At 33.7% G+C, this 57,671-nt stretch carries 54 protein-coding genes (2 of these 54 only partly in view); 34 read left to right on the top strand and 20 right to left on the bottom strand.

The window, feature by feature from the left end; all coding sequences use genetic code 11:
- From FA048_RS01080 to FA048_RS01020, 13 genes are all read left to right on the top strand, one after another.
- Positions 1 to 208, top strand: partial view of an SCO family protein gene (locus FA048_RS01080; RefSeq protein ID WP_136838156.1) — the end only. The gene continues 500 nt to the left of window position 1, outside the view; 208 of the gene's 708 nt are visible here — the last part of the coding sequence; the start codon falls outside the window, past its left edge; it ends in the stop codon at positions 206 to 208.
- A 48-nt stretch (positions 209 to 256) separates the two neighbouring features.
- On the top strand, positions 257 to 793 hold the full coding sequence (locus FA048_RS01075) for a DUF420 domain-containing protein (RefSeq protein ID WP_136838155.1): 537 nt from the start codon (positions 257 to 259) through the stop codon (positions 791 to 793).
- An 86-nt stretch (positions 794 to 879) separates the two neighbouring features.
- The gene (locus FA048_RS01070; protein ID WP_225872444.1) at positions 880 to 1,476 is read left to right on the top strand and encodes an RNA polymerase sigma-70 factor; all 597 of its coding nucleotides are present in this window, start codon (positions 880 to 882) and stop codon (positions 1,474 to 1,476) included.
- A gap of 68 nt (positions 1,477 to 1,544) precedes the next feature.
- On the top strand, positions 1,545 to 2,498 hold the full coding sequence (locus FA048_RS01065) for a FecR family protein (protein WP_136838153.1): 954 nt from the start codon (positions 1,545 to 1,547) through the stop codon (positions 2,496 to 2,498).
- Between the two features lie 28 nt (positions 2,499 to 2,526).
- Positions 2,527 to 6,189: a SusC/RagA family TonB-linked outer membrane protein gene (locus FA048_RS01060; protein WP_136838152.1), complete on the top strand. Its 3,663-nt coding sequence runs from the start codon at positions 2,527 to 2,529 to the stop codon at positions 6,187 to 6,189.
- 11 nt (positions 6,190 to 6,200) lie between these two features.
- The gene (locus tag FA048_RS01055; protein ID WP_136838151.1) at positions 6,201 to 7,679 is read left to right on the top strand and encodes a RagB/SusD family nutrient uptake outer membrane protein; all 1,479 of its coding nucleotides are present in this window, start codon (positions 6,201 to 6,203) and stop codon (positions 7,677 to 7,679) included.
- A gap of 8 nt (positions 7,680 to 7,687) precedes the next feature.
- Positions 7,688 to 9,097 (top strand): substrate import-associated zinc metallohydrolase lipoprotein, encoded by a 1,410-nt coding sequence (locus FA048_RS01050; protein WP_136838150.1) that lies wholly within the window; start codon positions 7,688 to 7,690, stop codon positions 9,095 to 9,097.
- A 4-nt stretch (positions 9,098 to 9,101) separates the two neighbouring features.
- Positions 9,102 to 10,448: a DUF4302 domain-containing protein gene (locus FA048_RS01045; RefSeq protein WP_136838149.1), complete on the top strand. Its 1,347-nt coding sequence runs from the start codon at positions 9,102 to 9,104 to the stop codon at positions 10,446 to 10,448.
- Positions 10,449 to 10,720: 272 nt separating this feature from the next.
- Complete coding sequence (locus FA048_RS01040; RefSeq protein ID WP_136838148.1) at positions 10,721 to 11,812, top strand: hypothetical protein; 1,092 nt, start codon at positions 10,721 to 10,723, stop codon at positions 11,810 to 11,812.
- Between the two features lie 227 nt (positions 11,813 to 12,039).
- Positions 12,040 to 12,300 carry a hypothetical protein gene (locus tag FA048_RS01035; RefSeq protein ID WP_136838147.1) on the top strand — a complete coding sequence of 87 codons (261 nt, stop codon included), beginning with the start codon at positions 12,040 to 12,042 and terminating at the stop codon, positions 12,298 to 12,300.
- A 23-nt stretch (positions 12,301 to 12,323) separates the two neighbouring features.
- A complete protein-coding gene (locus tag FA048_RS01030; RefSeq protein WP_136838146.1) occupies positions 12,324 to 12,725 on the top strand; it encodes a DUF983 domain-containing protein in 402 nt (133 codons plus the stop codon).
- Between the two features lie 50 nt (positions 12,726 to 12,775).
- A complete protein-coding gene (locus tag FA048_RS01025; RefSeq protein ID WP_136838145.1) occupies positions 12,776 to 13,438 on the top strand; it encodes a DUF2461 domain-containing protein in 663 nt (220 codons plus the stop codon).
- Between the two features lie 2 nt (positions 13,439 to 13,440).
- The gene (locus FA048_RS01020; RefSeq protein WP_136838144.1) at positions 13,441 to 14,283 is read left to right on the top strand and encodes an OmpA family protein; all 843 of its coding nucleotides are present in this window, start codon (positions 13,441 to 13,443) and stop codon (positions 14,281 to 14,283) included.
- Positions 14,284 to 14,368: 85 nt separating this feature from the next.
- On the opposite strand, the gene rfbC is transcribed toward FA048_RS01020, so the two are convergent.
- The 3 genes from rfbC to FA048_RS01005 are packed head-to-tail and all read right to left on the bottom strand — an operon-like array spanning position 14,369 to position 17,049.
- Positions 14,369 to 14,923, bottom strand: coding sequence for a dTDP-4-dehydrorhamnose 3,5-epimerase (gene rfbC / locus FA048_RS01015; RefSeq protein ID WP_136838143.1), 555 nt, complete (start codon positions 14,921 to 14,923; stop codon positions 14,369 to 14,371).
- A complete protein-coding gene (locus FA048_RS01010; protein ID WP_136838142.1) occupies positions 14,923 to 15,225 on the bottom strand; it encodes a DUF4286 family protein in 303 nt (100 codons plus the stop codon). Before FA048_RS01010 ends, rfbC begins: the two co-directional genes overlap by 1 nt.
- Positions 15,226 to 15,240: 15 nt before the next feature.
- On the bottom strand, positions 15,241 to 17,049 hold the full coding sequence (locus FA048_RS01005) for a tetratricopeptide repeat protein (protein WP_136838141.1): 1,809 nt from the start codon (positions 17,047 to 17,049) through the stop codon (positions 15,241 to 15,243).
- Positions 17,050 to 17,279: 230 nt separating this feature from the next.
- Between FA048_RS01005 and FA048_RS01000 the strand changes: the two genes are divergently transcribed.
- The 3 genes from FA048_RS01000 to FA048_RS00990 all read left to right on the top strand — a co-directional run bounded on the left by FA048_RS01000 (position 17,280) and on the right by FA048_RS00990 (position 21,625).
- Positions 17,280 to 19,172 (top strand): S9 family peptidase, encoded by a 1,893-nt coding sequence (locus tag FA048_RS01000; protein WP_136838140.1) that lies wholly within the window; start codon positions 17,280 to 17,282, stop codon positions 19,170 to 19,172.
- Between the two features lie 14 nt (positions 19,173 to 19,186).
- Positions 19,187 to 20,857: a sensor histidine kinase gene (locus FA048_RS00995; RefSeq protein WP_136838139.1), complete on the top strand. Its 1,671-nt coding sequence runs from the start codon at positions 19,187 to 19,189 to the stop codon at positions 20,855 to 20,857.
- A gap of 78 nt (positions 20,858 to 20,935) precedes the next feature.
- The gene (locus FA048_RS00990) at positions 20,936 to 21,625 is read left to right on the top strand and encodes a response regulator transcription factor (protein ID WP_136838138.1); all 690 of its coding nucleotides are present in this window, start codon (positions 20,936 to 20,938) and stop codon (positions 21,623 to 21,625) included.
- Positions 21,626 to 21,727: 102 nt separating this feature from the next.
- Here the strand turns inward: FA048_RS00990 and FA048_RS00985 are convergent, their stop codons facing one another.
- The 6 genes from FA048_RS00985 to FA048_RS00960 all read right to left on the bottom strand — a co-directional run bounded on the left by FA048_RS00985 (position 21,728) and on the right by FA048_RS00960 (position 28,124).
- On the bottom strand, positions 21,728 to 22,621 hold the full coding sequence (locus FA048_RS00985; protein WP_136838137.1) for a UbiA prenyltransferase family protein: 894 nt from the start codon (positions 22,619 to 22,621) through the stop codon (positions 21,728 to 21,730).
- A gap of 15 nt (positions 22,622 to 22,636) precedes the next feature.
- A complete protein-coding gene (locus FA048_RS00980) occupies positions 22,637 to 23,896 on the bottom strand; it encodes a metallophosphoesterase (protein WP_136838136.1) in 1,260 nt (419 codons plus the stop codon).
- Between the two features lie 52 nt (positions 23,897 to 23,948).
- Positions 23,949 to 25,433, bottom strand: coding sequence for a P-loop NTPase family protein (locus FA048_RS00975; RefSeq protein WP_136838135.1), 1,485 nt, complete (start codon positions 25,431 to 25,433; stop codon positions 23,949 to 23,951).
- A gap of 101 nt (positions 25,434 to 25,534) precedes the next feature.
- Positions 25,535 to 26,635 (bottom strand): vWA domain-containing protein, encoded by a 1,101-nt coding sequence (locus tag FA048_RS00970; RefSeq protein ID WP_136838134.1) that lies wholly within the window; start codon positions 26,633 to 26,635, stop codon positions 25,535 to 25,537.
- Between the two features lie 231 nt (positions 26,636 to 26,866).
- Positions 26,867 to 27,256 carry a ribosomal maturation YjgA family protein gene (locus FA048_RS00965; protein ID WP_136838133.1) on the bottom strand — a complete coding sequence of 130 codons (390 nt, stop codon included), beginning with the start codon at positions 27,254 to 27,256 and terminating at the stop codon, positions 26,867 to 26,869.
- Between the two features lies 1 nt (position 27,257).
- Positions 27,258 to 28,124 (bottom strand): carbohydrate kinase family protein, encoded by an 867-nt coding sequence (locus tag FA048_RS00960; RefSeq protein ID WP_136838132.1) that lies wholly within the window; start codon positions 28,122 to 28,124, stop codon positions 27,258 to 27,260.
- A gap of 63 nt (positions 28,125 to 28,187) precedes the next feature.
- Between FA048_RS00960 and FA048_RS00955 the strand changes: the two genes are divergently transcribed.
- Positions 28,188 to 28,613, top strand: a complete 426-nt coding sequence (locus FA048_RS00955) for a YybH family protein (RefSeq protein ID WP_136838131.1) — start codon at positions 28,188 to 28,190, stop codon at positions 28,611 to 28,613.
- Here FA048_RS00955 and FA048_RS00950 read toward each other — a convergent pair.
- The 7 genes from FA048_RS00950 to hemW form a co-directional block, all read right to left on the bottom strand.
- Positions 28,610 to 29,881 carry a DUF5690 family protein gene (locus FA048_RS00950; protein ID WP_136838130.1) on the bottom strand — a complete coding sequence of 424 codons (1,272 nt, stop codon included), beginning with the start codon at positions 29,879 to 29,881 and terminating at the stop codon, positions 28,610 to 28,612. The two genes, FA048_RS00955 and FA048_RS00950, sit on opposite strands and share 4 nt — an antisense overlap.
- 64 nt (positions 29,882 to 29,945) lie before the next feature.
- Positions 29,946 to 30,560 carry a sugar O-acetyltransferase gene (locus FA048_RS00945; RefSeq protein ID WP_136838129.1) on the bottom strand — a complete coding sequence of 205 codons (615 nt, stop codon included), beginning with the start codon at positions 30,558 to 30,560 and terminating at the stop codon, positions 29,946 to 29,948.
- 81 nt (positions 30,561 to 30,641) lie between these two features.
- Positions 30,642 to 31,523, bottom strand: a complete 882-nt coding sequence (locus FA048_RS00940) for a cupin-like domain-containing protein (RefSeq protein WP_136838128.1) — start codon at positions 31,521 to 31,523, stop codon at positions 30,642 to 30,644.
- 197 nt (positions 31,524 to 31,720) lie between these two features.
- The gene (locus FA048_RS00935; RefSeq protein WP_136838127.1) at positions 31,721 to 32,272 is read right to left on the bottom strand and encodes a fasciclin domain-containing protein; all 552 of its coding nucleotides are present in this window, start codon (positions 32,270 to 32,272) and stop codon (positions 31,721 to 31,723) included.
- Between the two features lie 106 nt (positions 32,273 to 32,378).
- A complete protein-coding gene (locus FA048_RS00930) occupies positions 32,379 to 33,164 on the bottom strand; it encodes an SDR family oxidoreductase (protein WP_136838126.1) in 786 nt (261 codons plus the stop codon).
- Positions 33,154 to 33,852: a sterol desaturase family protein gene (locus tag FA048_RS00925; protein WP_205943405.1), complete on the bottom strand. Its 699-nt coding sequence runs from the start codon at positions 33,850 to 33,852 to the stop codon at positions 33,154 to 33,156. The genes FA048_RS00930 and FA048_RS00925 overlap by 11 nt, the downstream gene beginning before the upstream one ends.
- A gap of 191 nt (positions 33,853 to 34,043) precedes the next feature.
- Positions 34,044 to 35,174, bottom strand: a complete 1,131-nt coding sequence (gene hemW, locus FA048_RS00920; RefSeq protein ID WP_136838124.1) for a radical SAM family heme chaperone HemW — start codon at positions 35,172 to 35,174, stop codon at positions 34,044 to 34,046.
- A 151-nt stretch (positions 35,175 to 35,325) separates the two neighbouring features.
- Between hemW and FA048_RS00915 the strand changes: the two genes are divergently transcribed.
- The 6 genes from FA048_RS00915 (at position 35,326) to porN (ending at position 41,957) form a co-directional block, all read left to right on the top strand.
- Positions 35,326 to 36,243, top strand: a complete 918-nt coding sequence (locus FA048_RS00915; RefSeq protein ID WP_225872443.1) for a DUF4271 domain-containing protein — start codon at positions 35,326 to 35,328, stop codon at positions 36,241 to 36,243.
- A 16-nt stretch (positions 36,244 to 36,259) separates the two neighbouring features.
- Entirely contained in the window at positions 36,260 to 37,030 is a 771-nt protein-coding gene (locus tag FA048_RS00910; protein WP_136838122.1) for a uroporphyrinogen-III synthase, read from the top strand.
- A gap of 240 nt (positions 37,031 to 37,270) precedes the next feature.
- Positions 37,271 to 38,608 carry a T9SS ring complex lipoprotein PorK/GldK gene (porK, locus tag FA048_RS00905; RefSeq protein ID WP_136838121.1) on the top strand — a complete coding sequence of 446 codons (1,338 nt, stop codon included), beginning with the start codon at positions 37,271 to 37,273 and terminating at the stop codon, positions 38,606 to 38,608.
- Between the two features lie 39 nt (positions 38,609 to 38,647).
- Positions 38,648 to 39,457, top strand: coding sequence for a type IX secretion system motor protein PorL/GldL (gene porL / locus FA048_RS00900; protein ID WP_136838120.1), 810 nt, complete (start codon positions 38,648 to 38,650; stop codon positions 39,455 to 39,457).
- 34 nt (positions 39,458 to 39,491) lie between these two features.
- Complete coding sequence (gene porM, locus FA048_RS00895) at positions 39,492 to 41,027, top strand: type IX secretion system motor protein PorM/GldM (RefSeq protein ID WP_136838119.1); 1,536 nt, start codon at positions 39,492 to 39,494, stop codon at positions 41,025 to 41,027.
- Between the two features lie 6 nt (positions 41,028 to 41,033).
- Positions 41,034 to 41,957, top strand: a complete 924-nt coding sequence (gene porN / locus FA048_RS00890) for a type IX secretion system ring subunit PorN/GldN (RefSeq protein ID WP_136838118.1) — start codon at positions 41,034 to 41,036, stop codon at positions 41,955 to 41,957.
- Positions 41,958 to 42,023: 66 nt separating this feature from the next.
- Here porN and uvrC read toward each other — a convergent pair whose 3' ends face one another.
- Genes uvrC through porW form a run of 3 tightly spaced genes read right to left on the bottom strand, consistent with a single transcriptional unit; the run spans position 42,024 to position 48,866 of the window.
- Complete coding sequence (gene uvrC, locus FA048_RS00885; protein ID WP_136838117.1) at positions 42,024 to 43,823, bottom strand: excinuclease ABC subunit UvrC; 1,800 nt, start codon at positions 43,821 to 43,823, stop codon at positions 42,024 to 42,026.
- Between the two features lie 25 nt (positions 43,824 to 43,848).
- Positions 43,849 to 46,077: a transglycosylase domain-containing protein gene (locus FA048_RS00880; RefSeq protein WP_136838116.1), complete on the bottom strand. Its 2,229-nt coding sequence runs from the start codon at positions 46,075 to 46,077 to the stop codon at positions 43,849 to 43,851.
- Between the two features lie 5 nt (positions 46,078 to 46,082).
- Complete coding sequence (porW, locus tag FA048_RS00875; protein WP_136838115.1) at positions 46,083 to 48,866, bottom strand: type IX secretion system periplasmic lipoprotein PorW/SprE; 2,784 nt, start codon at positions 48,864 to 48,866, stop codon at positions 46,083 to 46,085.
- Positions 48,867 to 48,975: 109 nt separating this feature from the next.
- On the opposite strand from porW, the gene FA048_RS00870 reads away from it, so the two are divergent.
- The 11 genes from FA048_RS00870 to FA048_RS00820 all read left to right on the top strand — a co-directional run bounded on the left by FA048_RS00870 (position 48,976) and on the right by FA048_RS00820 (position 57,263).
- The gene (locus FA048_RS00870) at positions 48,976 to 49,203 is read left to right on the top strand and encodes an AtpZ/AtpI family protein (protein ID WP_136838114.1); all 228 of its coding nucleotides are present in this window, start codon (positions 48,976 to 48,978) and stop codon (positions 49,201 to 49,203) included.
- 80 nt (positions 49,204 to 49,283) lie between these two features.
- Positions 49,284 to 49,712, top strand: coding sequence for a hypothetical protein (locus tag FA048_RS00865; protein ID WP_225872442.1), 429 nt, complete (start codon positions 49,284 to 49,286; stop codon positions 49,710 to 49,712).
- A 17-nt stretch (positions 49,713 to 49,729) separates the two neighbouring features.
- The gene (atpB, locus tag FA048_RS00860) at positions 49,730 to 50,860 is read left to right on the top strand and encodes a F0F1 ATP synthase subunit A (protein WP_136838113.1); all 1,131 of its coding nucleotides are present in this window, start codon (positions 49,730 to 49,732) and stop codon (positions 50,858 to 50,860) included.
- 41 nt (positions 50,861 to 50,901) lie between these two features.
- Positions 50,902 to 51,111, top strand: a complete 210-nt coding sequence (gene atpE, locus FA048_RS00855) for an ATP synthase F0 subunit C (RefSeq protein ID WP_062551197.1) — start codon at positions 50,902 to 50,904, stop codon at positions 51,109 to 51,111.
- A 70-nt stretch (positions 51,112 to 51,181) separates the two neighbouring features.
- Positions 51,182 to 51,676: a F0F1 ATP synthase subunit B gene (locus tag FA048_RS00850; RefSeq protein WP_136838112.1), complete on the top strand. Its 495-nt coding sequence runs from the start codon at positions 51,182 to 51,184 to the stop codon at positions 51,674 to 51,676.
- Between the two features lie 90 nt (positions 51,677 to 51,766).
- Positions 51,767 to 52,312, top strand: coding sequence for an ATP synthase F1 subunit delta (gene atpH, locus FA048_RS00845; protein WP_136838111.1), 546 nt, complete (start codon positions 51,767 to 51,769; stop codon positions 52,310 to 52,312).
- A 163-nt stretch (positions 52,313 to 52,475) separates the two neighbouring features.
- Positions 52,476 to 54,047, top strand: coding sequence for a F0F1 ATP synthase subunit alpha (atpA, locus tag FA048_RS00840; protein ID WP_136838110.1), 1,572 nt, complete (start codon positions 52,476 to 52,478; stop codon positions 54,045 to 54,047).
- An 87-nt stretch (positions 54,048 to 54,134) separates the two neighbouring features.
- A complete protein-coding gene (atpG, locus tag FA048_RS00835) occupies positions 54,135 to 55,019 on the top strand; it encodes an ATP synthase F1 subunit gamma (RefSeq protein ID WP_136838109.1) in 885 nt (294 codons plus the stop codon).
- Between the two features lie 112 nt (positions 55,020 to 55,131).
- Complete coding sequence (locus FA048_RS00830; RefSeq protein WP_136838108.1) at positions 55,132 to 55,902, top strand: 5'-nucleotidase, lipoprotein e(P4) family; 771 nt, start codon at positions 55,132 to 55,134, stop codon at positions 55,900 to 55,902.
- Between the two features lie 63 nt (positions 55,903 to 55,965).
- Complete coding sequence (locus tag FA048_RS00825) at positions 55,966 to 56,181, top strand: hypothetical protein (RefSeq protein WP_136838107.1); 216 nt, start codon at positions 55,966 to 55,968, stop codon at positions 56,179 to 56,181.
- 233 nt (positions 56,182 to 56,414) lie between these two features.
- The gene (locus tag FA048_RS00820) at positions 56,415 to 57,263 is read left to right on the top strand and encodes a DUF4349 domain-containing protein (RefSeq protein ID WP_136838106.1); all 849 of its coding nucleotides are present in this window, start codon (positions 56,415 to 56,417) and stop codon (positions 57,261 to 57,263) included.
- A 164-nt stretch (positions 57,264 to 57,427) separates the two neighbouring features.
- Here FA048_RS00820 and ruvC read toward each other — a convergent pair whose 3' ends face one another.
- A protein-coding gene (gene ruvC, locus FA048_RS00815; protein ID WP_136838105.1) for a crossover junction endodeoxyribonuclease RuvC crosses the window boundary here: on the bottom strand, positions 57,428 to 57,671 show its 3' end. It continues 320 nt past the right edge of the window; 244 of the gene's 564 nt are visible here — the last part of the coding sequence; its start codon lies off the right edge, out of view — the gene reads right to left on this strand; the stop codon is at positions 57,428 to 57,430.

Here is a 57,671-nt window from a genome sequence, read left to right as displayed (position 1 = left end):
TAAAAACGGGTTATTGCTTGATGCCTTGAAGACTGTACATAAAGAGGAAATTAGCTTTACCTATAGTAATATGTTTGTGCTGATAGATACACATCATAGAATAAGGGGTTATTATGAAGCAACAAATCAAGAGGCACTATCTAAATTAGATGATGAAATAAAAGTGCTAATTGCAGAAGAGCTTAGGAATATGAGAGATGGGCGATAGTCAATCGCCAATGAATAATTGATAAGGAAGTTAAGTTTAATAAATACAATGAATACATCAGTTGAACAAAAATATAATAAGTGGATTATCACCCTGTCTATCGCTATACCTTTAGTTGTGGCCTTACTTTTTGGTGTTAATTTGAGAAAGTTGGGGTATGATGTACAGCCCTTATCTTTTTTGCCCCCAATTTATGCCACTATTAACGGTATAACGGCAGTGGTGTTGGTTATTGCGGTAATGGCAATTAAAAATGGCAAAAGAAAACTGCATGAAAATTTAATGAAATTAGCTATTTTGCTTTCTGTATTGTTTTTGGGAATGTATGTAGCTTACCACATGACATCTAATTCTACTAAATTTGGTGGAGAAGGAGCAATTAGATATATCTACTATTTTATTTTAATAACACACATTTCCTTATCCGTTATTATTATTCCCTTTGTTTTGGTTACTTATGTGAGGGCACTAGCGGAACGCTTTGATAAGCATAAAAAAATCGCCAAAATTACTTTTCCAATGTGGTTATACGTTGCAGTTACAGGTGTAATTGTTTATCTAATGATTTCTCCTTATTACGTATAGGTTAATTTAATACCATTTTTTTGTGACATTTGCTTTACGCGATATTGTTTAAATAGCTATCTTAGGGTCAAATAAATTTGACGAAAGTGGTGGATATTAAAACAGGTAGAGATTTATTTGAGCTAATTAGTGATAGCCATGTTAGGGCTTTTACGCAATTCTACAATCAATTTTTTAAGAAACTACTACTAGCTACGGATAAATATGTGAAAGACATTCATGTAGCAGAAGAAATTGTTCAAGACGTTTTTTTAAAGATTTGGGAGAATCCCGAAAACTTGGAGAAAATAATTTCTATTAAATCTTACCTCTACCGTTCGGTGATCAATGCAGGTATAAATCATGTCAATAGACAAAAAAACATTGATGAACACCATCAAAAAATAGCTTTAAATTTTACAGACGAATATTTGATTGAGTTGGATGAAGAAAATGAATTAATAGTTCTATTGCACCAAGAAATTGAGAAATTACCACCCCAATGTAAGAAGATATTTAAATTAAATAGATTTGAGCATCTAAAATATAAAGAGATAGCCATTGCTTTAGAAATTTCGGAGAGAACAGTAGAAAATCACATCGCCAATGCACTGAAAATTCTTAAAAAGGCATTGTTAGATAATAAATCTGTTAAAAAATCTTCTTCTGGATATAAATTGATAATTTCTCTATATCTTTTTTAATTTTTTTTAAAACAAACTAGGGGTTTTCTTGTTTCCGATTGTCATAGCATGTAACCTAAACAAATTATATGCTCCAAAATTCTGAATCCCTGATATTAATTACCAGGCATTTGAATAATACTAATGATTTGGATTGTAAACTATTAGTTGACAAATTCAGATCTGAATCTTCTGACAATGAAAAATATTTTTTAGAGATAGAAAGAATTTGGCAACTTTCCTCATCTGCCGGCATACTCGAAGGTATTGATGAAAAGCAATCTGTTCATAAAATCAAATTGGCTTTAGGTCAACATTCAACAAAGAATAATTCTTGGTGGAAAGGCATTGCCGCATCGCTATTGGTGCTTGCTTTGGGCTATTGGATATACAATCAAACTACCAAAGTTAATTTCTTAACCAAAACAACAGCCCAATTTCAAGTAGATTCTGTAAAATTAGCAGATGGATCTGTAATTATTCTTGCAGAAAATAGTGAATTAATATATCCAGATAAATTTGGCTCATCAAGAGAAATATCACTGGTTAAGGGCCAAGCATTTTTTAAAATAGCCAAAGACCCTAAACACCCATTTAAAGTTTTGATGAATAAATCTAATGTTATTGTATTAGGTACCTCATTTAATATTAAGATGACTGAAACCAAAATAGACTTAGGAGTAATTACTGGGAAGGTGTTTTTTACACCCTATAGTAACGGTACAACTGCTATTCTTACCGCTGGTCAAGCATTATCTTATGATGTGATGAAGAAAGAATTTTTGACTGAAACTGCTCAAAATTCAGACTCTTGGCTAACGAAAGAATTGATATTTGTTGATACCCCTTTAGAAGATGTTTGTAAGCAACTTACGGAATACTACGGTACCGAAATCAAACTAGAAAGCAATAATAAAAACAATAAAAAGCTAAACGCAATATTTAAAGATCAAAATTTAGATCAAGTCCTCGAAATATTGAATGAAACCTATAATATAAAAATCAATAAAGAAAACAACCAAATCAATTTAATAACCCCCTAAACACAACAATTATTTAAAAAACCAAACTATGGAGAAAAACTTCTACAAGAGAAAATCAGGAATAAGCTTGTGCCGAGTAGCATTGCTTATCTGTGCCATCTTTTGGGCTTCTTTAGCAAATGCTGATGTTCAGCAAGGAAAAGCGAAGCCCGAAAGGTTAGACAATTATTTAAAGAAAATGGAGCAGACTTACAAAATAAGTTTTGTGTATGATGCTTCTGAAATTAGCAAGACACTAATTCTAGATGTTCCTGAAAAAATGGGGACAGTCAAAGAATCTTTAGACCAACTTAAGCAAAAAAATATTGGTTACAGACAAGTTGGTAGCCAAGTAATCTTAAAAGTTCAGGCGGCATTAGGCACTCCGGAAATTAAAAGAGATGTGGTGGTTAAGGGAGTTGTAAAAGACAAATCAGATGGGAAACCAGTTCCTGGTGTGAGTGTATTTGTTAAAGGCACTTCAATAATTGCTTCTACAAATGATAAAGGTGAGTATCAGATTTCTGCTCCTGATGCAACAAGCGTCTTGGTGTTTAGATATATGGGCTACAAGACTATTGAAGCAACAGTTGGGAGTAGAACCACTATTAATATTGATCTAGAAGAAGATGCCAATCAATTAAAAGAAGTCAATATCGTATCTACAGGCTATCAAAATCTAGATAGGAAGTTATTTACAGGTTCAACTACAAAAATTAGCGCTAAAGATTCTGAAAGAAGTGGGGTGCCTGATATTTCTCGTATGTTAGAAGGGCAGGCGGCAGGTGTTTCTGTTCAAAATGTTTCAGGTACGTTTGGAGCAGCTCCGAAAATACGTGTTCGCGGTGCCACTTCGTTATCTGGGGATAATAAACCTTTATGGGTTGTAGATGGAATTATCTTAGAGGATGTGGTAAACATTTCTAATGAAGCGCTCTCTACTGGTGATGCCAATACATTAATTGGTTCATCTGTAGCAGGTATTAACCCAGATGACGTGGAGTCTTTTACTATTTTGAAAGACGCAGCAGCAACAGCGATGTATGGAGCTCGTGCGATGAATGGTGTAGTAGTAGTAACCACAAAAAAAGGTAGAAATACAGAGGGAAAAGCTACTATCAATTATTCAGGTACTTTCACCACATACTTGAAACCCACATATGATAATTTTGATATCATGAATTCTTCTGAGCAGATGTCTGTATTATTGGAGATGCAAAACAAAGGTTATTATTCACACAGCTCATTAGCAAATTCATCTAATGGTGGTGTATTTAATAAGATGTATAACCAAATGTATAACTATGACCAAGCTACAGACAGTTATGCTTTAAAGAATAACTCGAGTAGCCAACTTAATTTCTTAACAAGATATGCACAAGCCAATACTGACTGGTTTGATACATTGTTCAAGAATTCGTTATTACAAGAGCACTCACTTAGTGTGAGCAGCGGTACAGCAAAAGTTCAAAATTATTTCTCTACAAGTTACACTCACGACAGTGGACAAACCATAGGTGATAACGTTAAGCGTTTTACTGCTAATTTGAGAACTAATTTTAAACTTAGTGAGAAATTAAGCGCTGAGTTATTAGCAAATGCCTCAATCCGTGATCAAAAATCTCCTGGTACATTAACCCGTCAGTCAGATCCAGTGTATGGTAGATATTCTAGAGATTTTGATATTAATCCATATTCTTATGCATTAAATACAAGTCGTGTATTAACACCTTATAACGAAGATGGAAGCTTGGAGTTCTTTACTCGCAGTTATGCTCCATTCAATATTTTGAGTGAATTGGATAATAATTATCTGACATTAAAAATGCTAGATATCAAAGTGCAGGGCGGAATCAAATACAAGATTCTTCCTAAATTAACTTATTCATTTGATGGCGCTTACAGATATGCACGTTCAGAAAGGCAGCATTATATTTTAGATAACTCTAACATGGCAAATGCTTTCAGAGCCAATCAAAATCCAGCAGTAAATGATAACAATATCCTTCTATATCCTGATCCAGCATTTCCGAATGACCCATCGGTTGTGGTATTACCAGAAGGTGGTTTCTTCAATACAACAAATAACAACATCTTAAACTATTACTTGAGAAACAACTTAGAATTTGATTCTACATTCGGTACTGATCACAGATTAAATGTTTTCGCATCATATGAAATGCGTTACACAGATCGTCAAAATTCAGATTTTGAAGGCGTTGGGTACCAATATAATAATGGTGGCTTGGTAAATCCAAATTATAGATATTTTAAGAAAACCATTGAGGGGGGCGATCCATACTTTGGTATGGGCTTAGGCTACGACAGGTTTTTAGCAATGATGGCGAGAGCTGCTTATTCTTATAAGGATAGATATAGCATTAATGCAACTGTTCGTAATGATGGTTCTAACCTAATGGGTAAATCAAAAGTTGCTCGTTGGTTGCCAACTTGGAATGTTTCAGGTGCTTGGGATATTGATCAAGAGAAATTCTTTGAAAGTGTTAAACCTATCCTTTCAGGCGCTAGAATTAGAGGTACTTATGGTTTGGTAGCTAGCTTAGGTTCAGCTACAAATTCATCAGCAGTTTTCTATAACCGTGTTACCTATAGGCCTTACGAAAATGAAAAAGAATCCCAGATCTATACTAACAGTTTGGAAAACTCAGAATTAACCTGGGAAAAACTATATGAGGTGAACATTGGTACAGATTTAACCTTTTTCGATAATAAAGTAAATGTAACATTCGATTATTATAAAAGAAATATTTTTGATTTGATTGGTTCAATTAGAACATCAGGTATAGGCGGTCAGTTTATTAAATCTGCCAATTATGGAGAGATGAAGGCCCATGGATATGAGCTGACTATTGCTGGTAATCCGATTAAAACTGCTAGTGGTTTCAAATGGAGAACACAATTTAACTTTGGTGTAAACAAAAATAAAGTGACACGTTTAGACGTAGATCAAAATATCTGGACTTTAGTAAGAGCTGAAGGGGCAGCTAAACAAGGCTATGCACAAAGGGGGTTATTCTCTATTAAATTTGATGGCTTAAATCCTCAATATGGTTATCCAACATTTGTAGGCATCAACGGAGTTAGAAATGAAACAAACATCAGTTTACAAGACACTAACGTAGGAAGTTTAGTCTATCATGGCCCAGTAGACCCAACATTTACAGGAGGTTTCTGGAACCAGTTTAGTTACAAAAACTTTACGCTATCTACATTGTTCACTTTTTCTGCAGGAAACTATGTTAGGTTACAACCCACAGTTAGTGCAACATACGATGATATGACTTCTATGTCGAGAGATGTGCTAAACAGATGGATTAAGCCTGGTGATGAGCAATTCACTACTATACCATCTATTTTGGATAGATATACTGCCGCTGCAGCGGTATTGAGACCAAATGGTACAGTAACTGATGCAAGATATCCTTACAATGCCTATAACTACTCTACTGAAAGAGTAGCTAAAGGTGATTTTGTTCGTTTAAAAAATGTAAGCCTTGCTTATGCTTTACCTGCAAAATGGACTTCTAAAGTGGGTGTAGGAAATGCACAAATCTCCTTAGTAGGAAATAATGTAGCTCTACTGTATTCAGACGATAAATTAAATGGAGCCGATCCAGAATTCTTTAATAATGGTGGTGTAGCCATGCCAGTTCCTAGACAATATACACTTTCGTTAAAAGTTGGATTTTAAAAAATTGAAATATGAAATTTAATAATAAATATATATTCGCATTACTCGGGGCAGCTCTTTTATTCGGCTCTTGCAAGAAATATTTGGATCAGAGTCCAGATATGCGGGCGGAAATCAACACAGTTGATAAAGTAGCCCAATTACTAGTGTCTGCTTACCCTAAAAATAATTATCTTGCCATGGCCGAAACTTATTCGGATAACGTGGTTGATAAAGGTTTTGGTGTTGGGCATGTTAGTGAGCCATTTCCAACCTTATACAAGTGGGGCGATGTTCCAGAAACAGGTAATAACACACCAACAGAGTATTGGAATGCATGCTACGCTGCAATTAACAATGCTAACCAAGCATTAGAGGCCATTGCAAAAAACAATTTTGGCTCAGAGATTAATCCTTATAAGGGCGAAGCTTTAGTAGCTAGAGCTTATGCTCATTTTATGTTGGTAACATTCTTTGCTAAAGAATATAGTGTTGGTGCGGCAAATGATGCTCCAGGTATTCCTTACATTACTGCCCCAGAAACTACTACATTGCCTCAATATACCAGAGGGACTGTAGCTTCTGTTTATGAGCTGATCCAGAAAGACTTAGAAGAAGGTCTCCCTTTATTATCAAGTGGTACATGGAAAGTGCCGAAATATCACTTTACTCCGGCAGCTGCAAATGCTTTTGCTTCTCGTTTCTATTTATTTAAAGGAGACTGGGATAAAGTTATTGCTCATGCCAATTTAGTTGTGCCTAATGGAAGCTATGTGAATAACCAAAGACCATGGAACACTACACTTGCAAATTATACGACAGCAGAGTTTATAGCAGAAGTTACAAAGGCAGATAAGAACTATAATATTTTATTGCAAGAAACTTATTCTACTTATCAAAGAAGCAATGTAGGTGGTACTACTCGCTACGGATTTGGAACGACTATTTTTTCAACTATTTATAACGGAGTTACTGTAACGGGAGCTAGATTTTTAAATAAAGGATTAAGATGGTCTGATAACAATTACACAAGTTATACTTTAAATGAGTATTTTTATTATACCAACGCCGCAGCAGGTATCGGATTTCCTTATATCATGCAACCATTATTTTTAGCTGAGGAAGGTTTAATGAACCGTGCTGAAGCGTATATCCAAAAAGGTAATTTTGCAGCAGGAATGGATGATTTAAATACTTTTGCTTCAGCCCGTATTGCAGGTTATAATTCAACCAATCATGCAGTTACCTTAGATAAAGCAAAAGCCTTTTTTAATGTAGTCGATGATAAAGATGCCTTATTGAAAACCCTACTGCAGTTTAAACAAATTGGTTGGATGTGCGAAGGAATGCGTTGGTTAGATATTGTAAGACATCATTTGCCTGTTAGACATAACTTTTTGGCGACAGATGGGACAGAAACTTTTGAAACCTTGTCTCCTACAGATAATAGAAGGATGTTCCAGATCCCTAAAGAGGCACAAATTGCTGGAGTAGCCTTAAACCCTAGATAATTTTGATTATGAAAAAGATAGTATATAAATTGACCTTACTCCTTGTAGTAATCGCAATAAGCTCTTGTAGAAAGAGCGAAACCTTGCAGGTAGATTTAACCAAATTTAACACGGATAGCCATGTACCTGGTCCTGTTGATGCTTGGTTAACCACCAATCTTGAGAACCCTTATAACATTTCAACAGTTTATCGTTTTGAACGTAACTTAGCTGATGTAAACAGAGATTTGTCTCCCGTTTCTTTAGATAAAGTGCAGCCAATGATGACGGCAGTATTGACTACGTTTTTGCAGCCTTATGAATCGATAGCTGGTAAAACTTTCATCAAAACATACACCCCTAAACAATTTGTATTGTATGGATCTCCTTCTTACAACACTAACGGTTCAATTACCTTAGGTACCGCTGATGCAGGTAGGACTGTAGTGCTTTATGAATTAAACAGTTTAAATTTTGCAAGTGCTTCTGATGTAAAAAGAAAGATCAGAACAATTCACCATGAGTTTACGCACATCTTAAATCAAAATATCGTTATTCCTCCTTCTTTTGAACAAGTGTCTAAAGCAGATTATACCGCAGATTGGACTGGAGCGGCTAATACTGCACCGGTAGCGAAAGAATTAGGTTTTATTTCTCAGTATTCTAGAAGTTCATTTGGTGAAGATTTTGCTGAAATGGTTGCGCATTTATTAGTTGAAGGCCAAGTTTACTTTGAGAACTATTTAGCAACTACCAATGTAGCAGCTGCAGCGAAATTAAGAGAAAAGGAAAAACTGGTTTATGGTTATTATAAAGATTACTATAATGTTGATTTTAAAGCTTTACAAAATGAAGTACAAAGAGTTTTGAAAACAAATTACGGTGCTACGGACCCTGTTGATGCTACCCAAACATTTAACATTTGGTTGGCCAAAAACAGAGTAGCTAGTTTTACTTATGATCCTGCTAATACAGCTTACGTTACTTACGGCGAATCTGCAACATTCAAAACCATGTGGACCAACTATGTAACTCTCGCAGGAAGCTTTACAAATCTTAATAAAGTTCGTTCAATCACGTTCACTTTCCCGACTGCTACCACAATGACAGTAAATGTACCATTTACGCAGGGTACTGGTACAACAGTTTTTACAGCGTCTTATGACTTTAATGTAAACGTGTCAACCTTGACCAACCAGGTTACATTTTCAAGGAAATTTCCTGAGCCTGTAGACGGTGCCTATGCTAACGGAAGAACCGGAGGAATGATACAAGGTTTTGAAACTTACTTATTGCCATTTTTAACAAATAAGATTTTCATTGCTGAATTTCTGCCTACCACAATCCCTACCACTAGTCCATTGTACAGAACCTATGGTGGTTTCTATGTAAGTGGTACACCAACAAATTATTTTTACGGACCATTAACTTTGAAATAAGAATATGAAAAAATTATTTATATTATTTACAGTGCTTATTGCTTTAGCTAGCTGTAAGAAATCTGACATTGAAGTTTTTGATAAAAAACCTGAAGAACGTCTTGGCCAATCTATTGCCGAGGTAAGATCAGCTTTGCTAAGTTCTCCCAGTGGTTGGATAGCTACCTTGCCAACTTTTGCAGGTGGTGGTTATGGGTTCTATATGTCTTTTGATGAAAATGAAAATGTTAAGATGATGGGTGACCTTAATATTACTTCTATTGGTACACCTGCTACTTCTACCTATAGGTTAAAAACCGTATTAGGGACGGAACTTATTTTTGATACATTTAATTATATTTCACTTTTAGTTGACCCTACTCCATCTGTATTTGGAGGAGCAGCTGCAACTGGCTATAAGAGCGATGTAGAATTTCGTCATAATAGATCAACGACAGATAGTATATTTTTCACAGGCAAAAAGTATGGACAACCATTAGTTTTGGTTAAAGCTACAGCCTCACAAAAAACACTTTATGAAGGTGGTGGTTATAAAACTGCTATTGATAAGTTTAAAGCTTTTTTTACAAATACTAAAAATCCCTATATCGAATATACATTTGGCAATTCAACTTTAAAAGTAGGCATGTCGCTTGACTTCAATAATACTTTAGTTACTGGCAAAAGAATTAATTTCTCTGGTATCTTAGCGGATGGAGTTAGTACTGCAGCAGGAGTGGCAAAGTTTGCATTTAAATTAGATGGAGCAGATATACTAGGTGGAGGTTTGGTGTTTAATGGTATAACTTTTGTGAAAATTTTATGGAAAGATGCAAGCACTTTAGCTTTTTACGATAAAGCAGGGAAGGAATATATTGTAAAAAGTAATCCAATTCCACTAACCCCGCTTTACTTATTGTTTAAATATAATGGAACCTTTAAAAAGATTTCAATTGGATCTTCATTGCCAACAGGAGTTAATTCGAAATTTAATGATGTGTTTCAGGCATTAGTGACGAGATTAGGTGCACTATCTCCAAAAAGAACAATTGTTTCAATCTCGTTTACACTTACAAATTCCACGACAGCTACATTATCTGTTAGTCCCAATAATGGAACATCGACATTTGTTGCAAATGCAACCTTCAATTATTCAATTAATAATGATGTGATAACTTTGAGTAATCCGGTATACGATGGTAATTGGACGGCAAGAGGAACTGAATATGATGGTGTTAAGAATTTCTTTTTAAGTGGTCCTTTTAAAATTGATTGGGTATCATCGACAGATCCTGCAAATACAATAAGTATAGGCGGATTATATCAAGTCGCCGATCCAACAGCATATTATTATGGCAGCTTAAGCTTGTAAATGAAACTTTAATTTTAAACCCTTACCTTAAAAAGTAAGGGTTTTTATGACATATATTCTAATAAATATAGTTGCTGATTATCAAGTTTCTCATTATGTGTACTTATTGTCGTAAAATGTTATAAATTTTTACTTTCTTGGTGGTGTCGTTTTAGGTGGTTATTTTTATGAATAATGTAACCACAGTTTATTGAACTAATTTTTATTTACAAATCTTCGAAATCTTTCTAATATTATAATAGACTAATAATTAATAGTTTAATCAAAAAATTATGAAAAAAATTTATGTAATCTCATTCGCTTTATTGCTATTGTTTTCTTGTAAAAAAGAGAATACTTTTAATAGTGTAGATGGTAGTGGAAATTTAAAAACTGAAGATTTAGATTTTAAGAAAACGTCACTCAACAGTTCAGGTAATAGTTGTTATGATAATTTCATAGTTGAAAATTTTAATTATATGAGACAGTCTGCTGCAGTTCCTAACAATTTAACAAATCAGTACTTCGTTGCTTCAATGAATGCAGGTTATAACGCATTAGATAATTGTGGAACAGTTATATTTGCCGACAGTCGTAATATACGAAATTTACAAGAGGTTCCAGCCCCACCAAATGGACCCCTTCCAATCGCTATTTATACGGATCCTGCTGATGTGCTGAATTTCTTAAAGGGAACATATTATTTTGGCACAAGCACAAATTATTTTGATATACTAATTGAAGCTTTAGATTATGTTAATACAACAAATGCAACTTATAGTAATTATATCGAGAAAATGTTAGCTATATCGAAGGCGATTAATGATTTAGGCTATAGTAATATGTATTTAACTCAAGGTTATCATGGAAATTATGATCCAACAGAATCTTATATTTATCATGCAATAGAAATCTTATCCGGTAAATACGCGATGACTTCTGATTTTTACAACAGTTTTATAGCAAAAAACACCAATGAATATGTAACCTATCCTATAGTGAAATATTCGAAGGGTTTCACTTTGATGGGGGCTGATAATTACCCAAATCAATCAATTACAACAGGCCCTTTTAATCCAGTTACTGTAACTATACAAATCGATGCTAATACTAACCTTATGTATTATGTAACGGACTTATCTACTTTAATGCCAGCAACGCCTGGTGTTGGTGGCCCAACAGCTCCTGTCCCTAGTCTTGAACCAAATCAAACTTCAGTTTATTATCATTCTAGTACAGAAGAATTTTTCACCAATTCAAGTATGGCTAGCCATGTTCCAAATGGTTATTATTATTTGCCAATTAATCATCCTAACGATTTTCAAAAAAACAATTACTTAATTGAAATAGAAAATGGAAAGATAAAGACAGTATTGGGTATTTAGTAATGTTTAATAAGCATTATTCACACTCGTTTAAAAACTTAGTATCACGTATTATTATGAATTCTCCAAATGGAACTGTTTTAATATTTAAAAGTACTATCATATTACCCGAAATATAATGTTAATCCTAATGGGTTACATTAAAATTAAAACCTCTGGTATTAACAGAGGTTTTTTTATGACACAAATTTTAAAACTCAACTTAAAATTATCCCTATCTTTGTACCATGTTCAAGAAGCTAGTACTGATTTTATTTATCCTTGTTTCTACTTTTGCTGTTGCGCCTCAAGTTAAAGCACAATGTTCTATGTGTACCATTAGTGCAGAGCAAGGTACAAAGAATGGAAATACACAAGGCAAAGGATTAAACTCTGGTATTTTATATCTGTTAGCCATTCCTTACTTGCTAATTGCAGGGATAGGTGTTTTATGGTACAGAAACTACCGTAAAAAGGTAACATCAACTTCGCTTAATACAAGCAACTAGTTTAACAGCTGCCTTGTCATACCATGAAGAAAACATCTAAATTGTATGCCATTGTAAAAGGTAAATGCCCACAATGCAGAAGGGGCGACATTTTTACAGGAAACACTTACGGTTTTAACATTCAACGTACCAATTATAAATGTGCCCATTGCAACCAAAGGTTTGAAATTGAACCAGGTTATTTTTATGCGGCAATGTATGTAAGTTACGCCATGAACATGATAGAAATGATTTCCATGGGTTTCGCTACTTATTATCTATCAGGTGGCAGGTTAGATTTTGATTCGCTTTGGTTATATGTGGGAGTCATTTTTTTAACCTCACTTTTGTTATCGCCTTTAAATTATCGATATTCACGTATCATTTTATTGCATTTATTATCTCCTAAAATAAAATATAATGCAGATTATGATATTAGTCGATAGCCATTGGACTATAGTCCATAGACCATTGACCAAATTCAAATTCTTTAAATATGTTAAAAAAAGAGACTTTCAATTTTTTAAATCTAGTAGCAGCAAATAATAATCGTGAATGGTTTGCCGAAAACAAACAATTATACGAAGAAGCAAAAGCTGATTTATTTCCATTTATAGCAAAGCTGATTAAAGAACTTTCGGCCATAGATCCCCAATATTCAGCTGATATCGAGCCTAAAAAAGCGCTAATGCGTATTTATAGAGACGTTCGCTTTAGTAAGAATAAAGATCCTTATAAAAAGAACTACGGTATTGCATTTGATGTAAAAGGTTATGGACCTAATACACCAAGTTATTACCTTCATTTGCAACCTGAAAATTGCTTTTTTGGTGTGGGCTTTTGGCAACCAGAAGCAGCCGTGTTGAAAAAGATTAGGGAGGAGATTGATTACAGTACTTCGGAATTTTTAGATATTATTGATGCCAAAGAATTTAAACAGCTATATAAGCTTAGCGAAGAAGATAAATTAAAAAAAGCACCTAAAGGTTATGATGTGGAACACCCACAAATTGATCTTTTAAAACTAAAAAGCTTTATTGCTATCTATCCTATAGCCGTTTCAGAATTTTTTAAACCTACAATCGTTAATAAGTTAATAACTGCTTTTGCTACTATCCAACCATTTGTTCTATTTTTGAGAAAAGCCACTACTGTATAATTATGAAGAGAATTTATTTTTTATTTTTTGTTGCCCTGTTTATTTCTGCACTAAGTTCATGTGTGATTTTATCTCCTAAAAAATATAAGGCATTACTTGCAAAACAAGATTCCTTAAATACTGGTTGGACAGAAGCTCAGTTAAATAATGAAAGCCTGGATGCTAGATTAACCCGCCTAAAAACTGATACTGCTAATTTAAATGGTCAAATAGCTGATCTTAAAGAGAAGTACGAAGCTATGGATGCTAATTACACTAAGTTACGTAGCAATAGTTCTACAGAAATTAACAAACTTTCTGAAGATTTAAAGAAGCGTGAGCAACGTTTAAAAGAAGTTGAAGAGATTTTAAAGAAAAGGGATGCAGCTACAAATCAGCTTAAAGCTAAATTACAAGAAGCATTATTAGGCTTTACAAAAAATGGATTAACGGTTGAAATTAAAAATGGTAAAGTATATGTTTCTTTAACTGATAAATTACTTTTCCCATCCGGAAGTATAATTATTGATGAAAAGGGTAAGCAAGCTTTAACTCAGCTTGCTACAGTATTGAAACAACAACCTGAAATTAATATTGCCGTTGAAGGGCATACAGACTCTCAAAAGATTAATAATCTTGGACAGATTAAAGATAATTGGGATTTAAGTGTGCTTCGTTCTACATCTGTTGTTCGTTTTTTAACGCAAGAGCAAAAAGTAGAAAGTGTAAGAATGACGGCTACCGGTAAGGGAGAGTTTCAACCTTTAGGCCCAAATACAAATGCAGAAAACCGTAGCAAGAACCGTAGAATTGAAATTGTACTTTCACCAAAATTAGATGAATTGTACGACTTGATTAAGCAATAGTTTTACTGATTTGTCATTCTGAGCAAAGCGAAGAATCTATTTAATCAACTAATAGATTCTTCCAAAGCCGGAATGACAAACTTTATTAAAATGGACTTTGAAAAGAGCTGAAGGCTTCAAGCACTAAATCTTTATCTGAAAGTAAAAGGTCGCTTTCAGCAATATGTGCCGTCCAATTGATATTTATAGTTGGGTCATTCCACATTACACCAATTTCAGAGTTTTTATCATAGTAATTGGTTACTTTATAAGTGAAAATGGTATCGTCTTGTAATGTTATAAAGCCATGTAAGAATCCAGGAGGTATCCACATTTGTTTGTGGTTTTCTCCAGTTAACTCTAGTGAAAAGTATTGTCCGTAGGTAACAGAATGCTTTCTAATATCTACAGCTACATCTAATGCACTTCCTTGAATTACACGAACCAGTTTACCTTGAGCAAATGGCGGAGCCTGTGCATGTAAGCCACGGAGTGTTCCTTTTTGAGAAAAGGATTGATTGTCCTGAACAAATACAGCGTTTATGTCTGCTGCTGCAAATTCTCGGGCACTAAAGCTTTCATAAAAATAACCTCTACTATCTTCCCAAATTTTTGGTTCGATTACTAAAAGGCCTTCTAGGGGCGTTTCTATAATATTCATTATGCAACAAATTCCATTAACGTGCGAAAGGCAACTAGTTTGTTTTCGAATTTACTTTGTAATTCTGACTGCAATGCAGGAGCATGATTTTGTTGGTAATCATTATAGTCTGTCAGGTTTTCTGCTACATATTGGGTGCAATAGGTAACGCCCTCATTAGGTGAATCTAATACTTTTAGCAAACGATTAGAAACAAATTTTCCAGTTGCCATTACTTCCGGAATATGAATGTCTTTCATCCACTGCAACCATTCATCAGCTGCTGTTTCTTCTATAATTACGGTAACATTGTATAATAACATAGGGCAAAGATAAGATTATGTACCTAAATTATCGCCCCGTATGTTTCTAAAGCGTTTACGAGCCTCAGCATTAAACATACTTCCTGGATAATCATTCATCAATTGCTGATATAGTTTTTTGGCCTCTTCTGGGTTATTCAATTTCTTTTCTAAGATATCTGCTAATGTAAATAATGCATCATCTGTCCAAATACTATCGTTATGGTTGGCAATTAAGTTCTTAAGTACTTCTACTGCTTTACTTAATTCGCTAGTCTTGATGTAAATTTTAGACTTTGCTATTAAAATATCATCAGCTAAACTATTTTTTGGATAAGCAATATCAATGCTATCTAATTTAACTAAAGCCTGGGAAGACAAATTCATAAATTGCAACATTTCTGCATCTGCATACATTTTTAATGCAAGACTATCATTAGAGGTTTGTAAATTATCAGAAATTAACAGACTTAAATTAATGGCATCATTCGCAATTAATTGTGTTGTTGCTGTTTTTAAAACGTCAGCCTGAGATTTAGCGTAATCAAAATTTCCTTGGTAAAAAGACAATCTAGCTGAGCGAAATTTTGCTTCATTGCCAATAGCTTGATTTTCGAACTGTTTGGAAACTTGCTCATAAACTAAAATCGCTTCCCAAGGCTGTTTTGTTAAAATGTAAATGTCGCCTAAATCCATTTTTATCTGACCTATTTCTACTTGAGAGACCTGAGGAACGAGTAATCCTTGCTCTAAAGTTGCCTCTGCTTTTTTAAGATCATTTAAATAATAGGCTTGTAAGTAGGCTAATTTTCTTAATGCAAATAGCGTTTGTCTGGTTTTCCCATATTTTGTTAAAATATCTTGATATTCATCTGCCAATGCTTGTATAGCTTGCTTTTCAAATTTGCCAGCTATTACCAGTTCATATTTAACATTCACAAGTTCTGCCTTAGCAGGCAAGTATAATTCACTTGTTGGCCCTTTAGTTAACAAATATTCAAAAGCTTTAATGGCTGTTGTATAAGCTTTATTTGCAGCAAAAGTATTTGCAGTGTTATATATAAAACTACCATCGCCTTTAGTACGCTTATCTTGGGCAATTAATTGCCTTAAAGCCATTTCATAATCTTGTTGTTGGATATATTGCCAAATTAAAAGTTCTGTGTAAATTTCTGTTTGAGGTTCCTTTTGGATTTTTTTTAACAAAGCAGTTTGCAATAATTGATAGTCATTATTGTCTTCAAAAACAGCAGCTAAAACGCTTTGGGCTTGTGGCAAAAGTTGTGGTGTACTTGCTAATACATTCACATATTCTTGTATTAGCATCTGCTTGTCTTTTTTAAATCGATAGATACTTAACAATTCAAAATTAAATAGCTGTTCATCGCCAAATAATTTCCTAGCCTGTAGAAAAACAGTTATTGCTTTATCATAAGCTTCGAACCTATAAAAGCTGTTTGCTAAATCTCTAAATTTAGTTTCGTCTTTTGGTGTATTATTTATGGCTTCTTGAAAAATCTTATTTGCTTCTGCAGTTCGGCCATTTTCTTGATACACTCTACCAAGTGCTACAACATAAGTGGTTTTTTGAGGGAACTGCTTAATGAGCTTCTTGAGCATGTTTTCTGCTTCGGCATATTTTTTAATTTTAATAAGTGCCGTGAAATACAAATCGAAGTAAGCATCGTTTTTTGTATTATTAAATAACTTCTCTAATAATACAACCGCTTTCTCATAATCAGCTTGTTGATAATATTGATATGCCAGCGCTTCATCTATATTATCTTGCGCATAACCGGCAAAAAATGAAGAACACAAAAGCAAAATCAAAAATAATCTCTTCATTTGGGGGGAAATCAGCTTACAGTCTAAATTTAAATAATTGTTGCTTACCTTAAACATCTTCGCTAAAATAACGAAAATTGTTAGCGCGTATTCTAATTGTTACTGATATTATTATTTGAAATAATCACAATGTTGCTACATTGAGAACTCAGGTGCTATTTGGTTTTAAGTAACAATATTAATGTTTAGTGCCTTTGCCAAATAAGGGTTGCGTATTTTTGTAAATATATATGACAGTTGCTAAGAAATATGTTTGGTTGATTCTTGTAGTATTCCTTTTTGCTTGTAATGAGAGCAATAAGGTTGCTATTATTCCTGTTAATGATTTTTTTAAATCCCAAGACAAGGCAACATATCGTATTTCTCCTGATGGTAGAAGTCTTTCTTACTTGAAATTGCAAGACAAAAAACAAAATCTTTTTGTAGAAGATATTGCTACAGGGAATGTAGTTCAACTCACCAAATTGCATGAAAAAAATATTAGTTTTTACTCTTGGGTAAGTAATAATGAATTGATTTATTACAAAGAAAAAGCAGGTGTAAGATTTCAATCAGACTTGTTTATCATTAATAAAGAAGGAAAAGATGAAAGACAATTAAGTAGTAATGATAAGTATAGAGTTCGGGTATTAGAAGACCAATTAATTGATAACAAGTTTCTATTGGTACTGTCTAATCAGAGAGATTCTACTGTCTATGATGTATATCGATTGAATGTTAGAGATGGTAAAATGTTTATGGCTGCTAAAAATCCAGGAAATATTACCAGTTGGATGACTGATACAAAGGGCAAACTTAGAATGGCAACTTCTAGCGACGGGGTAAATGAAACAATCCTATATCGTGAAAATGAAGTTCAACCTTTTAAGCCCATTATTACTAATAATTTTAAAACTACGCTATATCCAGTTGCATTCTCTGAAAATAAACCAAATATCGTTTATGCCGTTTCTGATGTAAATAGAGATAAAAGTGCACTAATTGAATTGGATTGTTTAACTGGAAAGGAGAAAAGCGTACTATTTGCAAATGATTCTTTAAATGTTGTAGATGCACAATATTCTAGAAGAAAAAGCAGAATGGAATTTGTGGTGTGTGAAACTTGGAAAAAGGAAAAATATTACCTAGATAAAGAGGCAAAAGTATTTTACCAAAAACTGGATAAATTATTACCGAAAACTGAGTACAGAATAATAGATAGAGATAAAAACGAAAATGTATTTGTAATTAGAACATTTACAGACCGTAATCCTGGCTCATATTATTTGTATATAGCCAATACTGGTAAGATTAAAAAACTAAGTGACATCAACTCTGCAATTAACGAGGAGCAGATGTGTGAAATGAAGCCAATAAGTTATACATCGAGAGATGGATTAAAAATTAGTGGCTATTTAACCCTACCATTAAATACAGAAGCTAAAAAGCTTCCAGTAGTGGTGTTGCCACATAATGGACCTGGACAGCGTAATACTTGGACTTACAATGCAGAAGTACAATTTTTAGCAAATAGAGGATATGCCGTTTTGCAAATCAACTATAGAGGTTCTACAGGATATGGGAAAAATTTCTATGCTGCTGGTTTTAAGCAGTGGGGGGGTAAAATACAGGATGATATTGATGATGGTGTAAAGTGGTTAATTAATGAGAAAGTGGCTGATCCTAAAAGGATTGCAATTTATGGAAGTGGATTTGGTGGATATATTGCATTAACTGCTGCAATCAAAAATCCTAAGCTATATAAATGTGCAGCTTCAAATGCTGGAGTGTTAAACTTATTTAGCTATTTAAATTCTATTCCACCATTTCTAAAATCTAATTTGCAGATGTACTACGAAATTGTTGGCAACCCAATAACAGACGTAGAGTATATGAGTCAGGCATCGCCATTATTTCATGCCGATAAAATTAATATTCCTATTTTTATTACACAAAATATTAAAGATCCACGTATTAATGCTAATGATGGAATAAGACTGGTAAAAGAACTTAAAAAGCGTAATGTACCAGTTACTTATTTTGAAAAAGAAGAGTTTTCATTTGCAATGAATCGCGAGGAGAGTAGGCAAAAAGTTTACGCAGCTTTAGAGCAATTTCTAGACAGCAATTTGAAAAAGAAATAACCTGTTAATCTAATATGATTTCAGAAAAGGATAGTGGCTACCGTAAGAATTTTTTGCTGATAGTAACTTTTATTGGCTTAATTTCTATCATTTTTATTCTTTCGCTTTTTTTAGCTTATAAGTTCAGTAAAAAGAATATCGAAAATGCGTTTGTATCGGCCAAAGCAAATGTTCTTGAAGAAAGCATTAAACCCTACAATGATTTTTTCTTAAATAAATTGCCGGAAATTTCTTTCTACAATGGTTACTTAGATTCTGCAACAGCCTCTAAGTTTGTAGATACCATTTTAATTCAGTACCCATTTGTTACAAAGGTTGTTTTTTATGATACAGAAGTGAAAAATGAGAAATATTTCGATGATGGAATTAACTTAGGCAACTTTTCTGTAGGTATGAAAAGTGTATATCAATTTAAAAAATTAGGCACTAAAAATTCTGGAAAACTTATTGGCGAGGCTCAAGTAAAAAACAATGTTACTTTAGAAAACTTTAACTCGGTTTCTTTTAAGTTGATCAATTTTGTTCAAAAATTGGATACAAATAAAGTCCCAAGTCAGGAAGAGCTTTTTAGTAATTTCACAAATATCCAATCTAATAGAATTGATTATTTTAATATCCCAAGCTTTGAGATCTTAAAAAGCTATAAAAAAATGGTGACAACTAAACTGGATGCAGAACCTGTTTACCAACAAGACATGCTTTCTTTCCAATTGGATCCTAATAGAATTAAAATAAACAATACCAGGCCCTTACTTTATCAAAAGGTTAAGGTTGTTCCTATAACTTACGACCCTCTAGATACCTCATCTGAATATGTAACAGGCGAAATCACACTAGGCGGCCCTTTTTCTGATTATAAGCTATTCTTTATTTCTTCTAAATCCTTTGTTAAAAAAGAAATATTTAGTTATTTCTTACCCATTGCAGCCTTATTGTTATTGTTTTATGGAGTTTTGGTTCTAGTTGCATTTTTAATTTACCGTAACTTAAACATCAACCATAAAATGTTTAAGCTTCAATATGATTTTGTAACCAACTTAACACATGAATTTAAAACGCCCGTAAGTGTGATCAAGATTGCTGGTAATAACATTAAAAGTGCATCAAGTCTGTCTGAAAAAGAGCAGCAAATGTATGGTAGAATTTTAGATGAAGAAGCTGATAAGTTAAATGGTTTGATGAATAAATTATTAGCTTTTACACAAATAGAAAATAAGGCAATAACTTTAAATCAAGATGAAATAAACATCGAAGATTTTATAGAAAGTACTGTAGAAGCACATACATTAAAGCATCCAGATTTTAATTTTACGTATGAGATTTCTGGTTTTAGAACATTTATAACTGACCCAGTTCTATTGGGTAGTTTGTTCGATAATTTAGCAGAGAACGCGTATAAATACTCTTCTCCAGATCATAAAAAACTACATATTTCAGCCCGTTTAATTAAAGATCGTATTGTGTTTAGGTTTAAAGATGCTGGAATTGGTATTCCATCATCAGAAATAAATAATATCTTTAAAAAGTTTTACCGCATACAAAACCGATATAATCAAAATGGGAGCGTTGGCTTAGGTTTGGCATTTTGTAAGGAACTCGTTAACTTTATGAACGGTGAAATTTCTGTGAAAAGTGTAGTAGATAAAGGAACGGAATTTAAAATTGTACTACCCTATAATAATTGAAATGTTGTAATGTTTTAACGTTGTAATGTTGCTTGTCAACTTTCCAACTTTTAACCTTCAATCTTAAAACAAATAAATATGTCTAAAGGAATTAAAATATTGATAGTTGAGGATGATGAGAACTTACGTTTTTTAGTAGTTCATCGTTTACAAGCGGAAGCTTATCAAGTGCTAGAAAATAGCGATGGTTTAACTGCTGTAGAAACAATAATGACGGAAAAACCAGATATCGTTTTGCTTGACTGGATGTTGCCCGGCAAAGAAGGAGCTGAAGTTTGTGAAGAAGTGCGTAAACAAGGCTATGAAGGTTTAATTATCATGATGACTGCAAAAGCACAAGATGTAGATAAAATTGATGCTTATAATTTTGGTGCGTCAGATTATGTTACTAAGCCTTTTAATATGGACGTTTTGGTAGCGATGTTAGATAGCAAAGTAAAATTCTTACTTAACAACGATCGTTCAGAAATTCATCGTTTTGGTAATATGGAGCACCATCCAAACATCCATACTTTATTTCGTGATGGTAAAAAGATTGAGTTGACAATTTTAGAAAACAGGATATTGTTGTACTTTTTGCGTAACCCTAATAAAGTAATTAATCGTGATGAATTAATGTTAGTGGTTTGGGGCTATAATTCTGATGTAAACACTCGTACATTAGACATGCACATTGTTCGTCTGCGTAAAAAAATTGAGCTTAATCCAGATAACCCACAATTATTGCAAACTGTACGTGGCATAGGCTATCGGTTTAATGCTGGCTAATTAGAGAATTAGTAGAATGGCGTGGGTCCGAAAAATTAACAAATTTTAGTTACTTCATTTAATAACCAATAAAGTTTAAATTTTAAGTACTCTGTGCTTTTCTTAGTGAGCTATGTGTTGAAAAAAGCTAAATGCCCATAGAATTAGACATTGTAAAATCATTGTTCCATCTAAAAAGAAGAAATAAAAATATTCATTTCTTTTAATATTTGATTTAAAGATTAGCCATCCCGTAAGGAATAAAGTTAGTGCCAATCCAATAACATTTAAGTTAAATTCTTTTGTAAAAAGGATTAATAAAATAAAACATAAGATTAATAGAGCTTGGCAAAAAATCCAGGCTTTTTTTTCACCTAACATTACTGGGATAGTTTTTAATTCGTAGAGTTTATCTTGAAATAAATCTCGGATATCGAATGGAATTGTTATTGCGCAAATAAATAGAAAACGCTTGGCTACCAATAGTAAAGTAGCACCTAGTGATACCGACAAACCAAAATTACTTTCTATCTGTACAATAGGTAAGAGTACACAGCTCATAGACCAAACAAAGGCAATTAAGAACAATTTAATGCCTGGTAAATTCCTTAAGCCTATCTTTTTATCATTAAGTTTTAAAAAAGGAAAATTATAAGCCAGTGCAATAACGCCTACAAAACCCATTAGCAGTTGAGATTGAAAACTCAAATACCACAAACCTAACGGAATAATACAGAGCGCTGCTATTAAGGTAATGGAAATAATCAATCGATGATGCGAAAAAATCCATCTTACCCGTTTAAATGGAGATTTTTGTGGTTCTTTTGGTTCTGATAATAACATACTTAGGTTATATACCAACAAAGTAGAACAGAACACAAACATCAGTATATATTTATCTGGCTGTAGCTTAAGTAAATAATAAGTGACTAAGCCTTGCGCAACGGCACAGAAAGCAATAAAGAGATTGCTGAAAAGCAGAAAATCTAATATAGAAAAAAATGCCTTTTTAATCATGTATAACAGGTTTAATTATGCCCGTTTCAATTCAAATATCGTAATTTCTGGTAAAATTCCTACACGACCAGGGTAGCCTAAAAATCCATAACCCACATTAACGTATAACTGTTGTTGTTTTTCGCGATATAATCCTGCCCATTCTTTGTAAAGATATTGTACAGGGCTCCATTGAAAATCTTTAAGTTTAACGCCAAATTGCATCCCATGTGTATGGCCGCTAAACATCGCATCGATATCTTGATATTTTTCTAGAACTTCACCACGCCAATGAGAAGGGTCGTGAGAAAGCAAAAGCTTAACTGGCAAATCGTGAGTGTTTTGATGAGCTAATTCCATCTTTCCGTATTTAGGGAAACGACCCATTCCCCAATTTTCAATACCTAAAATTCCAATTTCTTCTCCATTAACTTTTAACCTTCTGTTTTCATTCATCAATAAATTCCACCCCATGGTTTTATGGGTAGTTATCATGTCTTGTAGGTTTTTCACTTTTGCAGGAGAACTCTCTCTTCCAAAATGATAATCGCCATAATCGTGGTTACCTAAGGTAGAATATACGCCAAGCGGTGCTTTAACTTTAGAAAAAATATCTTGGTATTCTCTTACCTCATTCGTTAGGTTATTAACTAAGTCACCTGTAAAGAATACAAAATCTGGTTTTTCAGCCAACAGCATTTCAACACCACCCTTGACTGCAGTTTTGTTATAAAAACTTCCTGAGTGAATGTCAGAAATTTGAGCCATTGTAATTCCATCAAAAGCTTTAGGCAGGTTAGGGAGAACTAATTTCACCCTTTTAATTTGATAATCATATGCCCCAGAAATAATCCCCCAACTTAAAGAACTTAATGGTACAGCAGCAGTTATTAGGCCAGCTTTAACTAAAAAATCAGAACGACTAATCGGATTTCCAGCAATTGTTTCCTTAGTAGAATCTACTACATTCTTTTTTCTTATCCTCGTTAGCTTAATTACTAATCTTCTCAAATCATCAATTATCAGAAAAGGCAATAAAACGAATTTGCAAATCACGGTTAAGAAAAACGCAACTAGAATGATAGATTTTAACGATAAAAATAAAACCGTTTTAAAATAAATTGAACAAAACACACCAATGATTAAAAGCAGTGTGTAAGCCCAGTAAGAAATTTTAAACCACTTTTTTGTAGTTGGTTTCCAGTTTTTAAAAACAGAAAGAATCGCTTTGTAACAATACAAATCGAAGGCTAACAATAAAATGGAAATTATAGATAAAGTAATTAACTGACGCATTAAAAAAGAATTTATTAATTGTTAGATTAGAAATGAGATTTTAGTTACAAGTCTATCTAAAATCTTCATCATCCTCGTCTTCCAAATCTACATTGAAAAGGCTTTCGAACATATCTGCAAAACCAAAACCTCCGTTAATGTAATTTTTACTTACTTGAGAATGTTCTGCCAAACCATGTAAAACGAATTCCATCAACAATAAAGTTTGATTTTCGCTCAATTTTGAATGGAACTTCTTAACCAACTCGTGTAAACCATCAACAGCCATTAATTCTTTTGTATACTTTGCTATATTTTGATCATCTGCTATTGCGATTGTATTGCCTTCTGTAAACCATTCGGTGATTTTTGTATATGGATTGGCAGTCTTGCTCTTTTTAGCTCTTTCTGGGTCTGGAAAATAGCGAGCAAATAAACTTTTAATTGCTTTGCCTATTAAAGTATGTGCAACTTTTGCTGGTCCCTCTAATTCGCCTTCATATACCAATTCTATTTTACCGGTAACAGCCGGAATAATTCCGCTCAAATCTGCTAAGCGTACAAAGGTTAACTCTTCATTATTGATCAGCATTCTTCGCTCTGCATTGCTAACTAAATTCTCATAAGCAGAAATAGTTAAACGGGCAGAAACACCAGACTTTTGATCAATAAACTCACTCTTACGTGCTTCAAAAGCAATTTGCTCCACTAAATCTTTAACCAAGCCATCCACCTCAATTAATGAACGCTGATCTTTAGTAAGTTTTGCTTCTTGAAAAGTTATCTTTCTAGAAATCTCAATTGTTTTAGGATAATGCGTTAAAATCTGACTTTCAATTCTGTCTTTTAATGGAGTTACGATACTACCCCGATTGGTATAATCTTCTGGGTTTGCTGTAAAAACAAATTGAATATCTAATGGTAAACGTAACTTAAAGCCACGTATTTGGATGTCTTTTTCTTGTAGCATGTTAAACAATGCTACCTGAATACGAGCCTGTAAATCTGGTAATTCATTAATTACAAAAATACTGCGGTGTGCCCTTGGTATTAAACCAAAATGAATAACACGTTCATCATTGTAGGTTAATTTTAAAGTAGCAGCCTTTATTGGGTCAACATCTCCAATTAAATCTGCAACAGTAACATCTGGGGTAGCTAGTTTTTCGGTATAACGTTCGCTGCGGTGTTGCCATAAAATGGCTGTATCATCACCCTTTGTATTAATTTCATTCCTCGCAAACCATGAGATTGGATTCAATGGGTCATCAAAAATTTCACTTCCAGCAACGTAAGGAATATATTCATCTAATAGATTAACCAATAAACGGGCAATTTTTGTTTTAGCTTGCCCTCTTAAACCCAATAGTAATATATTGTGACGTGATAAAATTGCGGTTTGTAATTCTGGAATCACTGTTTCTTCGTAACCTAAAATACCTTCAAATCCTTCTTCTTTTGCTTTAAGCTGAATGATTAAGTTTTTTCTTAGTTCATCTTTAACACTTAATGATTTATAATTACTGGCTTTTAATTCGCCTAATGTTTTTGCTTGCATATTATGTTACGTGTTGCGAGTTGTGTGTTATAGGTCAAAGTCTTTTATTTAAAGTTGGGAAGTCATAAGTACCGAGCCCCATAACTTTTAACCCAAAACCTTTAACCCTTTCCTCTAAAAGTTTTTCTTCTGTTCTTAATGTAATCTTCAAAAATGTATTCGCCCAAGCCAGTTAATGAGCTGTAAAATGCTCTACCGCCATTTACTTGAGTAAACTGACGAACAAATTGTTGTAAATAGGGGTCTTGGGCAATCATGAAAGTGGTAATAGGGATATTTAGGCGCTTGCATTGTGCAGCCATGTTTAATGTCTTTCCAATCACTTTTCTATCTAAACCCATGCTATTTTTATAATACCTTCCGTTTTCTTTTAAGCAAGTTGGTTTACCATCAGTAATCATAAAAATTTGTTTATTGTGAGTTTTTCTCCTGCGCAATAAATCTGTAGCCAATTCTAATCCAGCTAAGGTGTTAGTATGGTAAGGGCCAACTTGTAAATAAGGTAAATCTTTAATGGTTATCGGCCAAGCATCATTGCCAAATACAACAATATCTAAAGTATCTTTTGGGTATTTGGTTTTGATTAATTCGGCCAAGGCCATCGCAGTTTTTTTGGCAGGCGTTATCCTATCTTCTCCATATAAAATCATAGAGTGAGAAATGTCAATCATCAAAACAGTTGAGGTTAGTGTTTTGTAATCTTTTTCCACAACTTCTAAATCGCGATCTGTTAATGTAAAATCGTTAATGCCATGGTTAATTTGTGCATTCTGAATAGAGGCAGTCATATCAATCTGATCCAAACTATCGCCAAAAGAATACTCTCTTCGGTCGGCATTTTTCTCTTCTCCAATGCCAGAAATATTGCTATTATGATTCCCTTTGCCAGCTTTTTTTAGCTTGCCAAAAATTTCTTCTAATGCAGATTTGCGAATAGTTTGCTCAGTTTTAGCGGTAATTTTAACCTCACCGTTTTCGTCCTTTAAATAGCCTTTTTCTTTCAAATCATCTATAAAATTACCCATACCATATTCGTTATTGGTAAATTTATATTGCTTGTCTAATTCATTCATCCAAGCTAAAGTCTCTCCAGCGTCCCCGGCAGTATAATTTAATAATTCCGTAAAAAGCTTTAGCAATTCATCGAAACCCCCTTTAGGTAAATCCTTGGGCAAAAATTTAGAAAACTCGAAACCTCTCATGTGTTATATAAACGAATTATCGAAGTTAAAAGTTTAGTGCCTTAGTATTTTAAGCCGTGTGTCATATTTGACCTGAAAAGACTAAAGCATAAAAGACTAAGTGAAACTACCAGCCGAAAACCGAATTGGGCGTTTCCCAAGCTGCGCAAGGGTCGGGCTTTTCAGGGCTTCGCTTCGCTACGGTACCAATAAGAATTGGTACTGAACCCCTACAATCCCTAACGCAAAAACCTAGTAAATTTTCTTACCCCTCCAATTGTTTTCTAAGAGCAAAACCATCAGAATGCCAATTGTATATGCAATGATATCGTTCCACGCAAAATAATTGCCCATCACAATGTTTGCAAAATTAGAATCCCCTAACCCTAATAACTTCACGTATTGGAAATATTGTAAGGTTTCAATCACATAAGAAAAAATTAAGACAGCAATTGCAGTGATAAAAACTGGAGTATTAAAGAAACTCTTAACAAAGCAGTATAATAAAATAACTACTAAAACGTCACCAACATATGGGCGAATAATGGTGTCATGAACGTAAAGACCAATAATTACTTCAACAAGAAATAACAAAACAGCAATGGTGAAATATTTTTTATTAAACTCAATGTTCAATCTCATATCAATTAAAAACTTCTTCGTTATAAGCTGGATTTGCACCTTTTTGTGAAGCTACAAAAGCGCCAACCTTACAAGCTCTGTCTAAAATAGTATCAATAGGATAACCATTTAAATAACTGGCAACAAAAGTAGCCAAGAAAGAATCGCCTGCGCCAACAGTATCAGCAACCTTAACTTTATAACCTTTGTGGTGGTAAAGTTTGTTTTCTTGTAAAACATAAGCTCCTTTTTCGCCAACTGTTAAGCAAATGATTTGAATATTAAATTGATTACTCAATTGTTTTAGCAGTTGTTCGTCTGTGTTTCCAGATAAGTTAAACGCTCTCTTTAAGTAGACCAATTCATGTTCATTCACTTTCAAAATATCAGCCGCTGTTAATAAAACCTCCAACGTTTCAATTGTATAAAATGGTTCACGAAGGTTAATATCAAATACTTTAAGCTTTGCATATTTTAATAAATTGATAATGGTTTTTTTGCTTTTTTCGTGTCTACAAGTTAATGAACAGTACACAAAAGCGTCTGCATTACTCACTGTTTTAATTACATCATCATTAAGTGATATAGCATCCCAGGCAACAGGTTCTAGAATTGTATAAGTTGCTTGCTTTTGCTCATCTAATGTTACTTCAACGGTACTTGTTGGCAATGAGTTTACTTGTAATAAGTTACTTTGAAAATGATTTGAAGCAAGAAAATCAATTAGTTCTTTACCATTTTCATCGTCGCCAACAGCACTAATGAACTGACTGTTTATTCCTTGCTTATGCAAATTTAAAGCAACATTCATAGATGAACCACCAGCTTTTTTGCCTTCAGGAAAAATATCCCATAAAATTTCACCAATTGAAGTTACGATTTTGTTCATAAAAAATAAATGTAAAGTAAAGGAACAATTTATTCATTATTTTTACTTGAATAAATTCTGAACATGAAAAAAATTATACTTTTTATTATTCTTATTGCTGCGTTAAATGCAAACGCTCAAAAGCCAACAGATAAACAAGACATTTTAAATGTACTAGAAAAGCAACGGAGTGATTGGAATAGAGGTGATATAGAAGCATATATGCAGGGTTACTGGAAAAATGATAGTTTACTTTTTGTAGGTAAAAGCGGACCAACTTATGGTTGGCAAAAAACCCTAGAGAACTATAAAAAAGGATATCCTGATAAGGCAACCATGGGTGTGCTTACTTTTGGCATTAAGAAAGTAGATTTTCTAACAAAAGATAAAGCTTTTGTTTTAGGTAGTTGGAATGTTAAACAAGAGAAGGGTGAATTGAAAGGTTATTTTACTTTAATACTTAGAAAAATAGATGGTATTTGGAAAGTTGTAGTAGACCATAGCAGTTAATTTTCTATGCTCATCTTCTTATGTTTTTTAGTGAAATAGTATAAAGAAAATAAAGTGAGTAAACCCCCTATAACAGATAAAATAACTACGCTGTTAGAAAAGAATGTAACCCAATTTAACTGAACTTTAAAAATTTCTTTACTTAATAAAACACCTATACTGCCAACATACCCAAAGGAATCTGCAATGTAAATTAGAAAACCAACATTACTAGCATATTTAAAAGTGGATATTAACCTATCAAAAAATACGGCATTAAAAGGAATGTAAACCATGTATAAACCTAGTCCAACAAATGTCATCCACCAAATAGGGGCTAAAGCATTTGTTATAAAAAGTAGCGTAGAAGCACCGGCTAAAATAAATCCTATGAGTATGAAATAATGAGCAGTTTTTAAAGCAAGAAAATTGTTTTTGATTAATACCATGCTGCCAACCAACACTAATACGATTAATGTAATTGGTGTTTCTGTCTTCGAAAAAATAGCAGGCTGATTATAAAAACCCATTTCCTTCCACATTTCTGCTCCAAAATTATCTCTGATATCTCTAAATATGGTAGCGAAGCAATAAATAATTACACAGGCAATTAATCCACCCAAGAATTCTTTCATAAACTTCTTTCGGTCTAAAGTTGTCATTGGAATTCGTTCTGCTCTATAACTTACATCTTCCAAACTTGGCGCAGGTATTTTTTCCATTAAATACACAAAGAGAATCAAAGGCAAGGAAAAAACTAATCCTGTATAAAATGGTACCCAAAACTCAGATATGCCAAAATTCACCATTAGCCAGGCACCAACAGATTTAACAAATCCAGAGGCGAAAATGAAGCTTACCGCTAAAGTAGCACCAATAAAATCTGTACTTCTTCTTCCTTCTACATAAGAAAATACAACACCCCAAAGCATGCCTAAAGGAAATCCATTAATAAATAGAAAAACTATATTGTAGGGAAGCGGAACTATTGCAAAAAATAACCAGCTTAGCCAAGCTATGGCTGTTAAGACTATAATGATTTTGCCCCTTCCCGTTCTTTTTAATTCAGAAATATACTTAATGCCATAAAATTTCGCCAATAAATAACCCAACATTTGGCAAATTACCAATACTGTTTTATAGCTGTAACCCGCTATGGTTAATCCATCAAAAGTGGCAACGGTAAAAGATTTTCGAAAACCAAAAATCATAGTGTAGGCTAAAAAAACTACTACTGCAGCATACAAGCCAGTTTTAACCTGTTGATTGATTCTAAAGTTTGTAGACATCAAATTTTTTGGGTTTAGAACTGAAATATAGTCGTAAAATTTGATAAAAAATAAATGGCAGTTTTTATACCCCAAGTCTAATGTTTTTATAATAGAAGTCTTTGTCTTCTTCGGTAATTTCCCGAATAACTTTACAGGGGTTGCCAACTGCTAAAGTATTATCAGGTATATCTTTAGTAACTACACTTCCAGAACCAATCACCACATTATTACCAATCTTTATACCTGCATTAATTACAACATTTCCACCAATCCAAACATTATCCCCTATAGTAATTGGTTGCGCCCATTCATATTCTTGGTTTCTTAAATGTGGATGAATAGGGTGACCTGCTGTGTAAATGGCAACATTAGGCGCAATAAAAACATTGTTGCCTATACTTACTTTAGCACAATCTAGTATCACCAAGTTAAAGTTTGCATAAAAATTATGACCAATCTCGATATTATAACCATAATCACATCTAAAAGGAGGTTCTACATAAAACATCTTTTCAGTTTTACCAAATAACCGTTTAAGTAATTCTTTTCTTTGTTTGATGAATTTTGGAGCTAAGTTGTTAAACTCGAAAACAATCTCCCTAGCTTTCAATCTTTCTTTAGACAGTTCAGCGTCACTAGCTTGATAAGCTTTGCCTGCAAGCATTTTTTCTTTTTCTGTTATAACTTTTGACTCCATTTATAATTATTAAATTAAAAAGCGGGATTATCAGTATAGATATCCCGCTTAATTTATGCGTTTTTTAAATTAAACTTAGTTTTATTTTGGATCTCCGTTTCTTAATGCTCTTTCTGCACGTTTAACCGCTAATTTTTCACGCCATTGCGCATAAGGCGCCTTAAAAGCCATTTTTAATAAACTATCAACGCCGCCTTTAACTGCTAAATTAAATACACTTGCAGCTTTTCTAGTTAACGAAGCATCCCAGGCTCTTAAACTTAAAGAGAATGAACCATCAACATATTTCATCCAATGCCACATTCCAGTTGGCATAAATAAAGTATCGCCGTGTTCTAAAAAAACTTCATAACCTTCAACTCCTTTTAAAGCTGGAAATTTTTCGAAATCTGGATTTGCAACATCATAATCCTCTAAAGCATAAGTAGCGTTCGGAATACAATAAAGGCGTTTCTTCCATTTGTTGTCAAATAAAATAATATGCTTTCTTCCACCAAAATGTGTATGAAAAAGATGAGGCAAATCTATATCATAATGTAAAAAGGTAACAGAGTTAGAACCACCAAAGAACATTGCCGGCATGCTTTCTATAAAACCACCCATTAAATCTTTTGGAATTTTAATGTCATTGATTAGGCTTGGAACATGCTTAAATAAATTGAAGAAGAAAATACGTAATTCTGTAGGCTCTCTTTTAATAAGATCTAAATAATCTCCAAACTTCATGCTCGCAATGGATGCATTGATTGGTTTTGTAGGGTCTGCCTTTGAATTATCAACCAAGTTAACTTCGATATCTCCACCAATTTCTTTTAAGTAATCAGTTGTCCATTTCTCACGAGCTGGCCAATCTTTTGTTAATCCTTTAATAATTAGTGGTTTTCTAGCATCAAGATAATTCTTCTTAAAATCTTCTGGGCTAATCGTTTCTACGGTATCAACAGGTTTTAAAATAAAGCTCATAATGTGCGATAAAGTAAATTTTAGGCAATAATACTGTTTAATCAATTACCTACACAAAAGTGTAAATTAATATTTAAAAAAAATATGATTAATCTCAGAAATGTTAAGTCTATGATAATTTGATGTAAATAAGACATAAAAAAAGCGCTCTAAATTTTAGAACGCTTTTGCTATAAGTTAATAGGGATAATTAACTATTATTTTGGCATTAAAACAGTATCAACAACATGAATTACGCCATTGCTTTGAAAAACATCAGCAATAGTTACTGTAGATGTTCCACCTTTTTCGTCTTTCAACATTAAGTTTTTACCTTCCATCCATGCCCAAAGTTTACCACCTTGAACAGTTGTTAATTCTGCTTTACCGCCACCCGCTTTAATTGCAGCAGCAATTTCTTTACTTCCCATTTTACCGGCAACCACATGATAAGTTAATACTTTAGTTAAAGTTGCTTTATTTTCTGGTTTAACCAACATGTCTACAGTTCCTGCAGGGAGTTTATCAAATGCAGCATTTGTTGGAGCAAAAACCGTAAATGGTCCAGTAGTTTTTAAAGTTTCAACCAAGCCAGCAGCTTTAACAGCGGCTACTAAAGTGGTGTGGTCTTTTGAATTAACAGCGTTGTCAACGATGTCTTTTGTTGGATACATTGCAGCGCCCCCAACCATAGGGTTTTTTTGCGCATGAACTTGAGTTGTAAATGCCATAGCTACTACGACAATTGCAGATAATAATATTCTTTTCATAATTTTTTAAGTTTTATGAAGAGAGATACGCAGATTAAAAACTATCGGATTGAAAAAAGTTAAATTTTTTTTAACTTAACTGATTATCAATTAATTATTAGAGTAGTTAGGTTACTTTTGCTTTCCGAATGATTTTAGAAAATAGATTAGGGAAAAATCTTTTGAGCAAAACAGCATTAACTTCTTTGCCACCGATGTAAACTTCTTCTTTTTTAGCTTTAATGGCCTTTATTAATTTTTGAGCAAAGACCTCGGCGGGCATTCCATTGTTTTGAGCATCATCCATAGTGCCTTGGGCTGATCCATTTGCGGTTAAAGCATTTATGGTAACATTTGTTTTGATGAAGCCTGGGCAAGCCAACATGATGTGAATATTTGGATTGTCGATCTCTATGCGAAGCGAATCGAAATAGCCATGCAGGGCATGTTTTGAAGCCGAATAGGAAGAGCGATAACGTGTGCCAAATTTACCAACTAGGCTACTTATGCAAACAATACTACCGCTATTTCGAGCTAACATTTGAGGTAAAACTGCCTTGCTTAACAGAACTGTTCCCCAAAAGTTGATGTTCATGAAACGTTGTTCAGTAGCTAAATCAGTATCCATGGCTAAGCTTCGCTGACTAATGCCACCACTATTGATCAGTAAATCTATTTTTCCGAAGATCTTGATTGCTTCATTTGCTATGGTAGTTAAGGAAGCACTATCCTCTAAGTCTAATGATAAGATCTTAACATTAGATTGGCTTTTACAGTTCGATTTAACTCTAAAAAGTTCATCGGTATTACGTGAAGATATAATCAGTTTTGCGCCCAGATTATTGTAAGCATAAACCAAAGCTTCTCCAATACCAGATGAAGCACCAGTTATCCAAACAATTTTATCTTTCATTTGCTACTGGAGAGTGTTTAAGTGCATCGGCTTCTAATATTTGTTCTTCTTCAGATTTTCCTTCAGGTGCCATTTCTGATTTTGAACTTGCAATGCCGAATTTTTTATCATATTCTGGCCTCAAGGTATCCATCCATCTGTCCCAAAATAGAAAATACAAACCATAGTTGCCTTTAAAAAATTGATGGTGCATATTGTGTGCGGTTCCGGTACTTACCCATTTCCCAATACGACTTTTATGGAATTTTGGAGAGAAGAGCTCATATCCTAAATGCCCATATACATTGTATACGAAAACAATGGTAAAAAATACTGCCAAATGAATTTGATGGAATGGCATGATGAATATAATTACAACAAATATCCCTGTTTCTACAACCGCTTCCAAAGGATGAAAAGAATAAGCTGTCCAAGGTGTCGGACTAGTAGATTTGTGGTGAATTAAATGAAAAAGCTTAAATAATTTTGGGTGGTGCATCATTCTATGTGTCCAATAAAAATATGCATCATGAATAAGTACCATTAAGGGGAAAGCGATTATGAAATAAAACCAGCCAAAATCATCAACGTTTTGATAAAGCTGTGTATATGGTCTTATTCTATCATTTTCTAAAAAAATTACTGGTAAAGCGCCAAAAATAACAATGGTTATAATAGAATAGAAAACATCTCTTTTATGATCAGACATTTTGGGCATTTTAGACTGAACACGAATGCCGCTAAACCTTTTATGAAATAAAACGTAGAAGACGAGAAAGGCAATTCCGGCAATTAAAAAGTATCGAGTACCAACGTCAAAAATGTATTTTAGAAAATTTTGCCAAGTCATGATTTTGAGAATAGAGAAATACAAAAATACGTAAAATGCTTTAGAAAATTTTACTCAATTTCTGTAAAAAGCCCTGCCGCAATACCATCTGCAAATAGCTTGCCTTGACCAGTGAGCTTTACAATATTGTTTTCTACTGCAAGCTGGCCTTTTTCAATAAATGGCTCTATTTGATTACGGATTTCAACTACATAATTTTCGCCGAAATCTCTCCCAATTTTTTCAATATCTGTTCCCCACATTGTTCTGAGAGAAGTCATAATATACTCATTAAATCGATCAGCTTTGCTAAGCTCTTCAACAGTTTCTGCCAACTTATGATCTGCTAGAACACCTAAATATTTTGCATTATTAGCGATATTGATGTATCGATTATATCCATCAAATCCATGTGCAGAAGGCCCTATACCTAAATACGAGATGCCTTTCCAGTAGTTTGTATTATGAACAGCATATTTGCCATGTAACGCATAATTTGAAATTTCGTAATGTTCAAATCCACCTTTAGCTAATTTTTCAGTCAATATAATAAACTGGGAGGCACTTTGATCGTCACTTAATCCATTTTGTCTTCCATTTTCTATTGCATTTGCTAAGGCTGTTCTTGCTTCAACGGTTAGCGAATAGGCCGAAATATGAGGGGTTTGCAAATCAATAGCTTTTTGAATATTTATTAACCATTTCTCATCGGTCAATAACGGATAACCATAAATCAAATCGATACTAAGGTTCTCAAACCCTGCGTCCTGACTTCTTTTGATGCAACTTTCTGCTTCTGAGGCATTGTGTGCTCTATTCATCCAAACCAAATCCTCCTCAAAAAAAGATTGAATACCAATGCTGAATCTGTTAATCGGCAACTTTCTTAGTTCGCTTATTTTCTTTGCATCAAGATCATCTGGGTTTGTTTCTATTGTTATTTCCGCATCTGCCGATACAGAAAAACAGCTAATGAGCGTATTAAAGATTTTTTCAAGAGCAGCTGAAGAAAGCACTGAAGGTGTTCCGCCACCGAAATAAATACTACCAATTTGTTCTGTTATTCGATCTTTTTTTAGCCTAATTTCTTTGCAGATTGCATCTACCATTTCATCAGCGTATTTTAATGATGTGGTAAAATGAAAATCACAATAAGTACATGCTTTTTTACAGAAAGGAATATGGATGTATATGCCGGCCATTGCGCAAAGATAATTTAATTGAGGCTACACCTTAGGAAAACAAAATAATAAAGCAGTAAATTTGTGTTGATTATAATTTATAGTTGCTACTTATTTAAGGATGTATAAAAGGGTTTTACTACTTGTAGTGTTGTGCACATGCACTTTTCTTTTGCCAATTAAGGCACAACAAATCCCTCTGAATATAGATAGCTTGCAGGATAGTTTGAATATAGATAGTTTAGATTCTGCACTAATTGTACCTATAAAAGTAATTGATACAATTACACCAAAGAATTTAAGGCCTTTAGATTCTTTAGCCAAAACTCTTATTGCAGATAGTTTAAGTAAAGGATTTGGTTACCCAAAGCTTGATTTTGAATTACTAACAAAGAATTTCTTATTGAAATCTGTTAGTGGTGCTACTTTTCAAAAAGGTATTAAACTGCCAAAAGGAGAAGTTTGGATTTTAGCATTTATAGGGTTTTTAATGGTTGTTTTTGCGGTGCTAAAAAGTATATTTTCGAAGCAGTTGCTTTCAATAATACAATCGTTTTTTAGCAATAGAGCCTTAAGCAACTTAAATAAGGAGGACAATTTGTTTACCTCATGGCCATTCTTATTGTTATTTATCCAATTCGGATTTGTTATTGGAATGTTCTTTTATTTAGTGGCGCAGTATCAAAACTTAAACGAAATTGCTAATGGATTTCAATCTTTCGTCTCCATTTCAATTGGTATAATTATGCTATATGTATTAAAAATCTTATTACTAAGATTACTTGGTTTTGTATTTAATGTCCAGAAACCAGTAAATGAATATGTTTCTATATTATATTTAAGTTATTTTAATACCTCGTTGTTGTTTATCCCGCTGGTAATTGCATTTGCATTGTCTCCGCTTAAATATGGCAACTATTATATCGTTATTGCCATAGTTTTGTTAGCAATAATTTTTATTTTTCAGTTTATAAGGGCAGGAATAAATATTTTATCTCATTATAGGTTTTCAAAAGTCTATTTAATTTTGTACTTTTGCACCCTCGAAATTTGCCCTATATTAATATTAATCAAGGCAATAGGATTTTAAGAGGTAATTAGTTAAAATGCAGGAAATGAACGAAGATAGGTTACGTAAAGTAAAAAGTATACTGATCACTTTACCAAAACCCGAAACAGAGAAGTCGCCTTATTTTGATTTGGCTAAAAAGTTCAATTTGAAAATAGACTTTAGGTCTTTTATTCATGTGGAGGGTGTTCCTGCTAGAGATTTTAGAAAAGACAAAATTAATTTGGCAGAATTTACGGCTGTTGTATTTACTAGCCGTAATGCAGTTGATCATTTCTTTAGAATTTGTGAAGAAATGAGATATGAAGTGCCTGCAGATCTCAAGTATTTTTGTATCTCGGAATCAACAGCCTTATATCTTCAAAAATACATTCAATATAGAAAACGAAAGATCTTTTTTGGCAAGCAAACAGCTTCTGACTTAGCAGAGGTTTTGAAAAAACATGCTTCTGAAAAATTTCTTTACCCTTGCTCTGATGTTGCTACAGAGGATACAATGAATTTTTTGCAAAAAAATGGATACGATTTTGTGAAAGCAGTTTTATTTAAAACTGTAGTGAGCGATCTTTCTGATTTAGCAGAAGTTTTTTATGATGTTATTGCATTTTTTAGTCCATCGAGTATTCAATCCCTTTATATTAATTTCCCAAACTTTAAGCAAAACAACACCCGTATTGCAGCTTTCGGTTTAAATACCCATAAAGCAGCAACTGATGCAGGTCAGATTGTTGATATTGCAGCGCCAAGCCCAGAGGCTCCGTCTATGATTATGGCTATAGAAAATTATATCAAAAAGTCTAACAAGTAATTTTTTTATAACCCGAATCTTGCTCACATCCCTATTAGTTTTTAGGCTTTCGATGATATAATTTTTCTTTCTGTTTATATTAATTAATAAGCAATTTTTTTTCATTAATTTAAAGTGGATTATTAACGAGAAAGTGTTTAAATTTGCCGCTGTGCATTTATTTAAGCAAATAATTGTATATGTCAGGGATATTCGATAAAATTGTTATTATATTTATTACGATACTGCTTAAATGACTTTATGAGAAACATATACCTTTTTAGTTTTTTCATTGTTTGTGGCTTTTTAGCAAGCTGTTCCAAGAATGGAAGCCAATCTGGAGAGCTAGTAGGGGCCTACAACAGAAAATTTAAGAATAAAACTATTCCATTAGGCATGGTTTTTATTCCGCCGGGTAGAACTTTGATAGGAATGACGGATGAAGATCAAACTTTTTACGAGGGAAATCGTAGCAGAATGACTTCCTTTCCAGCTTTCTATATGGATCAAACCGAAATTACTAACGCAGAATATAGACAATTTGTAAACTGGGTAAGAGATTCAATAGCCGTTACTTCATTAGGAAGATCTGGTGCACCAACGCTTTATAAACCGCAACCAACAGCTGCTGGAGCAACTGCCGTAACAGGCCAGGATAATATTAACTGGAAAGCAATAGGAAATGGTGGAGTGCTATGGGGTAGAAATAGTGCGTTTAAAGCAAGATTACAAAATATGTATTATGCTGGAAATGATGCTTTACCGGGTAGAAACGAATTTGACATTAGAAAATTTAGATATGCTTATAGTTATCTAGATCATAATTTAGAGGCTGCTGGTAGACAGAATCCAAATTCTACTAGACAAGACTATATTCAATCTTACACAGATAACCCAACTCCAGGTAAGGCAAATGAGCATCCTTCAGTGAGTGTTTACCCTGATACTTTAGTTTGGAAGTTAGACTTTTCTTATTCACAAAATGATCCAATGGTTGATGCTTATTTCAATCACCCATCTTATGATACTTACCCAGTTGTTGGTGTAACATGGGAGCAAGCTAATGCCTTTTGTCATTGGAGAACTGCATTATACAGAAATATAGCTGCAGCTAGAAAAATGCCTGAAAATGGTAGATTGAGGTATAGACTTCCGACTGAACAAGAGTTTGAATATGCAGCAAGGGGCGGAAGAACGCAAACAAAATATCCATGGGGTGGCCCATATATTAAAAATACAAAAGGTTGTTTACAAGCTAACTTTAAAATAGGTAGGGGTAATTATACAGATGATGGTGGTTTATACACGGTAGATGCTCGAGCATATTTACCAAACGACTATGGTTTGTATAATATGGCTGGTAATGTTGCAGAATGGACGATCAGTGCCTACAATAAATCGGCAACAAGCTTATTATTAGATTTCAGTCCTAATTATACCAATACATCTAAAGGCGCAAAGGTAGTTAGGGGTGGATCATGGAAAGATATGGGTTTCTTCCTTCAAAACTCAGTAGGAACTTATGAATATCAAGATAAGGCAAGATCTTACATTGGTTTCCGTTGCGTATCAGATTTCCCTGGTAATGCATTAAATTAAACAACAACTAAAACAACCAAAAACAAATTTTTAAAGATTATGGCAGCAAAAGGACAACCAGGGTGGTTACACGTCGCAATTTCATTGGGAGCGAGTGTAGTTATTTTAGGAGCATTAGGGAAAATTTTACACTTAGGTGGAGTGTATGCAAATTATATAATTGGCGTTGGTCTAGTAACCGAAGCAATTTTATTTGCCGTTACAGCCTTCTTCCCACCTGAACCCGAATTACCTTGGGAAAGGGTGTATCCAGAATTAGCGAATGGATTTACAGGAGAGTTACCTAAATCTTCTGCAAGACCAACTAGTGGATCTGGTTTTTCTTCTTCGGCAGCTTTAGATAAAATGTTAGAAGATGCTAAAATTGGCCCTGAATTAATTGAAAGCCTTGGTTCTGGTTTACGTACTTTTGGCGATAAAGTAGCAACAATTTCAAACGTTACTGATGCTGCGGTTGCAACGAACGAATTTACTGGTAAAGTAAAAACTGCTTCATCTAGCTTTGATAACTTAAGCAATGCTTTTGGTAAAGCAACAGCTCAATTGGTAGAGATGGGAGAAAGCAATGTAGATTCTAAAGCTTACCATGATCAAGTAAATAACTTGGCTAAAAATTTATCGGCTTTAAATGCTGTTTATGAATTAGAGCTACAAGACTCTAGTGCTCATTTAAAATCAATGAATAAATTCTATCAGAACTTATCATTAACAATGAATAATTTCAATGAATCTATGGAAGATTCGAAACAGTTTAAAGAAGAAGTGGGCAAATTAGCGAAAAACCTGTCGTCATTAAATGCTATATACGGCAATATGTTAACAGCGATGAACCAACCACGTACTAATTAGTAATTTATTAATCGGCATTAAAATCTAATTAAACATGGCTGGAGGAAAAGAAACGACAAGGCAGAAGATGATCAACATGATGTATCTGGTGTTGCTAGCAATGCTTGCCTTAAACGTTTCAGATACAATCTTAAATGCGTTTAAGAATATTAACGATAGTTTGGATGATTCTAAAACTAGTGTAAGCAATAGCTTAGATCAGGTATTTAGCACATTCCAAAATACAGAATTAAAGAACAAACCAGAACGTGCCCAACCACTTTGGGATAAAGCCCAAAAGGCTAAAGCTTACGCAGATGAGTTGAATAAAGACATTTTAAGATTAAAAGATGAATTTAAAACTGCAGGTGAGGGTATTGATCCAGAAACTGGGGACTTCGTTTTAAGAGATAATCAAGATATTTCTAGTAATATCATGATTAATAAAAAAGAAGGCGAAAAATTAAAAGCTAAAATTAATGATACACGCGCAAAATTAATTGCTTTACTTGACCCAAAAGATCGTAGAAATGTTTCATTTTCATTAGAAGCCAAAGATCCTAAAAAATCTAATGGTGGAAGAAAATGGGAGGATGTGAATTTTGGTGAAGGAATTCCATTAACTGCGGCAAATACCATATTAACAAAAATTCAGTCTGACGTTCAAAATGCTGAAGCAGAGATTGTTAAGAAAATTTTTGGAGAATTAAATCCTACACAAATGACTTTAGATAGGTTTAAAGCCGTTGCAGTACCTTCTGGAAGTTATGTAATTCAAGGTCAACCTTATAAAGCTGAAGTATTTTTAACTGCAAGTGATTCTAAATCAAACCCAGAAATTACCGTTGGGGGTAGCTCATTAAATGTAAAAGATGGGGTTGGTACTTATACTGGTGGAACTGGAAGCGTTGGTTCATTTACTTGGAAAGGAACTATTAGAGTTAAACAAGCGGATGGGGAAGTGAAAACATATGAAACTCAGCCGATCACTTACCAAGTTGCAAAACCATCAGCTACTGTTTCTTCAACCAATTTAAATGTAATTTATGCGGGTATTCCAAATCCATTCTCTATATCGGCTCCAGGCTTTTCTTTAGAAAGCATTAAAGCAAGTATGTCTGGAGGTTCAATCTCCGGTTCTGCAGGTAGATTTATGGTAAATGTAGGTGGTGGAATGATTGGTCAGGAAGTGTCAATTAGTGTATCTGCTAGTGCTGCCGGAAAGTCGCTTAACCTTGGTACAAATAAGTTTAGGGTAAAAGCAGTGCCTAATCCGACCGCTAAATTTGCAGGTAAAATGGGCGGCATTATTTCTGGAAATTTATTAGCTAGAGAAAATCAAGTTTTAGCAGTTTTGGAAAATTTTGAATTTGATATCAAAGCAAGAGTTACTAAATTTAATGTAACTGTTGTTAGACCACGTCAAGATGCCCAAGTTTATTATTGCCAAGGCGACAATTTTAATGCACAAGCTAAAGCTGCATTGTCGAATTTGCCATTTAAATCGGTTGTTTATATTGATAATATTGTTGCTCAAATGCCAGATGGACGTACGCCAACTTTAAATTCAATGGTATTTACCGTAAACTAAAAAATTATGAAAAAAGTATTTTTTCTGTCCATATTTCTTTTGACAACGGTTTTTGCTTTTGCACAAAATCAAGTAACACCTCCTGCACAAGACAAAAAAACCAAAGTAAAGAAGAAGGGTCCAAAACAAGATGGGTTTATTTATAAAGAAGTAAGTGAAGCTGACACTGTTATCCCTTATTCTGAAGTTAGAAAGGAAGATGTTGCCTATACGAAAAGAATTTGGCGTGAAATTGATTTAAGAGACCGTGGTAATCAAATACTTGCCTCACCAAAAGTTAATTTATTAAGTGTCATTTATGATGCCGTTAGCAATGGGGAGCTAGATCTTTATTCTAGTGAAGATGAGGATTTTAAAGGCGAGCCAATAGGACAGAAAAAAGGCAATGATCCAAAGGTTACCAATAGTTCTGCCGCGGATACCGCTTTCTTAGGGGTAAATCCTGGTACGAATGAAGTTAACAGAGCAAATAATGAATTTTTTGCAGCTAGTTTTACCACATTAAGAATTAAGGAAGATTGGATATTAGATATTAGACGAGGTATTTTTGAACCAAGAATAATAGGTATTGCTCCGGTTAGAATTGATGTTAAAACTCAGGTTGACAATAACGGAAATCCAGTTGCTGATCCAACAACAGGCAAACCAAGAGCAGATACTTTAAAAACCGTAGCAGGCTGGTTATATTTTGACGATTTAAGAGAAATTTTAGTGAAGCATAAAATTGCTAATGATCAGAATGACAACTCAGGGATTACTTTTGATGATGTATTTGTAAGAAGATTATTCTTTAGCAACATTACAAAATCTTCAAACGCTGCTGATAATAGAATAGAAGATATTTTATTTAATCCGAAAGATAGGTTATTAGAATCTGAAAGAATTAAAAGAGCAATGGCTGATTTTGAGCAGGGACTTTGGGAATATTAACGCCTAATCCTTAATTAGCAAATTCAATAAATAACTTAAAAGCTTCGAGTAAATCGGAGCTTTTTTTTATGCACTAAAATAGTTGTTAAGTGCGATCATTTGTTTCTTATTTAATAACTGAGTTAGTTCTTCCTCTTTTGCTTCCTTTATCCTTTTTACAGATTTAAATTTTACTAGTAGCTTGTCTGCGGTAGACTTGCCAATTCCTGGAATTAATTCTAACTCTGTTTTTAAAGTACCTTGATCTCTTTTCTTGCGGTGGAAAGTAATACCGAAACGGTGTGCCTCATCACGCAACTGCTGAATTATTTTTAATGTTTCGGATTTCTTGTCTAAATACAAAGGAAAACTATCTCCAGGATAATACAATTCTTCCAAGCGTTTTGCAATGCCAATAACGGTTACTTTTTTATCAATACCCAATTTTTTTAAACTAGCTACTGCAGATGATAATTGACCTTTACCGCCATCAATTATAATTAGCTGCGGCAATGTCCCTTCTTCATCTAGCATGCGCTTATATCGCCTGTAAACAGCCTCTTCCATCGTCGCAAAGTCATTAGGTCCTTCTACAGTTTTCACATTAAAATGACGGTAATCTTTTTTACTTGGTTTGGCATCTTTAAAAACCACAATAGCAGAAACTGGGTACTTCCCCTGAAAGTTAGAATTGTCAAAACATTCAATATGTTGAGGTAATTGAGTGAGTCTTAAATCCTTTTGCATTTGAGTTAAGATCCGATCAGTTCTCAAATCTGGATTTAATTTCTCATATTGATTTAGCTTTTCACGCTTAAAGAACAATACATTTTTTTGAGAAAGCTCTAGTAAATTCTTCTTTTCTCCAAGCTTTGGTACAATTAGCTTTAAATTTTCATCAACTAATGACACAGGAAACGGAACCACTATTTCTTTTGAAGTGCTTTTGAATTTTGTTCTAAACTCGGTAATAGCTATAGTTAATAGTTCTTCATCACTTTCATCCAACCGCTTTTTAATCTCTATTGTTTGAGTTTGAATAATGCTTCCATTCATTACCTTTAAATAATTTACAAAAGCATAACGTTCATCAGAAGCAATGCTAACCACGTCAATGTTTGTAATGGCGCTATTAACCACAGTAGATTTACTTTGGTATTTTTCTAAAACGACTAACTTTTTTTGATAGGAGTGTGCAAGTTCAAAATTCAGGTCTTCAGAAGCAGTTTTAACTACTTGTTTTACATTTCTGATTACATTGCCAATTTTACCATTCAAAATATCTTTAATCTCTTCAATATTCTGGTCGTAATCTGCTTTACTTTGGTAATTCTGACAAGGCCCCTTACAATTGCCAATTTGATATTCTAAACAAACTTTAAACTTCCCAGCATCAATGTTTTGAGGCGTTAGTGGCAGATTGCACGTTCTTAAGGTATAGGTTTCTTTAATTAAATCTAAAATGGTGTGCATCATCCCTACAGAAGCGTATGGGCCAAAGTAAGTAGAGCCATCTTTAACATACTTTCTTGTCCAATAAATTCGCGGAAATTGTTCTTTTTTGATGATAATCCATGGATAGGTTTTATCATCTTTTAACATAATGTTATAGCGAGGCTGATGCTTTTTAATCAAGCTATTTTCTAATAGCCAAGCATCAATTTCGGTATCAACTATAGTAAAACTAATTCTTCTTATTTTAGAAACTAAAACCCTGGTTTTGCCATTAAATTGATTATTCTCTTGATTGAAATAAGAACCTACTCGATTACGTAGATCCTTAGCCTTTCCAATATAAATAAGCGTATCATCCACATCAAAATACTGGTAAACGCCAGGCTTATGTGGAATATCGGCCAATGCCTTTTTATAATCGAAAGCACTCATTAATTTTTGGGATGATTATTAAAAACTAGAAACCTAATTTCTTATCGAGCTCTGGAGTAGTTTGTTCTGGCGGCAAATATTGATTGCAATCATAAACAATTGATACACCACTTTTAGGAGCCTCAAAATCTGCTTTACTTATCTTGAGACTAGGATTTGCATACACCCGTTTCATAAAACCTGCATAAATTGGTAGCGCCGAATTAGCACCTTCTCCATCTCTAGTGCTTGTAAAGTGGAAAGCCCTATCTTCACACCCTGTCCAAACCCCTGCAACTAAATCTGGTGTTATAGACATAAACCATCCATCAGAATTGTTTTGTGTTGTTCCTGTTTTACCACCAGTTGGAGCATTTATGCCATATTTCCCAATCAATCTGTATCCAGTGCCACCAGTAATTACTCCACGAAGCATTCTTGTCATAACGTAAGCCACTTCTTCATTAAGTATTACTTTAATAACCGGTTTGCTGTCATATAAAATAACACCATTTTTGTCTTCTATTTTAAGAATATATGTTGGTTGTGTCCAGGCTCCTTTATTTGCAAATACACCATAAGCACCAACCATATCATAAATAGATGCATCAAAAGAACCTAAAGAAATAGAGGGGACAATTGGTACATCAGAGGTAATGCCCATTTTTTTGATCTCATTAGCTACAGCTGTTGGTCCAACTTGCTGCATCAAATAAGCTGCAATGTAATTTTGTGAGTATGCTAAAGCTTTTTGTAAGGTTATTGAGCCAGGTAAGGTTCCGGATGAGCGTGGCGTCCAATCTGGGCTGCCTGGATTTGATATAGTTACAGGAACATTTGGTACTGTTAAACAAGGAGACATTCCATTTTCTATTGCTACAGTATAGGTAAATGGTTTAGCTGTAGAACCCACTTGACGGGTACCCATCTTCACTTGATCATATTTGAAATGCTCAAAATTTATTCCGCCAACCCATGCTTTAATATAACCTGTTTTAGGATCCATTGCCATCATAGCATTGCGTAATAGCAATTTATAATATTTAACAGAGTCAATGGGTTTCATTAAAGTGTCAATATTTCCTTTCCAAGTGAAAATGGTAAGCCTACTTGGCGTATTAAAATCTTGTTTAATCTCTTCGTCAGATTTTCCTTCCAGCTTTAAAGATTTATATCTATCAGAACGTTTAACGCCTTGTTCAATTTGCAATTCCATTCCTTTAAAAGGATTGCGTCCCTTCCAACTATTGGTAAATTGCTTTTGAAGAATTTTCATGTATTCTTTTTGAGCTTCTTCTGCATAAACCTGCATGTCATAATTAATAGTCGTGGTAATTTTTAAGCCATCTCTATCTAAATCGTATGGAACCCCATTTTTTGTAATAGAACGTTCTTCTAAAATTTTCTTTACCTCTGATTTTAGTACAGATCTAAAATAAGGTGCTATACCATCATTTGTTGTAGCTGCGTTAAAGTGTAAATCTAGCGGTTTATCTTTTACCGCTTCAAATTCTTGAGCGGTCAATAAATCAGCTTTTACCATTAAAGCCATCACTGTATTACGTCTGGTTAATGCTCTTTCTGGATTTCTAGTTGGCGAATATCTGGTTATACCTCTCTGAATACCTACCAAAACTGCCGCTTGTGGTACTGTTAGTTTGTCTGGCGTGGTATTGTAATAAACCCTTGCTGCAGACTTGATTCCGTAAGCTTGGTTTCCGAAATCAACCGTGTTTAAATACATAGTGATAATTTCTTCTTTGGTGTAGTTACGCTCCAGCTTTACTGCAATTACCCATTCTTGAAATTTTTGGATGATTCTTTTAAGGTAGTTCTTCTGGCGACCTTCTTCAGAGAATAAATTAAGTGCTAGCTGCTGTGTAATTGTACTTCCACCTTGTTTTTTTCCCATTAATGCATAGGCAAAAATGGTAAATGTTCTTTTAAAATCTATACCAGAGTGAGAACGATACCTTACATCTTCGGTTGCAATTAATGCATTGATTACGTTTGGAGAAATTTGACTGTAATTTACATTGGAACGATTTTTCACAAAATAAGTTCCTAGTACTTTTCCATCTTCTGAAATAACTTCTGTGGCCTCATTGCTTTTCGGATGCTCAATGGCTCTAAATGAAGGAATATCACCAAATACACCAAAACCAATCAAAACGATAAAAATTGCAAAAAATACCATTCCACCAATAAGCAATTTCCAAAGCCTGCGGTTGTATTTTTTGATATCTTCTTGTGTTATGCCTGTAGATTTATTCATTTCTATTAATAATTGCTTTTGAAAAACTCAATATATCTATTTAATGTTTCTCTATTTTTTATTTTAGCAAAGTTATCTTTTGTGATGAAAAAACCAGTGTATTTTGTTGCAGGTACTTTCATAATTCTAGGTAATTGTGGAGTAATACCTTCAAAGTAGTTTCTAACATCAGTTAAATTCTCAAAATTACCTACATAAATTAATTGGTCATCGTCTAATTCTTCAAGTTGATGTTTTAATCCAGTTCCTGGAAAATTGCCCCTATTAAACTGCCCTACACCAAAACGTGAAGAACTTACACTTACTGTTACGTCTCCAACTGCAATTACATAATAGTAAGTATTAGATTCAGCTTTGCTAAATAAAATTTCTACAGCCGGACTAACTATGGGCTGATTTGGTGCCGTAATTTGAGTAGGTGTTGGTGGGTTAACAATAGGAACGTTCGCATCAGGAATAACTTTTTTAGGCCCAGGGATTACAGGGTCAATAATTTTTAATGGTTCTTGTTTAATAACGGTTATTGAGTTTTCTTGTTGTGCTATAAAACGAGGCTCTGTAGCATCAAAATCTATTAGCGCAATCTTTCTGGCTTTAAAACTTGCTAAATTTGCATTTATGTAAGCCAAGTGATCTTTTACTAATGGATTAATTAATTGATCATTAGGGTGTTGTGTAATTATTTTGTTAAAGACAGTAAGTAGGCTGTCTACATTTTGAGTTCTACCAATGGCAATGGCTTTTAAATAATCATATTGCGCTTGTAGGCTGTTTCCAGGAAAACGCTGATTAATTTCATTTGCTCCAATAATAACCGATGAAAAGTCTTTTTTCTCATATTTATCAAAAACAGCATTGTAAGCATTATTAACTTCTACATCTAATGCATTTTGCTTAGCTGAAAAATTCGGATCTAAAATAGTTTTGGCATAAACAGAATTTGGAAATTTCGCCAATACCATATTTTTATAACTTTCTGATTTAGATAAATCTCTTTTTGTATTACCTAAATATAAACTATAATAGATAGCATCTAAATGATTGTTTTGAGGATAACGAGCTAATAAGATTTCATAAACTTTAGTTGCTTCTTCCTGATCTTCTAATACTTGCTGATAGAAACTTGCAATTTCAAAATAAGCCTCAATGATCTGTTGATCAGATTTGCTCCTTTGCTCTGCTGTTAAAGGTAGGAGCAAACTATAGGCTTTAATTTTCTCAGTTTTATCAAGAACAGTCGTGCTTTTTATGTCGTTTGATGATTCTGTTCCAATTACCGATGCTTGATTTTGCTGGTTAACTTGAGCAGAAGATTTTAAACTTTGCCGCCAATTATCTTCTAAAGGTCTATTTCCCCATTTCTTTTTGAAATCTGTAAAACCTGTGCTAATTGCTGATGTATTGCTGAAATAAAAAGCTCCGTTGTTTCTTGATTTAAAAGGGTCATTAATTTTACTAGACTTTTCATTTCCTACGGTTTTTACATTTGTTATTGAATTTTTTTTAGGTTCAAATATTTCATCCAGCATCTTCTCTCTTGCCTGTTCTGGTAATTTGGCAATCATTTGAAGGGAGTCTTGTTTTGCGATAGTTTGATAACGCTGAGTTAAATATTCTAGGTTTTGACTCTTTTTGAGAATTGCATCATAACCTAGGTAGGTTTTAGGTAAAGTATTTGCTGCACTATCATAATATAGCTTAGCGTTTACATAATTGCCTAGGTTTTTGAAATTTAGATCCGCAAGTTTTAAGTAAGTGAGGCCTTTTTGATATTGATTAATGGTACTTTTGCTAGTAGAAAGCTTGTAATATTCTTCTGCCTTTGCATAATCGGCATCTCCGTAATAATCTTCAGCTACTTCATAATAAATTTGATCTGTATAATCAAAATTCTTATCATCTTTTAAAAGTTTTAATAATGCCTGTTTACGATTAGAAGATTGATCATTTAACAAATCGTTAATTCTAATTTTACTAAGCTTTGCGTTAAAATACATTTCGAAGGGGGCATTGCTATTTTCTACTTTAGTGTAGCTTTTTAAGCTAGCATCATATTCCTTTTCATGTTCATAAAGCTGGGCTAATATATAAGGCCACCTTGTTCTACTTTGTATTTGATTGCTTTCTTTTATTGCAGCTTCTAGGTAAGTAATGGCTTTTTTATAATCTAGTTGATCAATGCTCATTTGAGCCAAAGTGGCCAGAGGCTCTGCTTTTTCACTTTTTACAGAGTCTAATGTGGTGTAAACTGTATCTAGTACTTTAATAGCTAAATCATAATTATTTAACCGCATTAAACTACGGGCCTTCCATGTCAATGCATTTAAATAGACCTTATTGTTATTTTTATAGGTTCTTGCTGTATAGTCAAAATATTCTGTAGCTGTAAAGTAGTTTCCTTTATAAAAATTGGTTTTACCTAAAAGGATATAAGCCTCATCTATATAATTACTAAGTGCTTTCTCGGCAACAATAGTTTGTGCTTTTTGGGTAATTTCATCTAAAGCTTTATCGCTATTTTGGGGTGGTGCTGTACTTGAATAATCAATTTGCTCAGGAGCTATATAAACAGCTAAAAAGTTGTCATAGTTGTCTTTGTGCGTCTGAGAAAGATTTTCCTGATAGGTATTTAATAAAACATTTGAGTTATAAATGTAGTTATAACGAGCAGAAAGATTTTGTAAACCCCTGTTCTTGGCGTTGTTCTTTTGCGTAGAACAACCAGAAAAGATGGCTATGCTTAAGCAAGATATTAGAATCTTTATGCTGAGTTTTGTGTAGTTGTTCAAGAATTTATGGTTGTGTATTGCTACAATATAACAAAATGTATGCAAAAATATTTTATTCGCCCATAAATTCTCAATATTTAAAGGTATATTTTTAATTGAATATTTTTTTATGACAAATTCTGATGACAACCAGCCTAAAAAGCAGGCAACCAATTTTGCAAAATATACAGGAATAGCATTTCAGATGTTAGCTACTATAGGTTTGCTAGTGTTTATTGGATATAAAATTGATGAACACCAAAAAAGTGCTAAACCTATATTTACAGCTATTTTAGGTTTATTAGGCGTCATTATTTCTTTGGTACAGGTTGTAAGATCTTTAAACAAAAATAAATAAGGCCCTAGAAATTGGACAATTTGCGAAAATTATGCTACAGTATTCCCGTAGTACTGAACCTAATTAAAAAATGAATTTGTTTGCTAGCTTTATTTACCTTTGCAAATAAATTAGTAAAGGTTTTGGGTATACAACGTTTCATTTTATATTATGTCATATATACTGTTTTTTTAGCAAGTATAGCGATTTCACTTCCGTATATTTTTCCTGATGTAAAACTTTTAGCAAATAAATTTTGGTTGGTTTTTGGGTTTTTGGGTGTGCTGACCTTTATCGCTTATATTTTGGCTTTTATTGGTATTAAACGCAATCCAGAAACTGGAATAATGGCAATAATGGGGTCAATTGCATTGAAAATGCTTTTTTCTATGGCTTTTGTGCTGATTTACAGCATAAATAACAAAGGGAAAGACCTAATATTCGTCTTCAATTTTTTTTCTTTATATTTATTGTTTACTGGCTTTGAAATATACGGTTTGTTACGTAACTTGCGCCACCAAAATAAATAGTAAAAATCTGCGAGTAAATGGATTGTAGCCACGTTTTTGAGTTTAAGTTTAAGAGGTTAATTGTTGTTTTTACGCTTTTTTCGGCGTTTTTGTTGGTTTCTCTGGGTGCAAATGCACAAGTGGATACCGCACATCATGCAGAAAATACGCATGAAGAAACAGCAAAAGAGAAGAAGTTTGATATTGGTAAATTTGCTTTACATCATATTTCGGATTCTCATAGTTGGCATGTAATTGGTGACACCTATATCGGTTTGCCAGTAATGTTATATGCCAATGGCAAATTGGTAACATTTAATAGTGCAGATTTCAATCATGATGATGATGCAAAAGTTGTAGTTGAAAAAAACGGTCAACGTTTTGTTAAAATGCATGAGAAAATCTATTTAGCATCAGCTTCTGCAAACGAGCATGGTCAATATGTAGAGCTAGATGAAAAGCATCATGCTAAAAATGCTCGCCCATTAGATTTGTCATTAACTAAAAACGCTTGCACCTTATTATTATCGGTAATTGTTTTATTGGCAGTGTTTTTAAATGTGGCTAAAGGTTATCGTAAAAATAAAGGTAAATCTCCTAAAGGTTTACAATCATGGATGGAACCAATTATTCTTTTTGTTCGTGATGATATTGCTAAGCCAAATTTAGGGCATAAATATGAGCGTTTCATGCCATATCTATTAACTGTTTTCTTTTTCATTTGGTTTAACAATATGTTAGGATTAGTTCCTTTCTTACCGGGTGGTGCTAACTTAACAGGTAATATTGCTGTAACTATGGTATTGGCGCTTGCCACATTCTTTATTACAGTATTTAATGGGAATAAATACTATTGGAAACATATTTTCATGCCTGATGTGCCTTGGTGGATGTATATCGTAATGGTGCCGGTTGAGCTTTTTGGTATCTTTACTAAGCCAATTGCATTGATGATACGTTTGTTCGCAAACATTACCGCAGGTCACATCTTAGTATTGTCATTAATCTGTTTAGTATTTGTATTTAACAGTTTATATATCGCGCCAGTTTCTATTGCATTTGCAGTATTTATTGGAGCAATTGAGTTGCTTGTAGCGTTTATTCAAGCATTCATTTTTACCATTTTATCAGCTTTGTTTATTGGTATGGCTGTAGAAGAACACCATTAATAAGAATATTTTTTTAACAACAATTAATATATAAAATCATGATTACAGGAAGTATTGCTGCAATTGGTGCAGGATTAGCTGCGATTGGCGCTGGTCTAGGTATCGGACGTATTGGTGGTTCTGCGATGGACGGTATTGCTCGTCAGCCAGAAGCTGCCTCAAAAATTCAAACTGCGATGTTAATCGCTGCAGCTTTCGTTGAAGCTGTTGCATTATTCGCGGTAGTAGTTGCCTTAATGGGTAACGGATAGTATTAAATTGTATTGGGCCTAAGAGCCCAATACTTTTTGTTAAAAGAAAAACAGATTAATATATAATTAGATGGAATTATTAGTACCAGAATTTGGCTTAGTTATCCTTCAAACCATAGCGTTTTTATTGCTAATGTTTTTATTGGCCAAGTTCGCTTGGAAACCAGTATTGGCAGCTATTAAAGAACGTGAGCAATCTATTGATGATGCGTTAAACAAAGCTGAATTAGCTAAACAAGAAATGGCTCGTTTAACTTCTCAAAACGAAGAGTTAATGAAACAGGCTCGTGCAGATCGTGATGAGATTTTAAAAGAAGCTAAAATTCTTAAGGATAGCATTGTTAATGAAGCTAAAACTTCGGCTCAAACTGAAGGTGCTAAATTGATTGAAAAAGCTCGTATTGAGATTGAAAATCAAAAGAAAGCAGCATTGGCTGAATTAAAAGGACAAGTTTCTACTTTGTCATTAGATATTGCAGAACGTGTTTTACGTAGCCAATTAGATGATAAAGCAAAACAACAGGATTTGGTTAACAACCTGTTAAAAGATGTGGAATTAAACTAAGTTATAAGTATTACGTTTTAAGTTTTAAGTTTTAGTTCTGTACTTAACAGTAACTTACAACTTACAACTTACAACTTACAACTAAAATATATGTCAAGTAAAGCAGCAAGCAGATACGCAAAATCATTAATCGACCTTTCTACAGAGCAAAATGCTTTGCAGGATATGATGAATGATATGGTGTTATTTGAGCAAGTTGTAGATCACAACAGCGAACTAGAAGCGATTTTAAAAAACCCTATTGTGCCTTTAGATAAAAAAGCAGGTATTTTAAATGATGTTTTTGGCGCCAAAGTCCATAAAATAACTCAAAGCTTTTTGAAACTAGTAGTGAATAAAGGAAGAGCAGGCATTTTATTTGAAACTTCTAAACAGTTCATTAGTCAATACAATTTTATTAAAGGTATTGTAACTGCAGAAGTAACATCGGCTATTGCACTAAATGATGCTACTAAAACTGAGATTGTTGCCTTGGTTAAAAAAGAAATGGGTGCTAATGAAGTTATTGTTAAAGAAAAAGTTGACGAAAAACTAATTGGTGGCTTTATTTTAAAAGTTGGCGATAAACAATTTGATGCTAGTATTTCTAGCGGCTTAAATAAATTGAAAAAAGAATTTGCACAAGGTATTTTCTAGTTGCTATTAAAAGCAAGCTAAGAATCACTGAACGTAAAAATATAAACCCGATTGATAGCGATAGCTCTTGAGCTGAAAGCGAAAAGACTAAAGCAGAAAGCGGGACTGAAATAACAAAAGGGTACAAGATTTACATTTTCAAAAAGAAATCAAAATAAAAATTATGGTAGAGGTAAGACCAGACGAAGTTTCGGCAATTATCAGACAACAATTGTCAGGCTTTAAATCAGAAGCTGAACTTGAAGAAGTTGGTACCGTATTACAAGTGGGTGATGGTATTGCTCGTGTTTACGGCTTAACTAAAGTTCAAAGTGGCGAGTTAGTTGAGTTTGCTAACGGGTTGCAAGGTATTGTATTGAACCTTGAAGAAGATAACGTGGGTGTGGTTTTGTTAGGCCCATCTGACGAAATCAAAGAAGGTGATACTATTAAACGTACTAAAAAAATTGCCTCTATTAAAGTTGGTGAAGGTATGTTGGGTCGTGTTGTAAACACACTTGGCGAGCCTATCGACGGTAAAGGACCAATCTTAGGACAGACTTACGAAATGCCTTTGGAGCGTAAAGCACCAGGTGTAATTTATCGTCAGCCAGTTACTGAGCCTTTACAAACTGGTATTAAAGCAATTGATGCAATGATTCCAATTGGTCGTGGTCAACGTGAGTTGGTTATCGGTGACCGTCAGATTGGTAAAACTGCTGTTTGTATCGATACTATTATCAATCAAAAAGAATTTTACGAAGCAGGTAATCCTGTGTTCTGTATATACGTAGCTTGTGGTCAAAAAGCAAGTACAGTTGCAAACGTTGTTCGTACTTTAGAAGAAAACGGCGCAATGGCTTATACAGTTGTTGTTGCTGCATCTGCTGCTGAACCTGCTCCATTGCAGTTTTACGCTCCATTTGCTGGTGCTGCAATTGGTGAGTTTTTCCGTGATACTGGTCGCCCAGCTTTAATTGTTTATGATGATTTGTCTAAGCAAGCTGTGGCTTACCGTGAGGTGTCATTGTTACTACGTCGTCCTCCAGGTCGTGAAGCTTATCCAGGTGATGTATTCTATCTTCACAGTCGTTTATTAGAGCGTGCTGCGAAAATCAACTCAAATGATGATATCGCACAAGCGATGAACGATTTACCAGAATCATTAAAAGGTATCGTTAAAGGTGGTGGTTCATTAACTGCATTGCCAATTATCGAAACTCAAGCTGGTGACGTTTCTGCATATATTCCAACTAACGTAATTTCGATTACTGATGGTCAGATTTTCTTAGAGTCAAACTTGTTTAACTCAGGTATTCGTCCGGCTATTAACGTAGGTATTTCGGTATCACGTGTGGGTGGTAATGCTCAAATTAAATCAATGAAAAAAGTAGCTGGTACTTTAAAATTAGATCAGGCTCAATATCGTGAGTTAGAGGCTTTCTCTAAATTCGGGTCTGATTTAGATGCTGCTACAAAATCTGTTTTAGATAAAGGTGCTCGTAACGTAGAGATGTTAAAACAAGCTCAGTTCTCTCCATTTACAGTTGAGAAACAAGTTGCGATCGTTTACTTAGGTACTAAGAACCTAATGCGTTCTGTTCCTGTAAACAAAGTAAAAGAATTTGAAGCTGAGTTTTTACAAGCATTAGAATTGCGTCATCCAGAAACTTTAGCTTCTTTAAAAGCAGGTAAGTTAGATGATGCAGTTGAAGTGTTAGAAAGAGTAGCAAAAGAGATTTCAAGTAAATATTAATTAGATACAAGTAGCGAGTATCAAGTATCAAGAAATGGGTACAAATCCAATCTTGATACTCGATACTTAATACTCGATACTTAGAAAATGGCTAATTTAAAAGAAGTAAGAATTCGTATATCATCGGTACAATCTACCCAGCAGATAACCAAAGCTATGAAAATGGTTTCGGCTGCGAAGTTAAAGCGTGCTACCAATGCTATTGTTCAGTTACGTCCGTATGCTACTAAATTGAAAGAGATTTTAGGAAATCTTTCTGCAAGTTTAGAAGGATCATCTTCTCCATATATTCAGGAACGTGAGCCTAACAAAGTATTAGTTGTTATTGTATCGTCAAACCGTGGTTTGGCAGGTGCTTTTAACATGAACGTAATTAAAACTGCGAATAATTTAATTGCCGAGAAATATAGTGAGCAGCTTAAAAATGGTAATGTAAGTATCGTTGCTGTTGGTAAAAAGGCTCAAGATTTTTATGAGAAGCGTAATTATAATGTTATTGGAAACAATAACGAAGTTTATACGGCTTTAAATTTTGATAACGTAAGTAAAATTACTGATGCTATCATGGAAGGGTTTGCTAAAGGCGAATTTGATAAAGTGGAGTTGGTTTACAACCGTTTTAAAAACGCTGCTGTACAAATTTTAACTTCTGAGCAATTACTGCCTTTACCTAAAGCAGAAACTACAACAGAGACTAAAACAACAACAAATGTTGACTATATTTTAGAACCGAATCAAGAAGAAATTGTAACACAATTGATTCCTAAGTCGATTAAAACCCAGTTGTACAAAGCAGTTTTAGATTCTCATGCTTCAGAACATGGGGCTCGTATGACATCTATGGATAAAGCAACAGAAAATGCTGGAGACTTAATTAAAGCATTAAAATTAGCTTATAACCAAGCTCGTCAGGCTGCAATTACTACAGAGTTAACGGAAATTGTAAGTGGTGCTGCTGCACTTAATGGATAAACCCCTAAATCCCCTTATGGGGACTTAAAATATTAAAACCCTTACCTTAATTGGTAAGGGTTTTTTGTTTCTAAAACATTTTAAACTTTATCTTTGATTAAAATATATCTTGATGAAAAAATATATCATATTATGGATGCTGGGCATCTTGCCAATTTTTGCTATTGCGCAAAAAAATCCAGAAAGAGATTATACAAATGCAGTCCTATGGCAACAACATAGTGGAGAATATAGAGCACTTTCTTTTCAGGCCTATAACTTTGCTCGTTTATCTTTAAAAGAAGCTTTGTGGGCACAGGCCAATGGCAAAACTAACTGTGTAATTGTAGATGCTGATGAAACTATTTTAGATAACTCAGCTTTTCAGGGTCATGAGATTAAAAAAGGAGTTAGTTATGTACAAAAAGATTGGACAGAATGGACGGCTTTAGCTCAAGCCGATACTGTACCTGGAGCCCTATCATTTTTAAAGTTTGCAACTGCTAAAAATGTAGAAGTATTTTATGTAACCAATAGGGAAGTTGCAGATCATGATGGAACTTTAAAAAATCTACAGAAATTTGGTTTCCCCAATGCGGATGAAGCACACTTATTATTAAAAACTACAACTTCAGATAAAGAACCTCGCCGTCAAAAAATACTAGAAAAGTATAATGTATTGCTGCTATGTGGAGATAATTTGAGTGATTTCTCTAATGTTTTTTATCGTGAAGGAAAGGATACAAAAGAACAAGTTAATCTAATGCAAAACCAATTTGGTACTCGTTTTATCGTATTGCCAAATCCAATGTATGGCGATTGGGAGAAGCTTCTTTATAAAGGAGATAAGCTTAATGAAACTGATAAAGGAAAACAAAGATTAGATAAACTTAAAAGTTACTAATTTGTTGCTTTATTTAGCTAATTAATATTATTTTTGTAGCATACAATTTTAAAAAACAATAAGATGAATCAATCAGAAGAAAGAGAACAAAGCATGAAAACTGCTAATGAAACTTCTATTTATAAATTAATTTTAGTTGGAGTTTTAGTAAGCATACTTGGAGTTTATTTACGTTTCGCTTTTGATTCTACTATCCTTTCAATTGTGTCATGGGCTATCTTATTAATTGGCACTGTAATATGCTGCAAGGCTGTTTTTAAAATTCTGAACGCAAAGTAAAACATACCATTTTATACTTATAAATCCTCTTTAGTTTTGGCTAAAGAGGATTTTTTGTTTTGTAGTATTTCTGTTACAATAGAAGATTTAAGGTTACTTCTGCATCATGTTGGCATTAAGCAATACCGGCCGGTACAAATAACAATATCAAATTTATTCCTGAAACTACTATGGGTATGCTATGTCTTTTGCATAGTTGCATACAGTAATTTCATAACCAAAAACTATAGATTATGAAAAAGTATTTATTTTGTATCGCCATTTTCAGTTTGATTTTTGGCTGTAACTCAGATAAAAAAGATTATGCAGCTGATGAATCAGTTAGTAAAGAAGTAGTAATTGCCGATGCTGCCGACACCTCTGCAGCTCCTAAAATTATCAAAACTGCAGACATGCGCTTTCGCGTTAAGGATGTGCAAGACACTAAAGAAAAATTAAGCTCAACTATTAAAGCCCAAGGTGGAACTGTTGCTGAGTTTTCAATTAATAGCTCAATTCAAGAAAGCGATAAAGTAAAATACTCTACTGATTCGTTAAAGGAAATTACCTCTTACAGAAAAGAAGGATTAGTGATTGCGAAAATCCCTTCAGAAAAACTTGATGATTTCATCAATACTATTGCTAGAATGGCAGTTTTTGTAGATAATCAGGCAATGAAAATGGATGACCAAAGTATTGCTTATTTGGCTAATAAACTAAAAGCCCAAAATAGAGCTGAAGCTTTAAATACAATTAATCAGACAGCAAAGAGAAAGGGTAATAATGTAGAAACATCATTGTATATCAAAGACGATTATGTAGATAAAAAGATAGAAAACATGGATATTGATGATCGGGTAAAGTTCAGCACAATTACTTTAAACTTTTATCAAGATAATACAGTAAAAACTTTAATCGTTGGCAATGATAATCTTTCTGATTACAAGCCAGGATTTTTTAAACGTTTAGGACTAAATATGCTCGAGGGATGGAAATTCTTTAAAGAGATCATTCTTGCTCTTTCTACTTTGTGGATGTTTATTGTATTAGGATTGGCAGTATTTTTTGGAATTAGGTATTACTTGAGAAGTAAAAAAGTTTAAAACAATCTAAATAGATACCCGTCATTTCGAATGAGTTTTTCACGCGGAGAAATCTTTCAATAACTATAACAAAAAGTTTTATAGTGCTTATAAAAATAGATTTAGCTTTGCTGAGCACTTCGTGGTTCTTGTCGTTGCACTCGCTCGAAATGACGGTTAAAGATTTACTTAATCCGCTTTTTATTATCCTTTGCAAAAGCATCCCAACCTGAATAAGATTTGCCAGTATTACTTGTGCTAATTCTTTGAAACGAATGGCAAACAGCGACTGCTAAGCCATCAGTTGCATCTAGAAACTCTGGAGTTTCTTTAAAATTTAATAACCTTTGCAACATTGCAGCAACTTGTTCCTTACTTGCAGTTCCTTTTCCTGTTATGGATTGTTTGATTTTTCGTGGTGCATATTCT

The sequence above is a fragment of the Pedobacter polaris genome (assembly GCF_005116505.1).
In the GTDB taxonomy this organism is placed as follows: Bacteria; Bacteroidota; Bacteroidia; order Sphingobacteriales; family Sphingobacteriaceae; genus Pedobacter; species Pedobacter polaris.
This window is presented reverse-complemented; position numbering and strand designations above follow the sequence as displayed.

What these genes read in the sequence shown, in the direction of transcription:
- FA048_RS01075 (WP_136838155.1), top strand. Translation starts at nt 257, where the DNA reads ATGAATACATCAGTTGAACAAAAATATAATAAGTGGATTATCACCCTG.
- FA048_RS01065 (WP_136838153.1), top strand. Translation starts at nt 1,545, where the DNA reads ATGCTCCAAAATTCTGAATCCCTGATATTAATTACCAGGCATTTGAAT.
- FA048_RS01060 (WP_136838152.1), top strand. Translation starts at nt 2,527, where the DNA reads ATGGAGAAAAACTTCTACAAGAGAAAATCAGGAATAAGCTTGTGCCGA.
- FA048_RS01055 (WP_136838151.1), top strand. Translation starts at nt 6,201, where the DNA reads ATGAAATTTAATAATAAATATATATTCGCATTACTCGGGGCAGCTCTT.
- FA048_RS01050 (WP_136838150.1), top strand. Translation starts at nt 7,688, where the DNA reads ATGAAAAAGATAGTATATAAATTGACCTTACTCCTTGTAGTAATCGCA.
- FA048_RS01045 (WP_136838149.1), top strand. Translation starts at nt 9,102, where the DNA reads ATGAAAAAATTATTTATATTATTTACAGTGCTTATTGCTTTAGCTAGC.
- FA048_RS01040 (WP_136838148.1), top strand. Translation starts at nt 10,721, where the DNA reads ATGAAAAAAATTTATGTAATCTCATTCGCTTTATTGCTATTGTTTTCT.
- FA048_RS01035 (WP_136838147.1), top strand. Translation starts at nt 12,040, where the DNA reads ATGTTCAAGAAGCTAGTACTGATTTTATTTATCCTTGTTTCTACTTTT.
- FA048_RS01030 (WP_136838146.1), top strand. Translation starts at nt 12,324, where the DNA reads ATGAAGAAAACATCTAAATTGTATGCCATTGTAAAAGGTAAATGCCCA.
- FA048_RS01025 (WP_136838145.1), top strand. Translation starts at nt 12,776, where the DNA reads ATGTTAAAAAAAGAGACTTTCAATTTTTTAAATCTAGTAGCAGCAAAT.
- FA048_RS01020 (WP_136838144.1), top strand. Translation starts at nt 13,441, where the DNA reads ATGAAGAGAATTTATTTTTTATTTTTTGTTGCCCTGTTTATTTCTGCA.
- rfbC (WP_136838143.1), bottom strand. Translation starts at nt 14,923, where the DNA reads ATGAATATTATAGAAACGCCCCTAGAAGGCCTTTTAGTAATCGAACCA.
- FA048_RS01010 (WP_136838142.1), bottom strand. Translation starts at nt 15,225, where the DNA reads ATGTTATTATACAATGTTACCGTAATTATAGAAGAAACAGCAGCTGAT.
- FA048_RS01005 (WP_136838141.1), bottom strand. Translation starts at nt 17,049, where the DNA reads ATGAAGAGATTATTTTTGATTTTGCTTTTGTGTTCTTCATTTTTTGCC.
- FA048_RS01000 (WP_136838140.1), top strand. Translation starts at nt 17,280, where the DNA reads ATGACAGTTGCTAAGAAATATGTTTGGTTGATTCTTGTAGTATTCCTT.
- FA048_RS00995 (WP_136838139.1), top strand. Translation starts at nt 19,187, where the DNA reads ATGATTTCAGAAAAGGATAGTGGCTACCGTAAGAATTTTTTGCTGATA.
- FA048_RS00990 (WP_136838138.1), top strand. Translation starts at nt 20,936, where the DNA reads ATGTCTAAAGGAATTAAAATATTGATAGTTGAGGATGATGAGAACTTA.
- FA048_RS00985 (WP_136838137.1), bottom strand. Translation starts at nt 22,621, where the DNA reads ATGATTAAAAAGGCATTTTTTTCTATATTAGATTTTCTGCTTTTCAGC.
- FA048_RS00980 (WP_136838136.1), bottom strand. Translation starts at nt 23,896, where the DNA reads ATGCGTCAGTTAATTACTTTATCTATAATTTCCATTTTATTGTTAGCC.
- FA048_RS00975 (WP_136838135.1), bottom strand. Translation starts at nt 25,433, where the DNA reads ATGCAAGCAAAAACATTAGGCGAATTAAAAGCCAGTAATTATAAATCA.
- FA048_RS00970 (WP_136838134.1), bottom strand. Translation starts at nt 26,635, where the DNA reads ATGAGAGGTTTCGAGTTTTCTAAATTTTTGCCCAAGGATTTACCTAAA.
- FA048_RS00965 (WP_136838133.1), bottom strand. Translation starts at nt 27,256, where the DNA reads ATGAGATTGAACATTGAGTTTAATAAAAAATATTTCACCATTGCTGTT.
- FA048_RS00960 (WP_136838132.1), bottom strand. Translation starts at nt 28,124, where the DNA reads ATGAACAAAATCGTAACTTCAATTGGTGAAATTTTATGGGATATTTTT.
- FA048_RS00955 (WP_136838131.1), top strand. Translation starts at nt 28,188, where the DNA reads ATGAAAAAAATTATACTTTTTATTATTCTTATTGCTGCGTTAAATGCA.
- FA048_RS00950 (WP_136838130.1), bottom strand. Translation starts at nt 29,881, where the DNA reads ATGTCTACAAACTTTAGAATCAATCAACAGGTTAAAACTGGCTTGTAT.
- FA048_RS00945 (WP_136838129.1), bottom strand. Translation starts at nt 30,560, where the DNA reads ATGGAGTCAAAAGTTATAACAGAAAAAGAAAAAATGCTTGCAGGCAAA.
- FA048_RS00940 (WP_136838128.1), bottom strand. Translation starts at nt 31,523, where the DNA reads ATGAGCTTTATTTTAAAACCTGTTGATACCGTAGAAACGATTAGCCCA.
- FA048_RS00935 (WP_136838127.1), bottom strand. Translation starts at nt 32,272, where the DNA reads ATGAAAAGAATATTATTATCTGCAATTGTCGTAGTAGCTATGGCATTT.
- FA048_RS00930 (WP_136838126.1), bottom strand. Translation starts at nt 33,164, where the DNA reads ATGAAAGATAAAATTGTTTGGATAACTGGTGCTTCATCTGGTATTGGA.
- FA048_RS00925 (WP_205943405.1), bottom strand. Translation starts at nt 33,852, where the DNA reads ATGTCTGATCATAAAAGAGATGTTTTCTATTCTATTATAACCATTGTT.
- hemW (WP_136838124.1), bottom strand. Translation starts at nt 35,174, where the DNA reads ATGGCCGGCATATACATCCATATTCCTTTCTGTAAAAAAGCATGTACT.
- FA048_RS00910 (WP_136838122.1), top strand. Translation starts at nt 36,260, where the DNA reads ATGCAGGAAATGAACGAAGATAGGTTACGTAAAGTAAAAAGTATACTG.
- porK (WP_136838121.1), top strand. Translation starts at nt 37,271, where the DNA reads ATGAGAAACATATACCTTTTTAGTTTTTTCATTGTTTGTGGCTTTTTA.
- porL (WP_136838120.1), top strand. Translation starts at nt 38,648, where the DNA reads ATGGCAGCAAAAGGACAACCAGGGTGGTTACACGTCGCAATTTCATTG.
- porM (WP_136838119.1), top strand. Translation starts at nt 39,492, where the DNA reads ATGGCTGGAGGAAAAGAAACGACAAGGCAGAAGATGATCAACATGATG.
- porN (WP_136838118.1), top strand. Translation starts at nt 41,034, where the DNA reads ATGAAAAAAGTATTTTTTCTGTCCATATTTCTTTTGACAACGGTTTTT.
- uvrC (WP_136838117.1), bottom strand. Translation starts at nt 43,823, where the DNA reads ATGAGTGCTTTCGATTATAAAAAGGCATTGGCCGATATTCCACATAAG.
- FA048_RS00880 (WP_136838116.1), bottom strand. Translation starts at nt 46,077, where the DNA reads ATGAATAAATCTACAGGCATAACACAAGAAGATATCAAAAAATACAAC.
- FA048_RS00870 (WP_136838114.1), top strand. Translation starts at nt 48,976, where the DNA reads ATGACAAATTCTGATGACAACCAGCCTAAAAAGCAGGCAACCAATTTT.
- atpB (WP_136838113.1), top strand. Translation starts at nt 49,730, where the DNA reads ATGGATTGTAGCCACGTTTTTGAGTTTAAGTTTAAGAGGTTAATTGTT.
- FA048_RS00850 (WP_136838112.1), top strand. Translation starts at nt 51,182, where the DNA reads ATGGAATTATTAGTACCAGAATTTGGCTTAGTTATCCTTCAAACCATA.
- atpH (WP_136838111.1), top strand. Translation starts at nt 51,767, where the DNA reads ATGTCAAGTAAAGCAGCAAGCAGATACGCAAAATCATTAATCGACCTT.
- atpA (WP_136838110.1), top strand. Translation starts at nt 52,476, where the DNA reads ATGGTAGAGGTAAGACCAGACGAAGTTTCGGCAATTATCAGACAACAA.
- atpG (WP_136838109.1), top strand. Translation starts at nt 54,135, where the DNA reads ATGGCTAATTTAAAAGAAGTAAGAATTCGTATATCATCGGTACAATCT.
- FA048_RS00830 (WP_136838108.1), top strand. Translation starts at nt 55,132, where the DNA reads ATGAAAAAATATATCATATTATGGATGCTGGGCATCTTGCCAATTTTT.
- FA048_RS00825 (WP_136838107.1), top strand. Translation starts at nt 55,966, where the DNA reads ATGAATCAATCAGAAGAAAGAGAACAAAGCATGAAAACTGCTAATGAA.
- FA048_RS00820 (WP_136838106.1), top strand. Translation starts at nt 56,415, where the DNA reads ATGAAAAAGTATTTATTTTGTATCGCCATTTTCAGTTTGATTTTTGGC.